At 59.9% G+C, this 57,671-nt stretch carries 42 protein-coding genes (2 of these 42 running past the window's edge); 21 read left to right on the forward strand and 21 right to left on the reverse strand.

The genetic code is table 11. From position 1 onward, the window contains the following. The 3 genes from KB554_RS05625 to KB554_RS05635 form a co-directional block, all read right to left on the reverse strand. Positions 1-186: the 5' portion of an MBL fold metallo-hydrolase gene (locus tag KB554_RS05625; RefSeq protein ID WP_141427664.1), read on the reverse strand. The gene continues 603 nt to the left of window position 1, outside the view; only the first 186 of its 789 coding nucleotides appear in the window; the start codon lies at positions 184-186; its stop codon lies off the left edge, out of view. A 170-nt stretch (positions 187-356) separates the two neighbouring features. Beyond that, positions 357-1,322 (reverse strand): site-specific integrase, encoded by a 966-nt coding sequence (locus KB554_RS05630; RefSeq protein WP_232522914.1) that lies wholly within the window; start codon positions 1,320-1,322, stop codon positions 357-359. Between the two features lie 119 nt (positions 1,323-1,441). Next, entirely contained in the window at positions 1,442-2,050 is a 609-nt protein-coding gene (locus KB554_RS05635; RefSeq protein ID WP_211035159.1) for a TetR/AcrR family transcriptional regulator, read from the reverse strand. A gap of 41 nt (positions 2,051-2,091) precedes the next feature. On the opposite strand from KB554_RS05635, the gene KB554_RS05640 reads away from it, so the two are divergent. The 3 genes from KB554_RS05640 (at position 2,092) to KB554_RS05650 (ending at position 5,102) form a co-directional block, all read left to right on the forward strand. Continuing rightward, the gene (locus KB554_RS05640) at positions 2,092-2,274 is read left to right on the forward strand and encodes a hypothetical protein (protein ID WP_141427667.1); all 183 of its coding nucleotides are present in this window, start codon (positions 2,092-2,094) and stop codon (positions 2,272-2,274) included. 59 nt (positions 2,275-2,333) lie between these two features. After that, the gene (locus KB554_RS05645) at positions 2,334-2,702 is read left to right on the forward strand and encodes a hypothetical protein (protein ID WP_242116302.1); all 369 of its coding nucleotides are present in this window, start codon (positions 2,334-2,336) and stop codon (positions 2,700-2,702) included. Positions 2,703-2,798: 96 nt separating this feature from the next. Beyond that, entirely contained in the window at positions 2,799-5,102 is a 2,304-nt protein-coding gene (locus tag KB554_RS05650) for a TonB-dependent receptor (RefSeq protein ID WP_211035160.1), read from the forward strand. 158 nt (positions 5,103-5,260) lie between these two features. Here the strand turns inward: KB554_RS05650 and KB554_RS05655 are convergent, their stop codons facing one another. Then, complete coding sequence (locus KB554_RS05655; RefSeq protein WP_141427669.1) at positions 5,261-6,940, reverse strand: peptide MFS transporter; 1,680 nt, start codon at positions 6,938-6,940, stop codon at positions 5,261-5,263. Positions 6,941-7,019: 79 nt separating this feature from the next. On the opposite strand from KB554_RS05655, the gene KB554_RS05660 reads away from it, so the two are divergent. The 3 genes from KB554_RS05660 to dinB all read left to right on the forward strand — a co-directional run bounded on the left by KB554_RS05660 (position 7,020) and on the right by dinB (position 10,805). After that, entirely contained in the window at positions 7,020-9,056 is a 2,037-nt protein-coding gene (locus tag KB554_RS05660) for an alpha-amylase family glycosyl hydrolase (protein ID WP_211035161.1), read from the forward strand. A 173-nt stretch (positions 9,057-9,229) separates the two neighbouring features. Next, on the forward strand, positions 9,230-9,727 hold the full coding sequence (locus KB554_RS05665; protein ID WP_242116303.1) for a DUF4186 domain-containing protein: 498 nt from the start codon (positions 9,230-9,232) through the stop codon (positions 9,725-9,727). 16 nt (positions 9,728-9,743) lie between these two features. Then, the gene (gene dinB / locus KB554_RS05670) at positions 9,744-10,805 is read left to right on the forward strand and encodes a DNA polymerase IV (RefSeq protein ID WP_211035162.1); all 1,062 of its coding nucleotides are present in this window, start codon (positions 9,744-9,746) and stop codon (positions 10,803-10,805) included. Between the two features lie 174 nt (positions 10,806-10,979). Here dinB and KB554_RS05675 read toward each other — a convergent pair whose 3' ends face one another. From KB554_RS05675 to KB554_RS05705, 7 genes are all read right to left on the reverse strand, one after another. After that, a complete protein-coding gene (locus KB554_RS05675; RefSeq protein ID WP_211035163.1) occupies positions 10,980-12,989 on the reverse strand; it encodes a von Willebrand factor type A domain-containing protein in 2,010 nt (669 codons plus the stop codon). A 71-nt stretch (positions 12,990-13,060) separates the two neighbouring features. Next, positions 13,061-14,371 carry an amidohydrolase gene (locus tag KB554_RS05680; protein WP_211035164.1) on the reverse strand — a complete coding sequence of 437 codons (1,311 nt, stop codon included), beginning with the start codon at positions 14,369-14,371 and terminating at the stop codon, positions 13,061-13,063. A 1-nt stretch (position 14,372) separates the two neighbouring features. Next, positions 14,373-14,813, reverse strand: coding sequence for a DUF1573 domain-containing protein (locus KB554_RS05685; protein ID WP_141427675.1), 441 nt, complete (start codon positions 14,811-14,813; stop codon positions 14,373-14,375). A gap of 86 nt (positions 14,814-14,899) precedes the next feature. Beyond that, positions 14,900-15,589, reverse strand: a complete 690-nt coding sequence (locus KB554_RS05690; protein ID WP_141427676.1) for a TonB family protein — start codon at positions 15,587-15,589, stop codon at positions 14,900-14,902. Positions 15,590-15,737: 148 nt separating this feature from the next. After that, on the reverse strand, positions 15,738-16,145 hold the full coding sequence (locus KB554_RS05695; RefSeq protein WP_141427677.1) for a biopolymer transporter ExbD: 408 nt from the start codon (positions 16,143-16,145) through the stop codon (positions 15,738-15,740). 6 nt (positions 16,146-16,151) lie between these two features. Next, on the reverse strand, positions 16,152-16,826 hold the full coding sequence (locus KB554_RS05700; protein WP_141427678.1) for a MotA/TolQ/ExbB proton channel family protein: 675 nt from the start codon (positions 16,824-16,826) through the stop codon (positions 16,152-16,154). Positions 16,827-16,857: 31 nt separating this feature from the next. Then, positions 16,858-21,624, reverse strand: coding sequence for a translocation/assembly module TamB domain-containing protein (locus KB554_RS05705; RefSeq protein ID WP_339328765.1), 4,767 nt, complete (start codon positions 21,622-21,624; stop codon positions 16,858-16,860). Between the two features lie 111 nt (positions 21,625-21,735). On the opposite strand from KB554_RS05705, the gene tsaD reads away from it, so the two are divergent. Continuing rightward, positions 21,736-22,758: a tRNA (adenosine(37)-N6)-threonylcarbamoyltransferase complex transferase subunit TsaD gene (gene tsaD / locus KB554_RS05710; protein ID WP_141427679.1), complete on the forward strand. Its 1,023-nt coding sequence runs from the start codon at positions 21,736-21,738 to the stop codon at positions 22,756-22,758. A gap of 710 nt (positions 22,759-23,468) precedes the next feature. Here tsaD and KB554_RS05715 read toward each other — a convergent pair. The 7 genes from KB554_RS05715 to KB554_RS05745 all read right to left on the reverse strand — a co-directional run bounded on the left by KB554_RS05715 (position 23,469) and on the right by KB554_RS05745 (position 34,055). Further along, positions 23,469-26,420, reverse strand: coding sequence for a type I restriction endonuclease (locus tag KB554_RS05715; RefSeq protein ID WP_211035166.1), 2,952 nt, complete (start codon positions 26,418-26,420; stop codon positions 23,469-23,471). A 20-nt stretch (positions 26,421-26,440) separates the two neighbouring features. Further along, the gene (locus KB554_RS05720) at positions 26,441-27,721 is read right to left on the reverse strand and encodes a restriction endonuclease subunit S (RefSeq protein WP_211035167.1); all 1,281 of its coding nucleotides are present in this window, start codon (positions 27,719-27,721) and stop codon (positions 26,441-26,443) included. 137 nt (positions 27,722-27,858) lie between these two features. Further along, on the reverse strand, positions 27,859-28,404 hold the full coding sequence (locus KB554_RS05725) for a hypothetical protein (protein ID WP_211035168.1): 546 nt from the start codon (positions 28,402-28,404) through the stop codon (positions 27,859-27,861). Between the two features lies 1 nt (position 28,405). Next, the gene (locus KB554_RS05730; RefSeq protein ID WP_211035169.1) at positions 28,406-29,086 is read right to left on the reverse strand and encodes a DUF3800 domain-containing protein; all 681 of its coding nucleotides are present in this window, start codon (positions 29,084-29,086) and stop codon (positions 28,406-28,408) included. Positions 29,087-29,089: 3 nt separating this feature from the next. Next, complete coding sequence (locus KB554_RS05735; protein ID WP_211035170.1) at positions 29,090-30,919, reverse strand: class I SAM-dependent DNA methyltransferase; 1,830 nt, start codon at positions 30,917-30,919, stop codon at positions 29,090-29,092. Positions 30,920-30,927: 8 nt separating this feature from the next. Beyond that, positions 30,928-32,202: a DUF4143 domain-containing protein gene (locus KB554_RS05740; RefSeq protein WP_211035171.1), complete on the reverse strand. Its 1,275-nt coding sequence runs from the start codon at positions 32,200-32,202 to the stop codon at positions 30,928-30,930. A 719-nt stretch (positions 32,203-32,921) separates the two neighbouring features. Beyond that, positions 32,922-34,055 (reverse strand): site-specific integrase, encoded by a 1,134-nt coding sequence (locus tag KB554_RS05745; protein ID WP_211035172.1) that lies wholly within the window; start codon positions 34,053-34,055, stop codon positions 32,922-32,924. Positions 34,056-34,484: 429 nt separating this feature from the next. Here KB554_RS05745 and KB554_RS05750 point away from each other — a divergent pair, with 429 nt between their 5' ends. Next, a complete protein-coding gene (locus KB554_RS05750; RefSeq protein ID WP_141427684.1) occupies positions 34,485-34,727 on the forward strand; it encodes a helix-turn-helix transcriptional regulator in 243 nt (80 codons plus the stop codon). 157 nt (positions 34,728-34,884) lie between these two features. Here KB554_RS05750 and KB554_RS05755 read toward each other — a convergent pair whose 3' ends face one another. From KB554_RS05755 to KB554_RS05765, 3 genes are all read right to left on the reverse strand, one after another. Then, entirely contained in the window at positions 34,885-36,000 is a 1,116-nt protein-coding gene (locus tag KB554_RS05755; protein ID WP_141427685.1) for a nitronate monooxygenase, read from the reverse strand. A gap of 140 nt (positions 36,001-36,140) precedes the next feature. Further along, the gene (gene terL, locus KB554_RS05760; protein WP_242116304.1) at positions 36,141-37,892 is read right to left on the reverse strand and encodes a phage terminase large subunit; all 1,752 of its coding nucleotides are present in this window, start codon (positions 37,890-37,892) and stop codon (positions 36,141-36,143) included. A 120-nt stretch (positions 37,893-38,012) separates the two neighbouring features. Beyond that, positions 38,013-38,300, reverse strand: a complete 288-nt coding sequence (locus tag KB554_RS05765; protein ID WP_141427687.1) for a hypothetical protein — start codon at positions 38,298-38,300, stop codon at positions 38,013-38,015. 140 nt (positions 38,301-38,440) lie between these two features. Here KB554_RS05765 and KB554_RS05770 point away from each other — a divergent pair, with 140 nt between their 5' ends. From KB554_RS05770 to KB554_RS05830, 13 genes are all read left to right on the forward strand, one after another. Then, the gene (locus KB554_RS05770; RefSeq protein WP_141427688.1) at positions 38,441-39,112 is read left to right on the forward strand and encodes an XRE family transcriptional regulator; all 672 of its coding nucleotides are present in this window, start codon (positions 38,441-38,443) and stop codon (positions 39,110-39,112) included. 137 nt (positions 39,113-39,249) lie between these two features. Next, positions 39,250-39,843, forward strand: a complete 594-nt coding sequence (locus KB554_RS05775; protein WP_211035174.1) for an RNA polymerase sigma-70 factor — start codon at positions 39,250-39,252, stop codon at positions 39,841-39,843. A 95-nt stretch (positions 39,844-39,938) separates the two neighbouring features. Continuing rightward, entirely contained in the window at positions 39,939-40,880 is a 942-nt protein-coding gene (locus tag KB554_RS05780; protein ID WP_211035175.1) for a FecR family protein, read from the forward strand. 187 nt (positions 40,881-41,067) lie between these two features. Then, complete coding sequence (locus KB554_RS05785; RefSeq protein ID WP_211035176.1) at positions 41,068-44,391, forward strand: SusC/RagA family TonB-linked outer membrane protein; 3,324 nt, start codon at positions 41,068-41,070, stop codon at positions 44,389-44,391. Positions 44,392-44,404: 13 nt separating this feature from the next. Beyond that, on the forward strand, positions 44,405-45,994 hold the full coding sequence (locus tag KB554_RS05790) for a SusD/RagB family nutrient-binding outer membrane lipoprotein (protein WP_211035177.1): 1,590 nt from the start codon (positions 44,405-44,407) through the stop codon (positions 45,992-45,994). Positions 45,995-46,020: 26 nt separating this feature from the next. Beyond that, a complete protein-coding gene (locus KB554_RS05795; RefSeq protein ID WP_211035178.1) occupies positions 46,021-47,139 on the forward strand; it encodes a glycoside hydrolase family 18 in 1,119 nt (372 codons plus the stop codon). A 16-nt stretch (positions 47,140-47,155) separates the two neighbouring features. Next, positions 47,156-48,397: a DUF1735 domain-containing protein gene (locus KB554_RS05800; protein ID WP_211035179.1), complete on the forward strand. Its 1,242-nt coding sequence runs from the start codon at positions 47,156-47,158 to the stop codon at positions 48,395-48,397. Positions 48,398-48,494: 97 nt separating this feature from the next. Next, entirely contained in the window at positions 48,495-50,072 is a 1,578-nt protein-coding gene (locus tag KB554_RS05805; protein WP_211035180.1) for a sulfatase, read from the forward strand. A gap of 6 nt (positions 50,073-50,078) precedes the next feature. After that, positions 50,079-52,379, forward strand: a complete 2,301-nt coding sequence (locus KB554_RS05810) for a family 20 glycosylhydrolase (RefSeq protein ID WP_211035181.1) — start codon at positions 50,079-50,081, stop codon at positions 52,377-52,379. Positions 52,380-52,717: 338 nt separating this feature from the next. Continuing rightward, complete coding sequence (locus tag KB554_RS05815; protein WP_211035182.1) at positions 52,718-54,562, forward strand: 2-oxoacid:acceptor oxidoreductase subunit alpha; 1,845 nt, start codon at positions 52,718-52,720, stop codon at positions 54,560-54,562. Between the two features lie 4 nt (positions 54,563-54,566). Beyond that, positions 54,567-55,598: a 2-oxoacid:ferredoxin oxidoreductase subunit beta gene (locus KB554_RS05820; protein ID WP_211035183.1), complete on the forward strand. Its 1,032-nt coding sequence runs from the start codon at positions 54,567-54,569 to the stop codon at positions 55,596-55,598. A gap of 494 nt (positions 55,599-56,092) precedes the next feature. Beyond that, on the forward strand, positions 56,093-56,527 hold the full coding sequence (locus tag KB554_RS05825; protein WP_141427699.1) for a PepSY-like domain-containing protein: 435 nt from the start codon (positions 56,093-56,095) through the stop codon (positions 56,525-56,527). Positions 56,528-56,768: 241 nt separating this feature from the next. Then, positions 56,769-57,671, forward strand: partial view of a hypothetical protein gene (locus KB554_RS05830; protein WP_211035184.1) — the start only. Its footprint extends 1,641 nt past the window's final position; the window shows 903 of its 2,544 coding nt (coding positions 1-903); the start codon lies at positions 56,769-56,771; its stop codon lies off the right edge, out of view.

Raw genomic sequence — 57,671 nt, forward strand, 5'->3', positions numbered from 1 at the left:
CGTGCGGAGCATCTGGTAGCGGAAATCCGGCCCGGCGTCGATCACCAGCCGGACCCCGCGCGTCTCGACCATCGCCGAGGTGCGCAGCCGCCGGTCGCGGCGGTCGGGCGACGTGCAGACGCCGCAGCGGCAGCCGATGACGGGCACGCCCTGCGACGTGCCGGTTCCCAGAAAGGTGAGTTTCATCCGATCGCGGTTTTCATCGTCGCAAATATACGAAATAAAACGCAAGCGCGGCGCACCGTCCGGAGGCTTTCCGGGAAAATCCGCCGCACCGCATCCCGTGCCGCCGGACGGAACGCCCCCGCCGCACGACACACCCGTCGCCGCACGACCCCGCATTCCGCCCGCGCGTCTCACTCCCCGCCCGCGAGGCAGGCGACGATCGCCCGGTTGGCCCGGTCGATCACCGAACTCTCCAGACAGTCGAGGTAGATGCGCGTCGTGTGTTCGGAGGTGTGGCCCAGTCCCGCGCTGATGACGGGCAGCGGGACCTCGTGATTCCGCGCGGCGGTGGCCCAACTGTGGCGCGAGGTGTAGGAGGAGAGCCCCGTCTCCAGTCCCACCAGCGCGGCGAGCCGCTTGAGCTGGCGGTTGTAGTAGTTCAGGGCCACCTGATACTGGCGGTAGGCGCTGCCGAACTCCCCGGACTTCAGCACCGGAAAGACGTAGGGCGAGCCGGGCGCACGGCCGGCATAGCGCGCCACGATGGCCTGCATACACGGCTCGAGACGCACGCTCAGCGGCTGGCCGGTCTTGTGACGGACGTAGTGCACCACCCCGTCGCGGATGTCCTGCCGCCGCAGAAACGCCATGTCCACGAACGCCATGCCACGGGCGCAGTAGCTGAAGACGAAAAGATCGCGGGCCAGCGCGAGCGGCGCCGACCCGCGCAGATCGAGCCGGCTCAAACGTCCGATGATCCGCTCATCGACGGCCCGCTTGCGCGTGCGGTCTATCCCCGTATAGACGTTTCCGAAAGGATGGGTCTGCGCGACGAGCCGTTCGCCGACCGCCCGGTTATAGACCGAACGCAGCACGCGCATATAGAACGAGACGGTGTTGCGCACCACGCCCCGCCGCCGGAGCCACTCTCCGTACTCCTCCACGAAACGGCTGTCGAACCGGTGCATCGGAAAGGGTTTCCCGGCCAGAAAGGCGTTCAGGCTGTTCCACGTCCGCAGGTAGTTGCGCGCCGTGCCGAGCCGGCCGCTCTCGGTGAGCCGCTCGATCTGCCGCCGCAGGTAGTCCGGAAAGGAGATGCGCCTTCCGGACGGGCCGCCGACCTCCGGCCGGCGGCTTTCGATTCGCTTTGTTTTCATACGCTTTCGATTATTGCATCGAAAGGTCGCAATTATATCCCGTTCGGACCGCATCCGTCCCGGCGGGACGGAAAGGAGGACGGAACGGCCGTAGAAAAGCGAAAGCAGGAAGGTAAGGACTATTCGTAGCGTGCGCGGTAGGCGTCCACGAGCCGCAGTCCCTCGGCCGTCGAGATACCGCGGAAAAAGGTGCTGACGATCTGCACGAAGGCCTTCCGTTCGGAGATGCCCTCGGGCAGCAGCAGATCGCGGCGCGAGACGAGCGCGGAAGCCGTGTAGTAGAGCACCGAGATCGCCAGGTCGATGTTTATGCTGCCGATGAAAAGCCCGTCGGCGATCCCCTGACGGAGCATCGCACGCAGCTCCTCACGGTTCCGGACGGAGCCTTCGCGCATGAGCTTGTCGTGTACGGCGGGATAAAGCCTCTTCAGACTGTCCATCAGCCGGCCGGTCTCCTCCGACCGGTCCATGACGTCGCCCAGCACCATGAACAACTGTTCGAGCACATTGCCCGCCCCGGCGCTCAGCTCGGCCCAGCGCCGGCGCGAATCGTCGAAATAACGGACCATCGCCTGATAGAGCAGCCCCTCCTTGTCGCCGAAGAGTTCGTACAGCGAACGTTTCGAAACACCCAACTGCTGCGCAACGTCGTCCATGCGCACCGCCCGGATACCATGCGAGACGAACATGCGCATGGTCCGTTCCACGATGCAATCTTTGGGAGTCATGACCGATGAGTCGCTTTGGTTCAAACAAATATACGCAAAATATGCGCAAAAACCGTGAAACGGAGCAAGTTTTTGCGTCCGGACCGCCACCTTATCCGCAAAAACGGGAAAAGAGAGCCGAAAAAGGGCCGAAAGCCCCCGCAGGAGATTCCGGGAAAGAAAATCCGGGAAGACGGCATCCGAAAGAAGAACGCGGAAAAGCGATTTCGGGAAAGAGCCTGTAGGAGGTATTTCCACAAAATGCCCGGTCCGGCGTTGGGAGGTTCGCCGGAATTCCGTATCTTTGCGCCGAACGACGAACCTGTTCATGCGCGGATACGGACGAAATATAGGTGCGGCGCTGCTTCTGACCCTCTTCGCGGGGTACTGGAGCTGCATCACGCTGTTCCCCCACGCGCACGACGTGAACGGTCACGTCATCGTCCACTCGCACCCCTTCTCGGGCGCATCGAACGGCGCGGCGCAGACGCATACGCCGCAACAGTTCCAGCTCATCGCGCACCTGTCGCTGCTGGTGATGACGGCGGCATGGAGCCTGACGTTCGCCCTGCGCCTGTCGGGCGTCCGCTTCGTCTATCCGGAACGGGAACCGGTCAGCCGGCCGCGGCTCCCGCTCCGCACGTTCGGGCTGCGCGCACCTCCCGCGCACTGACATACGCTCCTCCGGCCGATGCCGCCGGAGAAGGTTCCCCGGGCCATGCCCGCCGGGCGCCGTATCCTGTCAGTATCATCCGAAAAACAGAATCCAATGCGAAAATACATATTGGGGGCATTCGGTATGCTCCTCGCCGCCGTGGCGCATCCTGCCACGGAACAGACCGCCGTCGCCGGGAAGCGAAACGGCGCACACGTCTCGGGCACCGTCACGGACGCCCGGACCGGCACGGGCCTCGCCTACGCGACGCTGGCCGTCAAAGGAACCACCGTCGGCATCGCCGCCGACGCCTCGGGACGCTTCACCCTGAACAACCTGCCCACGGGACGACTCACGCTCATCGCGGCCGCGGTAGGCTACAAATCCGCGGAACAGGAGCTTCGCCTCGAAGCCGGAGAAACGGTCCGGGCCGACTTCGCCCTGGAGGAGGAGGCGCTTGCCGTCGAGGAGATCGTCGTCTCGGCCAGCCGCACGGAGACCAACAAAAAATACTCGCCGACGATCGTTTCGGTGGCCTCCGGAAAACTTTTCGAAGCCACCGCCTCGTGCAACCTGGCCGAAACGATGAATTTCCAGTCGGGACTGCGCGTCGAAAACAACTGCGGCAACTGCGGCACGACACAACTGCGCATCAACGGCCTCGAAGGCCAATACTCGCAGGTGCTGCTCGACAGCCGCCCGATCTTCAGCTCCCTGGCCGCCATGTACGGTTTGGAACAGCTTCCCGTCTCGATGATCGAACGCGTGGAAGTGATCCGCGGAGGAGGTTCCGCGCTCTTCGGGGCCAACGCCATCGGCGGCGTGGTGAACATCATCACCAAGGAGCCGCAGCGCAACTCCCTCGCACTGTCGAACACGACGAACCTGCTCGAGGGCGGCGCGGCCGACTTCAACACGGCGCTCAACGGGTCGTTCGTCTCGGACGACTACCGCGCGGGGGTTTACCTCTTCGGCATGGTCCGCGACAGGGACTCCTACGACCGCAACGGCGACGGATTCTCGGACATCCCGGCACTCAACACCGAAACGGCGGGATTCCGCGCCTACTACAAACTATCGCCCTACATGCGTCTGACGGCCGAATACCACCATATCCACGAGTTCCGCCGCGGAGGAAACGCACTGAACCGTCCGCCCCACATGGCCGACATAGCCGAGCAGCTCGACCACAAAATCGACGGCGGAGGCGTGAAGTTCGACTATTTCAGTCCGAACGGCCGTCACCGCGCGGGTGTCTATGCCTCGGCCCAGGGCATAGACCGCGACAGCTACTTCGGCACCGGACGGAATCCCGACGCCTACGGGGCCACGAGCGACGGAACACTCGTGGCGGGAGCTCAATACACCTACACGTTCGAAAAACTGCTGTTCCTTCCCTCGGAACTCACCGCAGGCGTCGAATACAACCGGAACTCCCTGCACGACGAATACCTCGGGCTGAACCGCGACCTGCGGCAGACGAGCCGCAGCACCGGGGTCTTTTTCCAGAACGAGTGGCGGAGCGAAAAACTCAATCTGCTCGTCGGAGGCCGTGTGGACAAGCACAACATGATGCAGAAGGCCGTCTTCTCGCCACGCATCAACCTGCGTTACAGCCCCACGGAGCGGATCGGACTCCGGCTCAGCTACGCGAGCGGCTACCGCGCGCCGCAGGCTTACAACGAGGACCTGCACATCGACGCGCTGGACAGCAAGGTGTCGGTCATCCGTCTCGCCCCCGACCTCAGACCCGAATATTCGCACAGCGTGAGCGCTTCGGCCGACCTGTACCGTACGTTCGGACGCATCCGGACCAACCTGCTCGTCGAAGGATTCTACACCATGCTCGACGACGTATTCACGCTCGAGAAAATCGGCGAAGACGACCAGGGCAACATCATAAAGGAGCGCCGCAACGCCTCGGGAGCCACCGTGGCCGGCATCGGCGCGGAGTTCAAGGCCGGCATCCCGGGCCTATTCGAAATACAGATGGGATACACCTTCCAGCGCAGCCGCTACGACGAACCCGAGAGGTGGTCGGACGACGTGACGCCCCAGCGGCGCATGTTCCGCTCGCCCGACCACTACGGTTTCCTGACGGCCGACTGCGCCATCACGCGTTCGCTTTCGGCTTCGCTCTTCGGGAACTTCACCGGACGGATGCTCGTACAGCACAACGCAGGCGTCGTCGAACACGACGAGGAGCGGCTCACCCCTGCCTTCTGGGACATGGGAATGAGGCTCTCTTACACCTTCCGTCTGACGAAGCAACTGCGGCTGGAGCTGAACGCAGGCGTGAAGAACCTCTTCGACAGCTACCAGAGAGACCTCGACTTCGGACCGAGCAAGGACTCCGCATATATCTACGGACCCTCGCTGCCGCGGACCTATTTCGTGGGTGCGAAATTCGCCCTGTGACACGCGCGGAGAGGAGGCCCAGGCACGACAGCTCCCCGCAACGGCGCGCACCGCAGCCCCTCCCCTAAGACGATTCACCCCTGCCGCGACCGCTGCGGCAGGGGTGAATTCCGTTCGGGGCGTCCGGAGACGCTCCCGTATCCGTCGGGGACGGACCGTCAGGCGGCCGTCGCGTTTTCGAGTTTCTTCATGATCGAGAAGATGAACAGCGCCGAGAGCAGGCAGAGCACGATCAGCACGCTCCACACCATCCAGAGCGCCATGCCGCTGCCCCAGAGGTAGCCAATGAGCGACGTGGCGTAGTTGCCGACGGCCGTGGCGGCGAACCAGCAGCCCATCATCATGCCCTTGTACTTGGGAGGCGCCACCTTCGAGACGAACGAAATGCCCATCGGCGAGAGGAGCAGCTCGGCGAACGTCAGCACGAGGTAGGTCGAAATCAGCCAGTTCTGCGACACGAAGGTATCGCTGGCACCGACGGCCTTGACCTCGGCGGGCGACATGAGGCCCATCGACCCGACGGTGAGGATCAGGAAGCCCGCGGCGGCGATGATCATGCCCATTCCGATCTTGCGCGGAGCCGACGGCTCCTTGCCCTTGCGGGCCAGCGAGGAGAAGAGCGCCACCGACAGCGGCGTGAGGGCCACGACATAGAAGGGATTGAACTGCTGGAACACCTGCGGAAGGATGTGCACCGGATCGGGCGTGACGGTCCAGCGGTAGTAGAGCGCCCCGAGAGCCGCGACGACGGCCGCAGCGCCGATGAGCTTGCCGCGGCCCTTCTCGGCCTGGAAGAAGCCCACCAGTCCGTAGATGCCCACGAGCACCAGCACAAGGTTCAGAATGTCGAACGACATGCGCGTGAGGCCCGTCGCCTCGGAGGTCGTATAGTCGCGGGCGAAGAAGGTCATCGTCGAGCCGTTCTGGTGGAAGGCCATCCAGAAGAAGATCACCACGGCGAAGACGAGCATGAGGGCCGTGATGCGCGACTTGGTCTGCGCGGGCGTCAGCTCGACCTGCGCGGCGGCGCCCGAAGCGGCCTGCTGCTTTGCCGTCACGTCGGCGTGCCGGAAGGTCTTGCGGAAGGCGACGTAGATCACATAGGAGACGATCAGCGAGACGCACGCCACGGCGAAACCCATGTTATAGGCCGACGAGAGTTTCTCGATGTAGTGCGACGCGAAGCTCCCCAGATCGGAGACGTCGCCGCCGACCGATACGGCCAGCCGCTGCAACTCGGCCAACGGCTCGGCGGGCATCGAAGCCCCTTCGGCAAGGTACTGGTGCGCGAGGGCCGGAATCTGGCCGTTGTACGTCAGTCCGTCCTGCGCGAGGAAGTGGTTCGTGATCCACGTGGCCATCGACGGGGCGAACATGGCACCGATGTTGATGGCCATATAGAATATGGAGAAGGCGCTGTCGCGCTTGGCCGAATAGGCCGGATCGTCGTACAGATTGCCCACCATCACCTGCAGGTTGCCCTTGAAAAGGCCCGTGCCGCAGGCGATCAGCGTCAGTGCCAGGAACATGAGCGCCTGCGCCGCGAAGCCCGTACCGGTGGGTATCGAAAGCAGCGCGTAGCCGCCGAACATGACGATGATGCCGAGCGTCACCATCCGGCCGAAGCCGAACCGGTCGGCCAGGATGCCGCCGAAGAAGGGCATGAAATAGACGGCGGCCAGGAAGATGCCGTAAATCTGGGTGGTCACGGCCTCCGTGTAGCCGAATTTCGCCTGCAGGAACAGGGTGAAGATCGCAAGCATGGTATAGTAGCCGAAACGCTCGCCCGTGTTGGCCAGCGAAAGGGCGTACAAACCTTTGGGTTGTCCTTTGAACATAATCGCTTCAGGGGTTTAATAAAGTTCGGAGACAAAGATAGAAAAATTTTTCATATATTTGTATGAAACCGCAAGTTCTATGGGAAAAAACTCCGACCTGCTGCCGATCGTCCTCCGCGACGAATGGCTCCGTCCCGCGGCCGCGGCGATCGCCCGCCGCCACGGACGTTACCTCGACAAACTCGCGGCCGTCGAACGCGCCGCGGGGTCGATCGTCGATTACGCCAACGGCTACCGTTATTTCGGCTGGCAATGGGATGCCGGACTGGAGGGGTGGTGGCTCCGCGAATGGCTGCCCGGTGCGGCGGACGTCTATGTGTTCGGGGACTTCAACGACTGGCAGCGCACCGAAATCAGGATGCACCGCGACCCGGCGGGGGTCTGGAGCGCCTTCTTCCCCGCGGCGATGTACCGCGACCGGCTGCTCCACGGCTCGCTCTACAAGCTCCACGTCCACGGCAACAACGGCTGGCGGGACCGCATCCCGGCCTACGCCCGGCGCGTGGTGCAGGACGAGCAGACGAAGGATTTCGCGGCGCAGTTCTGGGAGCCGGACGCCCCCTTCGACTGGCGCGGCGATGCGTTCGAGGCCCCGGCGGCAGGCAGCCTGCTGATCTACGAGGCCCACGTGGGCATGGCGCAGGAGCGCGAGGGAGTGGGGACCTACCGCGAATTCACCGAAAGAATCCTCCCGGTCATCAAACGCGGCGGCTACAACGCCGTGCAGCTCATGGCCATCGCCGAGCACCCCTACTACGGGTCGTTCGGCTACCACGTTTCGAGTTTCTTCGCCCCCTCGTCGCGCTTCGGCACGCCCGAGGAGCTGAAAGAGCTGGTGCGCCGGGCGCACGAGCTGGGACTGGCCGTCATCATGGACCTCGTGCACGCCCACTACGTGAAGAACCTCAACGAGGGGATCAACGAGCTGGACGGCACGGACCACCTCTACTCGCCCCCGGGCGAGGCGGGCGACCAGCCCTACTGGGATTCGAAACTCTTCGACTACGGCAAGGGCGAAGTGCAGCACTTCCTGCTCTCGAACGTCAAATACTGGCTCGACGAGTTCCACTTCGACGGCTTCCGCTTCGACGGGGTGACGTCGATGCTCTACCGCCACCACGGCTATATCGACTTCGACTGCCGCGACCGCTACTTCGACGAGGGGGTGAACGAGGACGCCGTGGACTACCTGACGCTGGCCAACCGCCTCGTCCACGACTTCCGCCCCGCGGCCGTGACGATCGCCGAGGACGTGAGCGGCATGCCGGGCATGTGCATCCCCATCGACGACGGCGGCATCGGGTTCGACTACCGGCTGGGCATGGCCATTCCCGACTACTGGATCAAACAGCTCAAGGAGGTTCCCGACGAGGAGTGGAACATATGGGAGATGTGGTCGGTGATGACCAACCGCCTGCCGGGAGTGAAGACCGTGGCCTACGCCGAGTCGCACGACCAGGCGCTGGTGGGCGACAAGACGCTGGCGTTCCGCCTGATGGACAAGGAGATGTACGACCGCATGGACCGCGCGTCGGAGAGTCTCGTGATCGACCGCGGCATGGCCCTGCACAAGATGATCCGCCTGATGACGATCGCCGCGGGAGGCGACGCCTACCTCAACTTCATGGGCAACGAGTTCGGCCACCCCGAATGGATCGACTTCCCGCGCGAAGGCAACGGCTGGAGCTACGCCCACGCCCGGCGGCAGTGGTCGCTCTCCCGCAACGGATTCCTGCGCTACTCGTGGCTCGGGGATTTCGACCGGGCGATGATCCGGCTCGTCAAAAAATACCGGGTGCTGGCCGACGGCTACCCCTACAACCTGCTCATGGACGAGCGGAACAAGACGATGGTCTTCTCGCACGGCCGGCTACTGTTCGTCTTCAACTGGCACCCCACGGCGTCGATCCCCGACTACGAACTGCCCGTCGGGGCCCCGGGCAAATACGTTCCGGTGCTCTCGACCGACGAACGGCGGTTCGGCGGTCAGGAGCGGCAGTCGATGCAGGTCGAGCACTTCTCCTTCCCGGTGCGGGGCGACGACGGACAAGACCACCCCCGCATCCGCATCTACAACACCTCGCGCACGGCGACGGTCTACCTGCGGCGGCGGTAGCCCGGGGCGGATTCACGGTTCGGAGCGGTTCGCGGGCCGGCGTGCACTCCGGGTTCCGACAGTCCCGGCCGCGCACGACCGCAAGGCGCAGGAACGGATCGGAAAAAAATCCGGGCAGAACGCATTCCGGTCCGGCGATTCGGCGTTATCTTTGCCGGACAACCGGAAAGACGATGGACAGAGAGAAAAATACGGACGGAACAAGCGCCGCTCCGGAGACAACGGACGGAGAAATGCCCGGAAGGATATTTTCCGGAGATGCCGCCAGGACCGGAGGGAATGCGGCCGGGGAGGAGTTCGAAGAGCTTTTCGCCCGGCTGGCCCGCTCGGAGTTCCGCAGCCGGTTCCGTCTCGGACCTGCGGAGGCGGCCTATGCCGAACGCAAAGGCGCGGAGACGCTGCGCCGCCATGCGGAGGACTTCGTGCGCACACGCCTCGCCCCGGCCGTCATCCCCAACGACGGCCGGCAGACGCCCATGCGGGGACACCCCGTGTTCATCGCCCAGCACGCCACGGCCTGCTGCTGCCGCAAATGTCTCGAGAAATGGCATCGCATCCCGGCGGGCCGGGAACTGAGCGCCGCGGAGCAGCGGTACGTCGTCGCGGTGCTGATGGTCTGGATCGGACGGCAGCCGCTCCGGCAGGCCGGGACGAACCGCCCCGTCCGATAGCGAGATGCCGCACGATATGCCTCAACGGAAGATCATACACGTGGACATGGACGCCTTCTACGCCTCCGTCGAGCAGCGCGACAACCCCGCCCTGCGGGGACGTCCGATCGCCGTGGGACACGACGGTCCGCGGGGCGTGGTCTCCACGGCCAGCTACGAGGCGCGCCCCTTCGGCGTGCATTCGGCCCTCCCCTCCGTCACGGCGCGGCGGCTCTGTCCGCAACTGATCTTCGTGCCGCCCCGCTTCGAAATCTACAAGGCCGTTTCGCAGCAGATCCGGGCCGTATTCCGCGAATACACCGAGCTGGTGGAGCCGCTGTCGCTCGACGAAGCGTTTCTGGACGTCTCGCACCTGCGCTCGGCGACGCTCGCCGCGCGCGAGATCAAGGCCCGCATCCGCCGCGAAACGGGTCTCACGGCCTCGGCGGGCGTCTCCGTGAACAAGATGCTGGCGAAAATCGCCTCGGACTACCGCAAACCCGACGGGCTGTTCACCATCGCCCCGGAGCAGGTCTCCGGATTCGTCGCCGGACTGCCCGTAGAACGCTTCTTCGGCATCGGCGAAGTCACGGCCCGGAAGATGCACGCCCTCGGCATCCGCACGGGAGCCGATCTCGGGCTGTGGGACGAAGCGGCCCTCGTGCACCACTTCGGCAAGGCCGGGCACGCCTACTACGGCTACGCCCGGGGCATCGACGACCGCGCGGTGACACCCAACCGCATCCGCAAGTCGCTCGGCGCGGAGACGACCCTCCCGGAAGACACCGACGACCGGAAACGGTTGATGCTGGAGCTGGAGGGCATCCGCGAAGAGGTCTGGAACCGGCTCCAGCGGCACGAGTTCCGGGGCAAGACCGTCGTGCTGAAACTCAAATACGCCGACTTCCGGCAGATCACCCGCTCGAAGACGCTCCCGGCGGCCGTCGAGTCCGCCGACACGCTACGCCGCGTCGCGGAGGAGCTGCTCGCAGCCGTGGATCTCCGCGGACGCAGAGTCCGCCTCATCGGCCTCACGGTGGGCAATTCACCGGAGGCATGCGCCGACTGCGTACAGTTGCGGTTCGACTTCGGAGAGTGACCGAAAGAGAAAGGTCTTCCGGCCGGGAAGCAACCGGGAACCCCCGGGAAACGGCCGGAATCCGAAACCGTCCCTGCCGGACATCCCGTCAGAAAACGGCATCGGGCCCTGCCGCGATAGTGCGGCAGGGCCCGATGCGCGAAATCCCTTCGCCCTGAGCAGCGGTCCGCCAGATCAGCGGTCCGCAGGCACGGCAGCGAAACCGGACACACCGGAAGGAACGGGTACGGATGCGGACGCCGGGACGGAACCGGACGAGCCGCCGGGCGCCGAAGCCGGCGCGGATACGGCGGACGATACGGAACGGGGCGCTGCGTCCGGAGCGGAATGCGGCGCAGGCTCCGGCGCGGGATACTCCGAACGGCGGTCGCCGCAGACGCTCTGCGCCACGCGCACCAGGTCGATGAACTCGCGGCGGTAGCCCTCCGGATCGTTCCCCAGTCCGAGCTGCGCCAGACGGATCACCTCGTCCCACGTCGCCCCGCCCCGGAAATCGGAGAGGCGGAGCAGTTGTCCGTACATGGCCACGGCCGCCGCGAAGGCGAAGTCGCCCGTCAGACGCTCCCGCCCGTCATCGACCAGTTCAGCCTGCATCAGGCGGCTGCGGCGCTCGCCGGGGAGCTTGTAGCGGACCTTCACGGCCAGCGTCTCGGACGAGGGAATCGTCACCACGGGCACGCCCCGCCGTCCCTGATAGCGCAGGGCGTCCACCGTGCCGGCCGGATGCTCCTCGACGCCGACGGGAATCAGCTCGTAGAGCGCCGTGACGCAATGCCCGGCACCGATCTCGCCCGCATCCCTGCGGTCGTCGTTGAAATCCTCGCTCTCCAACAGGCGGCTCTCGTACCCCACCAGCCGGTAGGAGGCGACCAGCGCCGGATTGAACTCCACCTGCATCTTGACGTCGTGCGCCACGGCCCACGCCGTCGCGCCGAACTCGCGGAAAAGCACCTTCGCCGCCTCGCGCATGTCATCGACATAGGCGTAGTTGCCGTCGCCCCGCTCGGCCATGAGCTGCATCTTCCGGTCCTTGTAGTTGCCCATGCCGTAGCCGAGCACCGAAAGCCGCACGCCCGACTGTTTGCGCTGCCGTTCGATGAGCGCCCCCATCTCGTCGTCGGACGAAGGCCCCACGTTGAAGTCGCCATCCGAACAGAGGACGATGCGGTTGTTGCCGCCGGGGATGAAGCACCGCCCGGCCACCTCGTAGGCGCACTCCAGCCCGGCGCCACCCGCCGTCGAGCCGGAGGCCGTCAGACCGTCGATCACATCCTTGATGCGCCGCCGCTCGCTGCCCGGCACGTTCTCCGACACCACCCGCACCCCGTCGGCATAGGTCACCACCGAAACGCGGTCCCCGGGCCGCAGGTTGTCCGTGAGCATCTTCATCGAAGCCTGCACCAGCGGCAACCGGCCGGTCATCGAGCCGGAAACGTCTATGAGGTAGATGAAATTCGAAGGCGGAATCTCCGCGGCCGGAATCTCGCGGGCACGCAGCCCGATGCGGACCAGCCGGTGCGACGGCTCCCACGGACACGGACCCGCATCGACGACGAGCGACAGCGGATCCTCCCCCTCGGGAGCGGGATAGTCGTAGGAAAAGTAGTTCAGCAGCTCCTCGATGCGCACGGCATCCGGCTCGGGATGGCGTCCCGAGGCGAGCTTGCGGCGGCAGACGGCATAGGAAGCGCCGTCGGCTTCGAGCGAGAAGGTCGAAAGCGGTTCCTGCAGGGCGGAGCGGAAGCGGTTCTCCTCGTAGTGCGCGTACTCCTCCCTGCCGGGCTGCACGAACGGCAGGGCCGCCGACCCCGCGCGACGACGGGAGAGCCCCGCGACCGGTCCGGCGGCGTCCTGCATGCCGGACACCTCCACGACGCACTCTTCAAACACCGCCTCGGCGGCCGCTTCCAGCACGACGTCGATCCGCGTGCGGCGGCCTACCGGCTCCTCGGCCGTTCGGAACCCGACGAAGGAGAAGCGGAGCGTGTCGCCCGGCGCGGCCCCGATCTCATAGCGGCCGTCCGGGCCGGTCACCGTGCCCCGGGAAGTATGCTTGACGACGACCGAACAGCCCGCGAGCGGGGCGTTGTCGCCGGCGGACACGACCCGACCGGCCACGGTGTGCGACTGCGCCGCCGCTCCCAGCGGCAGCAGGCAGGCGAGCAGGAAAGGCAGACTTTTCATAGGACAAGTAATTTAGGCCCTTCCAAGTTAGCGAAAAACGGGCGGAAAAACAAATTTTTTCCGCCCGCCGGTCACTTCGCCGTCCGAATCCGCGCTACGGCCTCCGCCGCCCGCGCATAGAGATCCGGCAGGTCCACCCCCGGGATGCGGCGGTTCTCGACCACGATCCGGCCGCCGACCATCACCGTCTCGACGTCCGACGCCTTGCCGCAATAGACCAGATTGGCCACCGCGTCGTTCACGGGCTGCAAGTGCGGCTTTTCCAGATCGACCACGATCAGGTCGGCCAGCGCCCCTTCGCGCAGCACGCCCAGCTCCCCGTCGGAGCAGCCCATCGCCCGGGCCCCGTTCGCCGTAGCCAGCCGCAGCGCCTCACGGGCCGGAAGCGCGCAGGGATCGCCTGTCGCGGATTTCTGGAGGAAGGCCGCCGTGCGCAGCTCCTCCCACATGTCCAGGTCGTTGTTCGAACAGGGACCGTCCGTGGCCACCGTCACCGTCACCCCTTCGCGCAGCATCCGCGCCACGGGGGCCACGCCGCTCGAAATCTTCATGTTGCTCTGCGGGTTGTGCGACACCGTGACGCCGCGCGCGGCGAGGACCGCGATGTCCTCGTCCGTCACGTGGACGCAGTGCGCTCCGATCGTACGGGGAGTCAGCACCCCCAGCCGGTCGAGGTGGCCGACCGGCGTGGCGCCGTAACGTTCGCGCACGATGCGCACCTCGTCCTGCGTCTCGGCGACGTGCGTCATCAGCAGCAGCCCGTGGCGTTCGGCCAGCTCGCGGCCTCGCACGAGGTTTTCGGGCGAAACCGTATAGGGGGAGTGCGGCGCGACGGCGATGCGCACGCGGTCGCTGCCGGCGGCCAGCCGCACGGCCTCCCCGATCCGGGGCAGCACCTCGTCGATGTTGCTGTCGAAGTAGTTGCACCCCAGCACGGCACGGATGCCCAGCCGCTCGGCCACGCCGACGCAGCGGTGCTGGAAATAGTACATATCGACGAACGACGTGACGCCGCCCAGCAGCATCTCGACGATGCCCAGCTCCATGCCGAGCGCCACGTCGTCGGGCGTCTGGCACGCCTCGAAAGGCCAGATGAATTCGTGGAGCCACCGCATCAGCGGAAGGTCATCGGCCCGGCTGCGCTGCAACGTCATGGCCGCGTGGCAATGGGTGTTCACCAGCCCCGGCATGACCAGCCGCCCCCGGCAGTCGATCTCCCGCAGGCCGGGATGCGCCGCGCGGAACTCCGCCGCGGCCGATTCGTCGGGCGACACCAGCGCGATGCGGTCGCCCGCGACGCCCACCGATCCGGTGAAGGTGTGCGGCCCCTCCGCGGAGGAGGTCATCGGCAGCACCGTCGCATTCGAAAAAAGCGTAGCCATATCAATGTTCCGTTTTCGTTCTGTTCCGTCTCTCTTTCGCCTTCCCGGAGCGCTCCCCGTCGATCGAGTTGCCCTGCACGGTGATGATGTCGCGGCCGTCCGCGGAGTTCGAGTAGATCTGGATCACCTTGTTGAAGACACCCGGCTCGCTCTTGTGCGGCTCATAGACGACGCGGATCACGCCCGAATCGCCCGGCGCCACGGGCCGCTTCGGATACGAAGTCTTCAGGCACGAACAACTGGTCATGGCGCGCAGGATGACCAGCGGCGCCGTGCCGTCGTTCGTGAAACGGAATTCGTGGACCAGGTCGCCGCCCTTGCGCGGCACGTCCCCGAAATCGTGGGTCGGATGCTCCAGCGCGAGGTGCGCGCCTTCGGGTTTGCGGGCCTCCGCCGCCGCGAAGAGCAGGCAGGCGGAGAGTATCAACAATACTCTTTTCATAACGCGATTATCTGTTCATCGCCCGACAGCCGCCGCATCCGGCGCCGTCGGGCGTCCGTCCCGGAACCGTGTCCGGAAACGGGGATTCACTCCATGCGGAAAATATAGGTGATCGTACCGCCCTGCACCGCCGCACGGCTCTCCGTGAAGCGGGCCTTGCGCGCCGCGGCGACGGCGGCCGCGACCAGCGCGGCGTCGCTTTCGGTCGAACCCTTCGGCTCGAAGGCCGCGCCCGTGACCTTGCCCGAGGCATCCACCGTCACGCGGATCACGATCTTGCCGCTCTTGTTGCCCGGATAGGCCGGTTTGGGCAGACTGCCCACCAGTCCGCGCCCCTGAAGCCCCTTGTCGAGCTGGTCCAGCCCGTCGGGATTCAGTCCGGGACCGCTGCCCGAAGCCTTGTCCTCGCCCTCCGGAGCGCGGGGGTTGCCGGCATTGTCCGGCTCGTCCGCACCGCCCTTGTTCATCCTGAAAAGCGCCTTGGGGTTGGGCGTCTGCGTCACCTCGTCCTTGCCGGCGACCTGCGCCGTGCGCTCCTCCGGCGCGGCGACGTCGTGCACGCGCGGCTCGTCGGCCGTCTTCACGGGCGGCCGCGGAGGCTCGGGGGCGGGAGGTTCGGTGAAGTCCACCAGAATCGTGTCGCCCGGCTTGTCCGGCGCCGGCGCGAAGTCGAACGACACGACGGCGAACGACACCGCGAAAAGCAGCGCGTAAGCCCCCGCGGCGATCATCGCCCACCGTCGAGGATTCTTATTGTCGGGATCGTAATAATACATAACCGTAATTTCACCAATATTTCGGAAACGTCTTTCGCCGCCTCGCGGCACATAAGCTCCCGCCGGGGAAGGGATTCGGGGCGGGGCCGGATTCGCAAACGCAGCCGCAGGCCGCGGATGCAACCGACCGGTCCGCAAACCCGCCCGGCTATCTCGGAGTCGTCGCCAGGATCAGCTTGTAGTTGTTGTCCTTGGCCACGTTCATCACCTTCACCACCTCGTCCACCGCGACGGTCTTGTCGCAATGGAGCGACACGGTGGGCTCCTTCTGCCCGTCGAGGCGCGTCCTGAGCGTCCGCTCCACGCCGTCGATCGAGCCGACCTCCTGCATCTCCACGTAGTAGCGGTACTTGCCGCGGCCCGAATCCTGAATCGAGACGGTGGTGATCGCCTTGTCCTTGAGCTGGTTGGAACTTTTCGGCAGCATCAGTTTCAGGGCGTTGGGGTTGATCAGCGTCGTGGCGATCAGCAGGAACAGCAGCAACAGGAACATCAGGTCGGTCATGGACGAAGCCGAAAACGACTTATCGACTTTCGAACCGTGTTTGATTGCCATAATACCTTATTTTTGAACGGGTTGATTCAGAATATCCATGAAGGCGATCGAGTTGGCCTCCATCTGGAACACCAGCTTCTCGATGCGCGCCACGAGGTAGTTGTAGCCGAAGTAGGCCGGGATGCCGACGATCAGACCGCCCACCGTGGTGACCATCGCCACGTACATGCCGCTGGCCAGCAGCCCGAGGTCCACCGTGCCGCCCGCCGCCGACATGTCCATGAAGGTCTGCACCATGCCGAGCACCGTACCCAGGAAACCGATCATCGGCGCGCCGCCGGCGATCGTGGCCAGGAACGGCAGGCCGTTCTCGAGCTTCGATACCTCGAGGTTGGCGACGTTCTCGATGGCGGCCTGCACGTCGCCCATCGGCCGTCCGATGCGCTCGATGCCCTTTTCGATCATGCGGGCGATCGGCGTGTCGGTCTTCCGGCAGAGATTGACGGCCGTCGAGATCTTGCCGTCGGAAATGTAGTCGCGGATGCGGTTCATGAAGTTCATGTCCAGCACCGACGCCTTGCGGATGGCCATGAAACGCTCCACGAAGATAAAGATCGTCACGCCGCCCAGCGCCAGCAGCGGCCACATCAGCCAGCCGCCCTTCACGAACAACGTCCACAAGCCCATGCGGGTCTCCTCACTTACGGCCACCGCTTCGGCAGCCTGCAAAAATGTCATCATAACAGATCTGAAAATTTATTTGAATTTGTATTTAGTTTGCAACCTTTCGTCCGTCGTCCGCGCTCCGCCGCCGCGGCTCCCGGCAGGCCGTATTCGCCTCCGGCCGCTGCCCCGCCTCCGATCCCGGAGAACCGCCGTCCGGCGAGGCCGCCGTCCCTGCGGGAAGGCGGAATGCGGCAGGCGCCTCCGCCGGGTCCGTTCCTCCCGGCGGACAGGGCGTCTCCGAAGCGCCGCCCCGCCCCGCCGGCAGCCACGAATAAAAATCCCCGTCCTCCGCGGGATTCGGTTCGTCGCACTCTTCGGGCCGCGGATCGTCGTCCGGAGACGTCGCAGCGGCCCGTTCGGCGGCGCGCGCCGCCCGCCGGGCCTGCCGCCGGGCCCGGCGCTCCCTGTTCGTGAAACGCGCCCGGATACGCTGCCGCAGGTCGCGCAGATTGTCGAAATCCTCCTTGAAATAGATACCGATGCCGGTCTCCTGAAGGCCCTGGTTCTCGTCGAAGCGGTCGATGGTCTGCGTGAAGGCCTTCAGCTTGAGCGTCCCCGCCGGGTCGATCAGGTAGGTGATATAGGCTTCGCCCATGAAGTTGGACATGGAGCCGTTCACGGCCTGCTTGTTGTCGAGCAGGTAGTTGCCCTCGACTTCGACGAACAACCGGTCGTTGATCAGGCTCTTCGAAATGCCGAAGTCCACCTCGTCGCTCGCCTGCTCCGACCTGGGCCGGTAGCCGATCCGGAAATCGTAGCCGAGCGACGAGAACCAACTGCTGACCATGTTCGAGAGAAACTCCATGCCCGTGGCGGCCGATACCGAACTGCCGATATTGGAGGAGGCCAGCGACGAGCTCTCGGCCATGAAGCTGTTGAACAGCAGCAGGTAGGCGAACTGCGTATCGACCGTCTCGGGCGTCGAGAGGGCGTTGGCCACGACCGTCTGCGTCTCCGGATCGGACCCGGGCACGCGGACGTCGAAGCCGATGCTCGGATTCGAAAGCCGCTCCCCGAGGTGGATGACGCACTCGACGGGAACCGAGCGACTGCCCCCGAGGTTGTCGGTCGTGCCTTGCAGAAGCGGCTGCAACGACGCCTTGAGCTTGTACACGGCGTCGATGTCCAGCAGGGCGTCCATCGGCGCTCCGGTCCACTGGATCGAGGAGCCGTTCTCGATGGTGAACCGCTTGCTGATGATATTTTGCAGCGAGAGCTGGAAGCTCCCTTCGGTCAGCGTGTAGTCGCCGTAGATTTCGAAGATGTTCGAACGGGGGTCGATCTGCAAGTTCAGCGTCCCCTCGCCGCGGGCCTTCAGCGTATTGCCCGCCAGCGTCAGCTCGACGTCCGCATTGGGCCGCACGTCGAGCGCCAGGGCGACGTTCATCCGGCCGGCGGCGGTCTGTTTCTGGCGGTGGCGGCGTTCGAAGGTCAGCTTGCGGCGCGCCACGGCGTCGAGCGTGTCCTTCCTCTCGGGCCGCTCGAAAACCACGAAATCGGCGTTGGCGATGTTCGACTTGCCCGACAGCGGCAGGAAGAAGTCCGAATCGTCGTCCGTCGAGGCCGTGATGTCCATGTTCACCACCCCCTTGCGGCCCGTGATGCGGGCGTCGCCGGTGGCGTGGACCCGGCCGTAGAAGGTGTCGTTGTCGGCCTCGGTCGTATTGAGCACGAGCATCCGCTGCGGCGCCACGCGCACGTCGAAGGTGATGTTCGACAAGTGCGTCAGATCGAGGTCCAGATCGAACCGCCCGCGGTTGCCCTGCGCGTCGAAAACCGGAACGCCGGAGGCCCGGAAGCGGTTGTTGCGGACCGTCACCGTCGCCTCCGGCATCGTATAGGGAACCTGCGTGTAATCGACCGTCGTGCGGAGGTCCCGGACACGCACCTCGCCCCCGAGGTCGGCCTTCCGTCCCTCGCCCTGCAACACCAGATCGGCCGAGGCGCGCCCCGCCGTTGAGGAGATCACCCCCGAGAGCAGCGGGTCGAGCAGCGCCATGTCGAGGCTGTCGGCCGTCAGACGGGCGTAATAGCGCGCCCGGTCGGGCGCATAGAACCCCCGCACGAGCGTATCGCGCCGAAGACGGTCGGAGACGGTCACCCCCGCCCGGTTGCGCGCGAAGTCCCAGCGCGAAGCGAGACGCAGCGGCGGCGCCGGAATGTCATTGACCCGCACGCTGTCGAAGAGGATGTCGGCCGTGATCTCGGCGCCGCGCAGCACCGATTTCATCGTCGCCGCGCCGTTCGTGCGCCCTTCGATCGCGTAGCCCATGCGTTCGGCGACCTGCGTGAAGGTCGAAAGGTCGAAGTTGCGCAGAGAGAGGGTCACCGAATCGGCGCGGCTGCGCGAAGCCACGCCGTCGATGAGCAGCTCCTGCTCGTCGTTCATCATGAAGAAGCGGTCGATCGACACGTGCGCCGTGTCGATGCGGATCCGGTGCGCGAAGATCTGCCACGTTTTCTCCCCCCGCGTAATGTGCGACGGAAGGATGCGCAGACCGATTACGCGGCCGAAGTCGCCCTCCTCGCTCAGAACGCCCGCGCGGACGCCGATCAGTCCCGAGACCTTGCGCACGGTGTCCATGAAGCCCGTCGAAAGCTGTACGCGCCCCTGCTTCGCACCGCCCGTCACCGAGAGGTGCGGCAGGTGCAGCATCCCGGCGTAGAGGTCCTCGGCCGAGGCATAGACCGTGAGCGAATCGCCGCGGTTCGAAGCATTGACACTGAGGCGTGTAGCCAGCATCCGGCGGCGTTCGACGTATTCGGACGACGCCTTGAACGAGAGCCGGTCGCTCGCCGGGTTGAAGAGCAGCCGCAGCGACGTGCCGTCGGCGATCTGCAATCCCGCGGCCACGGCGTCGGCCACGGGGTTGATATTGCGTATATCGACCGAGAGCAGCGAGAAGTCGTCGGGCGCGGCGGCCACGGCTCCCGGAGTTTCCTCATCGGACGCCCCGCCGCGCAGCACGGGCAGGTAGCGGCGCGCGCTGCGGCGCAGGTACTCGAAGACGGTGCGGTAGCTGGTCCGCGAACGGAACGTGACGTCGGCGAAATCCGAACGCAGCTCGACGAACTTGCCTGCGTCGGAGTTCTCGCCCGTCACCGTGACGTTCGAGGCCTGTATCTCCTTGTCGTTGTAGCGGTAGCGGGCGTCGGAGATCCGGATGCGCCCGTTCAGGTCGTCGAGCGACCGCCCGCCGGCCTTGGCCACGATACGGGCCGAGAGCTGCGAGACGGAGTCGCGGCGGTTGATCCGGAGCCGCGCCAGGTCGGCGTGGTGCAGATGCATCGTGAAGTCGTAACGCGGAACCGAATCGTTGAGGTCCACCAGTCCGAAAAAGTCGAAATCGAGGTTGGGATCGCGGGCCGTGATGCGGCCGTCGAACTCGCGGTTGCGCAGGCGCCCGTCGAGCCGCAGCGAGTCATAGACATAGCCGTTGAAGCCGAAGCGCCCGACGCACCCCTCCACGCGGGCGTCGGCATAGCCGCGCCCCACCACCCCGTCGATCCGGGCCGACAGGGTCGCGTCGCCCAGCAGCTCCCCGTGTCCCGTGAGCTCCCCGAGGCGCACGTCGCGCGCCGAGACCTCGCCCCGGATCGCGCTGCGGCCCTTTTCGAGCGGGCTCATCCGCAGGTCGCAGGTCACGTCGCCCCGCGCCGTCCCGGCCCCCAGCCGCATGTCGAACGACGAGAGCAGTCCCCGGAAACGGGCGTTCAGACGCATGTCGCCCGCCCGGTCCAGCACCGGGGCGAGCGACGCGGGAAGGGACTTTCCGGCGATGCGCCGCGCCAGGTCGTCGGCCGCCGCGGCCGAAGTCCGCAGGTCGGGAATCTCGAGGTCGAAGTGCGTCTTCCGGATGTCGGGAAGCCCCCGCAGCGAAGCCGTGGCCGCGAGCGTCGTGCTGTCGCCGATGCGCATCCGGCGGATCTCGCCCGAGAAGTCCGAGACGACGCCCGCCACCCGGGCATCTATCTCACTGAAAGTCAAATGCCAGTCGCGCAGACGGGGAGCGAAGTAGGCCACGTCGTCGGTCGAAACCTCCGTATCGCGCAGTGCGGCGTCGATGCGCACCTGGCCGAGAAAGTCCCGGTAGTCGGCCCACGAGTTGCCGGCCAGCGAAACGTAGGGAATCCGGATGTCCGACCCGGGCGTCACGATCCGGGCCTGCTCGAAGCCCAGGCAGCCCTGCGTGAGATAGAACCGCCCGGAGAGGTGATCCAGCACGAAGCCGCTCTTCTCGCGCGCCGACAGCGAGGCGACGGTCGTATAGACGGCCTGTCCGTCGATGGTGAAATCGTCCACCCGGGCGTCGAGCCGCGTCAGGTGCAGGTGCGAAAAGTCGATTCCGTAGGGAGGATTGCGCTCCTCGTTCCGGTCGAGGCAAAGTTCCATGTTCTCGATCGAAGCGCTCTTCAGCGAGAGGCGGAACTCGCCCTTCCGTTTCCGGCCGGGATTCGAAAGGCGCGCGACGATCTGTTTGATGTTCATTTCGCCGTCGGGCATCTGGTGCAGATGCAGTCTGGCGTCGGCGATCTCCCCGCGGCTCAGCTCGACGCCCCCGCCCCACAGGCCGAAGCCCGTGACGTAGGCATCCAGACGCCCCACGTAAAGGAGCGTGTCGCGGCCGTAGTCCTCGACGTAGAAATCCTCGACACGCACCTTCGAAAACAGCCCGATGTCCACCCGGCCCACGCGCACGACCGTTCCCAGCCGCTGCGAGACGAGAGCGGCCGCACGGCGCACGGCATAGTTCTGGACGGCGGGAATGTCGAGCAGCAGCGAAAGCGCCACGGGAAGGATTATCAGCAACAAAACCGCCGCGGATAACACCTTTCCCAATATTTTTATAACTTTGCGCAATCGGATTCCCGTATATAACTCGCAAAGTTAACCAAAAAGTTAAAATTACACGTAAAAAACCGGATGGATATTACAATTCTCGGCATCGAATCCTCGTGCGACGACACCTCGGCGGCCGTGTTGCGCAGCAACGTCCTGCTGTCGAACGTCATCGCCTCGCAGGCCGTGCACGTCAAGTATGGCGGCGTGATCCCCGAGCTGGCCTCGCGGGCCCACCAGCAGAATATCGTCCCCGTGGTGGATACGGCGCTCAGGGAGGCCGGCGTCACGGCCGACGAGCTGGACGCCATCGCCTTCACGCGCGGCCCCGGACTGGTCGGATCGCTGCTCGTGGGCGTGTCGTTCGCCAAGGGGCTGTCGATCGCCCGCAACATCCCGATGGTCGAGGTCAATCACCTGCAGGGACACATCCTCTCGCATTTCATCGACCTGCCGGACCGGCAATTGCCCCACCCGTCATTCCCGTTCCTCTGCCTGCTGGTGAGCGGCGGGCACACGCAGATCGTGCGCGTGGACTCCCCGACCCGAATGCGGATCATCGGCACGACGATCGACGACGCCGCGGGCGAAGCGTTCGACAAGTGCGCCAAGGTGATGGGGCTGCCCTACCCGGGCGGTCCGGTGATCGACCGCCTGGCCCGGGAGGGCGACCCGAAGGCGTTCCGCTTCGCACGGCCCCATGTCGAGGGATACGACTACTCGTTCTCGGGGCTGAAGACCTCGTTCCTCTACACGCTGCGCGACGCCGTGGCCTCCGACCCGGGGTTCGTCGAACGCCGCAAGGCCGACCTCTGCGCCTCGTTGCAGACGACCATCGTCGAAATCCTGCTCGACAAGCTCGTGCGCGCCTCGAAGGAGACGGGCATCCGCGACATCGCCATCGCCGGCGGCGTCTCGGCCAACTCGGGCCTGCGCGACGGCATCGCCGAGACGGGCCGCCGGCGCGGCTGGCGCACGTTCCTGCCCGAATTCAAGTTCACCACCGACAACGCCGCGATGATCGCCATGGCGGGCTACTACCGCTACAAGCTGGGCGAAGTGGCCTCGCTCGACGTTTCGCCCGCCGCCCGGCTGGAGAACATGTAGCCGGGCCCATTCACGCCGCACACGGTCCGGATGCTTCGGCATCCGGATTTTTTTCGTACCTTTGCTTCGAAGTCCGCAGTGGCGGACCGGCTTGGCTGCACGGAAAATCTGGTAAATCTGAAATTAATGGAGATTTCTCATATATAATTTACATATAATCAACATTTTACTATTTTCACTCCTTTAATTAAAAAAACAACACAGGAACAAAACAATCAATTAAAGCAAATTCAGACCTTTTCTATTTTCATTAGGTTTCATTCCTTTCACTTGTTTGCACAAGGAATCCGAGCTTTACTGTGAGCAGTTATTCTCTCTGCTCCAAGAGACATTTATTGATAAACATACTTGCAGCCAAAAAAGAAAAACTCCCGATCTCTCTTCAGCCTGTGCTTCCCTTTTATTGGCAACCAAAACCGCTTTTACCGTAATAGCCATAGGCATACTGACAAGCAAATATGCCTATCTAAATATAGTTTACTTTGGTTTAGCTTATATATAGAGCTAATAGACTAAAGTAAACTGAATTTTTTCAGTTTGTTCAACAATGCAGCCAAAAGAAAAATGGCTGTAACCAATAAGTTTTGGCGCAGCCATCTTTTTTCCCTTTGTTTGACTTTACTTTAATGAATATATATAAGATGGGAATAAAGTAAAGCTCGTCTTTTTCTCTTTTCGCTGTATTATACTTACATAGTCTCTACTCAATATTAATGATTCTGATTATATGTCCTTTCAAAAACAAACTCCTGTAGCCACCGTTGAAATGATGGATTATCTTGGTATTCCTTGTAGAGTTCCAACCCTGAAGTCATTGATTTAAGAATAATCGCCATCAATGCTTTGTCGCTTTCAATTCTCGCAACCGCTCTATCAGAATTACGAATTGCATTCTGATAAGCCTCATTTTTAGCAACCTCTTCGGGAATAGCAGCGATTTGTTGGCGGATACGATCTGAATCCGTCCAGGGAATATTTCCGAATCGAGTGTTGAACTCTTCCAAAATCGTTGTCAGCGACTGAAGATTCGGGGATGTAATGCCTCCGCTCCGTCCTACGGGAATGGCTTGGACTTCCGCTTTTTCATTGTCCAAAATAATACGTTGTTCTTCCTGAATCGTATTTTTGTAGCTATTGAAATCCACAGCATCAAGTAACCCTTCTGTATAATCATCTCCTTCCGGAGTCGGCAGCTTGTGAATAAGCAAATTGAGAAAAATACTCAACTTTTCCCATTCCGCACTTCCAAAAGGCAATATGGCAGCCAAGAAGGCATAGGTTCTGATAAAACTTTTGGCACTGCTCTTGAATTTTACCTGTGAATCGGTATTCAAAGTCTTGTAATTCTCGGCACATGTATCCAAAATCGAATCAATCATTTCACGATCCGACGCACCAAGGAACAATCCCACCAAACGTTCGACATCTTCAGCCGTATATACTTGATGTTTTTCCAGTTCGGCAATAAGGTCATTGAGTTTATTAGGGTCGGTTTCCGAAGCTAATTCAGTCGTTTTATAATAACGCTGGAACGATTTTTTAATGTCTTCCGGATTATTGGCAAAATCGAGAACAAATGTGTCTCTTTTTTGGGGATGGGCCCGATTGAGTCGAGACAAAGTTTGTACGGCTTTGATATCCGTCAGAATCTTGTCTACATACATCGTATGAAGCAGAGGTTCATCATAGCCCGTCTGGAACTTATTGGCAACAATAAGAAAACGATAGGGGTCTTTCTTGAAGCGATCTTCGATCTCTGCACTCGGGAATCCATTCAACGAGGCTTCGGTCATCTTTCCGTACTCCTTGTATTTATTTGGCAACTCCTTTTCTCCGGAGAATGCGATTATGGCTTTATACTGGCTTCCTCGTTCTTCCAGCAATCGGCAAAATTCAAAATAGTAATCTATAGCTCGTTCGATACTGCTGGTCACGACCATTGCACGAGCTTGTCCTCCTATTTTCCCTTTGCTGATGACATTCGTATGGAAGTGCTCGACCATAATTGCCGCTTTGTGGTGGATTGTAGTTCGATCACCTTCAACATAGGCACGGAGTTTGGCTTGTGCCTTTTCATTGTCGAACAACGGGTCATCTTCCGTTTTTTTCACAAGTTTATAGAAACTCGATACCGGGGTATAATGCTCCAGCACATCCAGAATAAATCGTTCCTGAATCGCTTGACGCATTGAATAGGTATGAAAAGCCACATGTCGTATTTGCCCGTCAGGCTGCGGTATCGCATCTCCAAACATCTCCAAAGTCTTGTTTTTGGGTGTTGCAGTGAATGCGTAATAATTGGCATTTCGGACCATCCGATGCCCTTCTATAAGTTTGTTGATTTTATCTTCGATATCTTCCTCGTCGTCGCATACATTTCCCGAAACGGCCATATTCATCTTGGCAAACAGGCTTCCCGTCTGGCTTGAATGTGCTTCATCGATAATGATAGCAAACTGTTTGTCCTTATTTTCCGTGCCTATACTCGACAAAATGAACGGGAATTTGTGAATGGTTGTAATAATTATCTTCTTTCCCGCATTAAGTAGCGAACCGAGTGTGGAAGAGTCGTCGGCCCAGCCAACAACGCTCCGCTCCTGCATGAATTGTCTGATTGTATCCCGAATCTGTCGATCAAGATTCACACGGTCCGTAACCACGATAATTGAATCGAAAAAGGTCTTTCCACTTTTCTCCAGTTTGACCAACTGATATGCCAGCCATGCAATCGAATTCGATTTGCCGCTCCCGGCGCTGTGTTGAATCAGATAGCGTTTCCCCACTTCATTCCGAAGGGTATCGGCCAACAGTTTGCGAACCACCGTCAATTGATGATAACGTGGGAAAATCATGGTTTCGCCGACAACCTTGTTCGTCTTCCGATTGATTTTCTCGACCACCTGCGAATAATTCTCCAAAATATTCGACAACGATTCCTTGGTCAGAATCTCTTTCCAAAGATAATCGGTCTTGATGCCATCCAGATTAGGCGGATTGCCAGCTCCACCATTGTTCCCCTTGTTGAATGGCAGGAACCAAGATACCTTACCGCACAACCGTGTACACATTTTCACCTCGTTGTCATCGACCGCAAAATGTATTGCACATCGCTTGAAGTTAAAAATCAACTCCTTCGGGTCGCGGTCATTCATGTATTGATTGACCGCATCATCGACATTTTGTTTGGTTAGTCTGTTTTTCAGTTCAAATGTGGCGATTGGCAAGCCGTTTATAAAGATAGCCAAATCCAAAGCTAATCGGGGAAATTCCTTGGAATAGGTCACCTGCCTCGTGACACTGAAAATGTTTCGGGTATACAACGCTTTCGCCATCGGATTCTGTTCCGAGGGTGTAGAATAGTAAAGGTCGAATTTATAAGCCAGATATCTGAAACCGTTGCGAAGAACGTCGACAATCCCAGCCTCGCCCAATTTCTTGCGCAGACTGACAAAAAATTTGTTCCGCTCATACTCACTATCCAGAATATGTGCGGCTTTCACCTTTTCGGGCTGTGTGGCTTGCAGGAACCGTAATACCCGCCCTTCATCGAGCGCATACTCCTTACTGAACTCGGCAGCCTTGCCGAGCTCGTAACCATTCACATCGACCAGATAGTCGGATATTATCTTCTCCAAACCGGCTTCGCTGATATCTGTTGCCATAATATTTCTCCTTTTTATTCTTATTCTTTGCTTGGTATTTCTACTCTTCTGACATCGACTTTTCCTGTTACAACATCAGAAATTAGACGTTGCTTATACTCTTGCAGGTAATTGATTTCCGCCTTAAGCTTTGCGATATATTCGTCTATAACATATAGTCGATTTTTAATATACAGTACGATCTTTTGCTGTTCTTCAATAGGAGGAATAGGAATAAAATGCTTTGCTAACATTGCATAATTGATATTTTGCCCTTCTCGAATACCTGTAACACACGTTTGTAACAACTGAATAAAATCATGCGATTTAAATAAATGTTTGAAATATTCACTGTTACGTTTATCCTTTGGTGTCAATATTGTATATGCGGCACTAATTATACCTTGATAGTAAGCATACTCTATACCTCCTTGAAACGAACGAAGGCTAATCACAAAATCACCACTCTTTACCAATTTAAGTTTATCAAAATCTTTGTTTACAACTACAACTCTGTTATCATACATATCTTGAGGTATTACCCCTCTTGACTGTGTAGCACATAAAATTGGTTCATTAGGATATCCCTTTTCACTCCTTTCTTGTAAACAATTCTTTATTTTACGAACTTCCCAATGAGCCGGAATTTTTCCCAACCATTCGATTCCGCTCTCTTTCATCGGGACATTGGGATCGAGACCACGGGTAACAACGGCGGCAATTTCCGCCTGCTTTAATTCAGATAGAGTTTGTAACTCTCTCTCTCTCTGACATATACGCTCGTTTATCTTGTTTGACTTATAATCCAGATAGGCAACAATTTGCCGTTGTTCCTCTTCGGGAGGAACGGGAATACGCAATCCTGCAAAACGTTCTGTTTTAACGACCTTACGTAATCCAGAATACAATGGTCTCAATGCTTTTGCTTCATCAACAGCAAGAAAATAATAATAGTAGAACTGGCTATTGATACCTTTGATTGAAAAAACATTGTATGCCCCTGTTATCATGCCATCTATTGATGACAATCCAACAGTACGAGGAGTTTCATCAACATCGAACAAGCAAAAAATAATATTCCCGGATTCAACAATTTTATAATTGTCAAATTCCTTGGGAAATTTACCTTTCCCGCTTTCTATATCACGCTGAATGACACCTTGTTTTGTTAACGATAGCAACGTGTATTTGTAAGCATCTTGCCCTACGACATTATCACGCTCCGTTATAAATATTTTATTCCGGAGCAGGTCCCAATGAGTTGGAATTTGACCAAGCCATTCGATACCGCTGTCCTTATATGTTGGATATGCTTTTGACATATATTGTGATTTTCTATAATAAAAACCCGGATTCTCTTGCTTTGGAACGTTCTTTGTTGTATCTTTGCAACGCTCATCTATAAATAGAAAGAGTTTCGAGGCTCGGTTTACCGCGATGTAAATCTGAGCCTTGCGTTTTATAATACCTCGTCCAGTCTCTTCTTCAACTTATTCTCTATTTGTTTGACTCCATATTCTTTGTTCAGATAATATGCCGTTAGCAGATAGTATGATGCACCGTTCCGTTTTTGAGGTTCAAAAACAATAACGTACTTCTGTTTTTTATTGTAAATATATGTGCGAACCACATCCATGCGTTTCCGGCGGTCTCGTTCTACAAGACTAAATATCTCGATGCCATTCTCATTTGTCGCTTCATCCGTATGGGTTTTTATCCAATGTAATCGTTCAGAACGATATTTGTCGAAAATACGACGCGGTACGACATGGCCATTCTCATCCTCTTCATTTATTTCTTCACATGTCAGATGGATAAATTGTCGGTCCATATCAATCTGCCCTTCACTTTTAATCGGATATATTCTCTTCCCAAGAAAATAAAATCTATCATTATTTTCAATGTCGCGCTGATATACCCCTCTGAGCGATTGTGTCCGTTCAATGGGAGACATATGACCTATTTCAAGAAGGTCGGGATAACGCTTGAGTAAATTAAAAGGCATATTATTTCAAACTAATAAAAAACAGATTAAATTTTTTGTTAGACAGCGGTGATGTTCTTGAAATATTGGTGTGCTCCTTCAACCTGTCTACAATTTTCTTTTTAGCCAGAACCTTACCTTCAATATCCCCTCGCTCCATGCGTAGATTGTAGTTGATTGCTCCCATTAGAATATCGGCAAGTTGCATGAAACAACTTTCATGAGACCGCATAAATTGGAAATGCCTTATCGCTGTGTTCCAATGCAGGATTTCCTGCAATTTATGCAATTTAAGATGACTGCATGTGTCTTTAATATCAAAATAGACATTGTAGTTATTCTCCAAGTCACTATTCTGATGTAAAAGTTGGTAATACATTCTGAAATAAAAATCATTGAATGTATAATCCGGACGGGTTTCGTCTATTTGTGACTTGTCTATGATTACAGCACGAAACTTCATGTCCGTCATAAAAAAATATTCAACAATTTCTTTATACATCGGATAGGTAGCTTCATGGACATTTGTCCATTTTAATTCGCCATCATAATGATATTTCGCCTTAATCGACTTTATTTGTTCTTTGGCCATTTTGATCTGTGGATATGCAATGCTTACATACGCAAGAATCATAAACGGATGCCCGTCATGTATCATGTGGGTACTCTCGTCGCAATATATATTGAAAGTCTTGTTTGCCATTGTTTATTCATTTAATATGTTATCCAATAATCCTTTTGTCGATTCCTCTATAGCTCGAATGTCTGCACGAATCTCATCGAGCGTTCGCAACTGCTTGGGCTTATAGAAATATTTGGTGAAACTCAATTCATAACCAATTACATAATTGTCCGTATTGACAATGGCATCGGGCGTATATGGAAGAATCTCGTTCCGAACAAAAGCTTCGATACCTCCTTCATAGGTCAGTGGAACTTGTTCTTTATCACGTAACGTCTTGTCGATTTCGATTTTACCTCGTTTGTTCTTGACGATAACGCCTTGTTCGTCACGTTTAGGACGGTCAACCGTGATTTCCCAGTACCCGAATTCGGAATTGTCGAAAATCTTACTGATAGGCGTCTCTTCAAAATCCATATAAGCCCGAAGTATCTGTTCATTGATTTCCGGCGTAAATTCGCAATTTTTCTCACCGAGGTTCTTACGAAGAGGTGATTTCAGACCGGTAGCATCAATCAATTGAATTTTCCCTTTCCTTCGGGATTCCTTACGGTTCGTGACAATCCAAATGAAAGTTCCAATGCCTGTATTGTAGAACATCTTCTCGGGAACAGCAATAATAGCCTCCAAAAGGTCATTTTCGATAATATATCTCCGTAAGTTACTCTCACCGCCTCCTGCATTACCGGTAAAAAGCGACGAACCATTATGGACTTCAACAATACGAGTTCCCAACTCGGTGGTATCCTTCATTCGACTAATATTGTTCGCCAAAAATAACATTTGGGGGTCACCAATATTAGGAACCAATGAATAGGCCGGATTTCCATCGTATGCTATCAGGAATCTACCATCGGTAATATCCTTTTTATCTTTCAATCCCCAATTCTCCAAATCTCGTTTCCAAGGAGTCCCGAATGGTGGATTGGAAATGCAGAAATCGAACTTCATACCCGCTTTACCGTCTTCGGAAATGGTCGAACCAAACGAGATATTATTTGCTTCTTCTCCGTCTCCTTTTATAAGGAGATCCGATTTGCATGTCGCATAGGTCTCCGGCTGTAATTCTTGACCAAAAATATGCGTATTAATACGTTTGCCGCGAGCTTCGGCAAGTTGCTGAAAGCGTTCTTCGCTTACGGATAGAATACCTCCGGTACCACAAGCCCCGTCATAAATCAAATAAGAGTTGTCGGTAATTTTATCCATGATGGGAACAAATGCAATTTCAGCCATCAATGTAACAATATCACGAGGTGTAAAGTGCTCTCCCGCTTCGGTTACATTGTTTTCTTCGTTGAATCGTCGTAACAACTCCTCAAAGACGGTACCGATAGAATGATTGTCAAGAGCTGGCAGACGCACAGAGCCATCATCAAATATGACAGGACGATTACTTAAATTGATTCTATTGTCAACAAATTTTTCGATGAGCAACCCCAATACGCCGCCTTCGACCAGTGTATCTATCTCATTGCGAAATTTGAATTTCGTAATAATGTCCTGAACATTGGCACTAAAACCATCCAAATAAGCAATGAAATCCAATTTTAATTGTTGGGAATTGGTCCTTGATTTCAAATCTTTGAGCGTAAATGGAGAACTGTTGCAGAATGCTTGTCCAGCAACAGCACACAATGCTTCGTCTTGTTGAATGATATTGGCTGCGGTTAAGCGTTCTTTCATCGCTAAAACCTCTTTTTTCGTATCCTCTAAAACGGCATCGAAGCGTCTCAATACAATCATCGGGAGAATCACTTTACGGTAATCCCCCTTGTTATATACGTTTACAAGAACATCGTTAGCAATATTCCATATAAATGAGACCAGTTGGTTATGTTGTATCTGTGTCATATCGTTTATTAGTCTTTTAAGCATCCAATAGGAACCACATAAACTCCGTCTGCACGTCGATAGGCAAATTTTCCTGTAGCCGTCAACACCATTAAGAAAGACGGGGCTTTCATTTTATCCGTATCTATCTTTGCAGCCAATGTTTTTAAGGTAGTTGCGCCTTGCTCTATAAGTTGGTCTCCGCCAAGTTTTATTTCGATAAGGCCAAATTTACCATTGCGCAGATGAACAACTGCGTCACATTCGAGGCCGTACTTGTCTCGAAAATGATAAACTTGTCCATCTAAAGCGCTCGCAAATACGCGTAAATCCCGGACACAAAGTGTCTCAAATAACAACCCCATTGTATTCAGATCATTAATCAGGTCCTTTGGGCCAAGACCCAAAGCAGCAACAGCAATTGACGGATCAACAAAGTACCTGGTATCAGATGTCCGAATAGCTGTCTTTGAGCGCAGATTAGGATTCCATGCAACAGAATCTTCTATGACAAAAATTTTTTTCAGAGCGTCAATATAAGAAGTAACCGTTTTTACATCCGTTGATTCTTCATCATTCACTCGCATATCTTCTACAATAGTACTGATGGGAGCCTGAGAACCTTGATGTCGAGCATATGAACGCATCAATCGTTTTGCCCGTTCTTGATTGCGTCGAACGCCATCTACTCGAGAAATGTCCGAACGCGTCACAGCGTCATAATAGTATTTCACTTGATCCAGCGCAATATCTCCTGTTTGCAATGATGCACGAGGCCACCCTCCTCGACAAATTAAAAAAGCAATATCATCAAGCGACAATTTATTGATTCCCATTATATTGTCTGGAGTTTCAAACATCCCCTCCAAACTCACTTCTCCAGAAGATTCCCCCGACTCGTATAAACTCATGGGACGCATAGTTAGCCATGCAAATCTACCTGCTCCTGAATGATGAATTTCTTCTGTTTTTGCAGGAACGGCCGAACCAGTTAAAATAAAAAGACCTTCGCCTTCTCTGTGATCGACTTCAAAGCGGATTGTATCCCATAATTTGGGAGCAAGTTGCCATTCATCTACCAATATGGGACATTCTCCGACCAACAACGCTTTAGGATTTATATCAGCCATACGGAGATTCTGTTCTTTGTACAAAGGATCGTCCATGTAGATGATTGTGGACGCCTGTTGCTCCGCAGTTGTAGTTTTACCGCACCATTTAGGTCCTTCAATCAAAACGGCACCGATACCTGCCAGCTTTCGTTGTAACTCCTTATCCGCAATTCTCGGTTTATATGTCTTCATATCTATATACTGATTATAAGGCAAAGATAATACTATATTTTAGAATTTCCATATGTGGCTAAATTAAATTACCTTTTTTGGCTAAAAAATATAACGCCATTCGGCTGCATTTTTTTGTGTTTTTTGGATAAAGCGTAGTTGAAATCCTGAATAATCAAGTGGAAGTTTAGCGATAATTCGCTTCAATAATTGTGTTATGTTCTTGCCACAACCATTCTCCAACGGGCTTGCCCGTCTGCCACGAAATTTCTTTCGGGGGAGCCTAATACCCCTCCCACCGTTCGGCGGCGGGCGGGATGCCACACAATCTGCAAGCAGGGGCGATCTCGTTGTCCAATGCAGGACTGATTATTAAGTGGCAAACAGGTTGGTATCGTTCGACACAGGATTGCCATCGGAAATTCTCCAGCGACACGCACAGTAGTCAAGCGACAAGAGGGAGAAAGAAGATGGAAAACGAAACAATTATATCCGAATCAAACAACCTATCCCCGCAGCCTATTCAGAGATATTTTTCGTTGGCGGGAGGTCAATCCTATCGACGGCTTGTCCCTTTTATACAGGGTGCCAAAAGCCCGTATTTGGCTCAAACTTTCACCACCGATTTTCTTTCAGTTGTTTATCTGAAAACGGTTTAGTTTAGTTTTCTCCCTTATATATAGATGCTAAAGTAAACTAAAATATATATGTTCGCTCCTACGCAAAGAACCGCTCGTGTTTCAGTCGAATAATCCGTTTACCAGATTGACCGCATCATCCTTTTTCTGATTGATGATTTTGGCGTACACCTGCGTCATCTTCACGTCGGCATGGCCGAGCAGTTTCGAGGTCGTGTAGAGGTCTGCACCGAGCGTCAGCATCATAGTGGCGAACGTATGGCGACTCGTGTGAAATGAAAACCGCTTATCTATTCCAGCCGCTTTTGCCCAAGGCTTGAGAAGCGTGTTTATCATCGTTGGGCTCGGTAAGTCGAACACATGGTCTTCTGAGGTCTTGCCTCCACGCTCCGGCATCCACTTCAACGCTTCTGGAGAAAGCGGCAGGTAAATCGGCTCTTTGGTCTTTTGCATGGAAACAGCCAAACGGTATTGTCCTCTATCCACAAAAATATCTTTCCATCTCAAACCGATAATGTCGCTTATCCGTAGTCCGCAGAAGCAGGAGAATAAATAGGCCTGTTTTACGGCCTCGTTTTTCATCGGAGTAGCAATCAGTGCCCGAACCTCTTCAATGGTCATATACGAGCGTTTGCTCTCCGGCAAGCGTATCTTATCCGAGTTGTTAATCTTCATAAATGGGTTGGACTTGATAATATCCGCACGAACGGCGGCATTCAAAGCTCCGTTCAGAATACGGTAATAAGTGTGAAGCGTAAAGTTAGACACCCGTTTCCCTTTGGGGCGATACTCCGTCAGCAGATAGTCGATATACTCTTGACAGAACGCCTTGTCGATCTGATCCATCGTTACCCGTTCTCCAACATAATCTTTCAAGATGCGGATAGTAACTTGGATTTGGTTTCCATCTTTCTTTCCTCGCTTCGCCTGATTCTCTTTGTAGGTTTCCATCCAGTCCAGAAGAAAAACCTTTTCACGGGTTTCGATACCCGCTTCACCGTTGGTAAGTTGAATGATCCGTTTCGATTTGATGGCATTAGCTGCCGCCATAGTCGTTTGGTTCCGCACACGGGCATTGTTATCCGTTTCGGGGATAAGATACATCTGCAGATACTCATATGTCCGTTTGCCATTCCGGTATATATCCAAATACAAGCTCTTGTTTCCATTGGCCAGTTCTTTCATCCGCAAGCGGATAGGTTCTTTGACTTTTGCAGGCTTTTTTACTCGTGGCATATTCCCTCCTCTTTTGCTCGTTATATCTGCTGCAAAACTACAAATAAAAGTCGATACTGAGGAACAAACAAGAAACAAAAATGCACCAAAAAAGAACCAATCAACTAAAAAGAATGAGAACAACAGAAAATATCAAATGTTATATAACACGCTGTAAATTAGTGAATTTATTTGCACTAATTTAGTTTTTGTTTTCATTTAACACCCATACTTTGGAAATCTGGTAAATTTTTTGACAAGCGGTCAGGCACATATTCCTGCTGTTGCGGCCCCGCGTCGTGACGGGCACGGGATTTGATCCTACGCCATAACGGCGCGGGCTATATGTGCTCATTCCTTGTCGGGTTTACCAGAACCTTCCGTGAAGCGAGCGGCAATAGTCCGCGTCCGTCGTTTCAGCGCGCCGGCGCGGTCCCGAACCCGACTGCCATGAAACACGAAACCTCCCCTGAAAAACGCCTCGCGGAGTGGGAACGCCTCGCGGAGATCATCCGCCGCTCGGGGCTTTCGATCAATGCCTTCGCCCTCCGCATCGGCCTGCCGCGCGGCGAGAATCTCTACCGCATCCGCCGCGGCGCGAACGGCATCAGCCGCGACCTGGCCGAACGCATCCACGCCCGCTATCCGCAATACAGCATCCGCTGGCTTCTCTCGGGCGACGAGCAGGAATGACGCCCCGGAAAAGCCGCCGCCGGGCCTCCCGGAACAACGGATCACCCCCGCCGGAAAGGGTTCCGACGGGGGTGGAATCGCAGTGTCCGGCCGCAGCGACGCGGTCCGGACCGAAGCCGGACGCCCCGCAAACGGGCGGGACGCCGCTGCCGGGCGGTCACTTCGCGCCGAACAGCCGGTCGCGCAGCGAAAAGTTCGCCCGCCGGGCCGCGAAGGCGTCGTATTCGGCACGCAGCGAAGCCATCAGATCGCGCACGGACTGAATCTTCTCGGCCCGCCAAGCATTCGCCCCGCAGAAGGCGTATCCGTTCTGCAAGCGACCCTTGAAGGCGTTGTAGAGGGCCAGCATGATGCAATAGGGACTATGCGTCACGTCGCACGTCCTGATGCAGTCGAACGGACAGGACTTCGGACGCTTGAGCCCCTCCTTCACCCGGTCGAGGAAGCGGTTGTGAATGGCCCGGCCCGGCATCCCGACGGGGCTCTGGATGATCTCGATGTCCTCCCGGCGCGCCTCGATATAGCTCTGCTTGAAGGCCGGGTCGGCGTCGCACTCCTCCGTGGTGACGAAGCGCGTGCCCATCTGCACGCCCTCGGCCCCCAGCTCCATGATCCGGTAGATGTCCTCGCCCGTATAGATGCCGCCGCCGGCGATCACCGGAATATGGCAGTCGTGGGCGGCCTCGAAGGAGCGCACCTCGGCGACGATCTCCGGCACGAGCGTCTCGAGGGCGTAGTGCTCGTCGTTCAGTTGCTCGGGCTTGTAACCCAGGTGGCCGCCCGCCTTGGGGCCCTCGACCACGATGGCGTCGGGAACGTACTTGTACTCCGAGAACCATTTCCGGCACAGGAGCTTCGCCGCACGGGCCGACGAGACGATCGGCGCGAGCTTGGTCTTCGCCCCTTCGGTGAGGAACGACGGCAGGTTGAGCGGCAGTCCGGCGCCCGAGAAGATGATGTCGGCCCGCTCGGCGACGGCCGTGCGGACCATGTCCGCGAAGTTCGACATGGCGACCATGACGTTCACGCCGACGATGCCGCGCGTAGCCTCGCGGGCCTTGCGCAGCTCCTGCTTCAGTCCCCAGACCGAAGCCTCGCGGTAATCCTTCGAATAGTCGTTGTAAATCACCCCCAGCCCGGCCGACGAGATGACGCCGATGCCGCCCTGGTCGGCCACGGCGGACGCCAGTCCCGAGAGGGATATGCCTACGCCCATACCGCCTTGCACGATGGGCACGGAAGCGCATAAGTTTCCGATTTTAAGTGCTTTCATTTACAGTTCGGATTAAAAAACCATTACTAACCGCTCAAAGGTAGGGAAAATCGGATGAAAACCGCCGACATTCCGAACAATTTAACGTAAAGGTCACATACGCACCGTGTCCCTTCCGTGACTCCCGGTAGTTTCCGCGTTCAGACGAACCGGATGTCCCGCAGCCGTCCGCCGCGCCGGCCCGCCGTTTCGCGCTCGACGATGCCCGTCACGACGTCGGCCGCATCGTGCCAGCGGTTGGTGCGGAACAGACGGCGGTAGGTCGTCAGATGCGCATACAGCTCGGGCCACTCCCGCGCCCACCCCCGCGGAAAGCGCACGAGGTGCAGCACGGTGGCCGAGTTGGAGAGGATGCGCGCCTCCTTGTTGCCGCTCTGGTGGAACCACTCGACCCGCACGCCGGGAGCGCGCGCCTGCACGGCCCGGGCGAACCCGCGGCCGCCGTTGTTGCTCTCGACGGCGGCCTGCCGCGTCGCGGAGCGCACGAGCATCCCGGCCACCAGCGGCTCGGTCACCTCCATCGGCTCGCGCGAATAGACCGCATCGGTGATGTAGATGACCCCGTCGGTATCGACCGCATACGAAAGCGAGCAGAGATAGTCGTCGCCCGTATCGGCCGTGTCGGTGTAGTTGGCCCGGCGGACGATCTCGCGCGGCAGGGCGTCGTACTCGGCGAAGTGCGGTCCGTAGAGCAGTCCTTCGCGCGAAGAGGGTCGCCCCTGGTAGAGAGCCTCGAACTGCAACGGATCGAGCCGCCGCTTGGAGTGCAGCAGCACGGCGCCGTGCTGCTCCTCCCACAACGCCTCGCCCGGTGCGCGGGGGTCGATTTCGGTGGGCGGCGAGGTCTTCAGCGCCTCGAAGTTCAGGTGCAGCCAGCCGCCGGGCGGAAGCGTGTCGAGCTGCCGCCACTCGCGCAGCTCCTCGACCGGTTCGCGGGCCAGCAGTTCGCCGATGAGGTCCTCCTCGTGCCAGCGCGTGAAAACGACCAGTTCGCGCGAGGCGTTGTGCATCCGTGTGCGGACCACCGACGTATACCACTCCCAGCAGTTCGAGCGCACGAGCGGCGAATTGGCCTCCAGCGCATCCTTATACAAATCGTCCAGGATGAAGCAGTCCACGCGGTTGCCCGTGAGCGAACCCTCGCGGCCGACTGACAGCAGTCCGCCCCGCCGCCCCACGACCTCCACCTCGTCGGCCGTGCGGATATAGCCCGGCGGCCGGGCGCCGCGCTTGATCGTCGTAGCGGGGAAAAAGGCGGCGTATTCGCGCGACTCGAGAATCCGCTGCACGCGGCGGTTGAACTTCGAGGCCAGCGCCCCGGAGTAGGAGGCGATCGCCACGCGGCAGTCGGGATCCAGCCCCAGCACATAGGCCGGAAGGAGCGTCGTGGCACCGACGCTCTTGCCGTGCTGGGGCGGCATGGTGACGATCAGCCGCCGGACGCGCCCCGCGGCGAAGGCCTCCAGCACCCGGTAGTAGGCACGGTGGAAAGGCCTCAGGTCGAGGAAGGGATAGACCCCGAGGGCGAAATCGGCGAACGCCGGAGGCGTCGCGGCATCCGCATCGGACAGCACCGGTCCTCCGGGAAACGACTCTTCCGGCGAAAGTGACGAAGAGGCGGAAAGGCCGGGGCCGGCGGAGCGGGCGGCCGCGGAAGGAGGCACGCCTCCGGCAGACCGGACGGTCCCGGCGCGGCATCCGCCGCCGGACGGACCCGCGGGCGCGGCGGGACGGGAAGCCCCGGAAGCAGAACCGGGAAGGAGCGTTCCCGCGGAGCGGGCGGCCGCGGAAGAGCCCGCCGCACCGGAGGAAGGACAGCCGGAGACCGCTCCGGATACGAAAGCCTCTGCGGAATCTCCTTCCGCAGAGGCCGGAACAGACATTGTGACCATTCGATGAAAACTGTTTTCAAAAACCCCTTGCGCGGCGCCGCGACGGGCAGGTTTTTCGGATAAGTGCGCTGCGGCGGGCGGCGCCGCGCCCGGGAAGCGAGGAGCCGCAGCACGAAGGCGTCAGAGGTACGCCTTCATTTCGGAAAACGAGAAGTCGTTGGCGACCTCCCCCTCGCCGTCCGCGGTGTGGAACTCCCACCAGACGGGCACAAGGTCCGCAACGGCATCGACGTCGCCTTCGGGCAGCGACTCGCGCCGCCGGCAGACGATGACCGAGGCCGTCAGGCGGCACTCCATGCCGCCGAACGCGAAACGGACCGATCCCGAAAAGTAGCCGCCGCCGTCGAGGGCGTCCGCCAGACGGACCGCCGTTTCCCGGTAAAGTTCAGGTGAAACCGAATAGCTCATTGATACAGAATCGTTTTTTTGCAAAAAAGTTTGCAGACAGAAACAAATTGTTTAACTTTGCAGGACAAAGATATATTCAAAATTTGAACCTTCGAACCGAAAATTCAAATTTTTGATATAAAATTTTCCGATAGAATACCATGAACGAACGGGTAAAACTGATACGCAAGCAGCTCGGAATGACGCAAGAGCAACTCGCACAGCGACTTGGAATAGGCAAAGCCGCCCTCTCGATGATCGAGACCGGCAAGGCGGGGCTCTCGGCGAGGAACCGGAACATCCTGGTTCAGGAATTGAACGTAAACCCCGAATGGATCGAAACCGGCAGGGGCAGCATGTTCAACGCCGAGCCGGACCTGACGGCCTACATGCACCGCACGGACAACTCGCTGCCGCTCCAGAGCGTGCCTCTCTACTCGATCGAGGGGACGGCGGGGCTGGTTCCCCTGTTCGCCGATCAGACGCAGGCCAAACCCGTCAATTTCATCCACATCCCCAACCTCCCGAAATGCGACGGAGCGCTCTACGTGCGCGGGGATTCCATGTATCCGCTGCTCAAGAGCGGCGACATCGTGCTCTACAAGCAGCTCAACGACATCGACGACATCTTCTGGGGCGACATGTACCTGCTCTCGATCGACATCGACGGCGAAGAGTACGTCACCGTGAAGTATATCCAGAAATCCGAGCGCGAGGGGTGGGTGAAGCTCGTGAGCCAGAATCCGCACCACGCCGACAAGGAGATCGCCATGAGCCGCATCCGGGCCATCGCGCTGGTCAAGGCCAGCATCCGGATGAACTCGATCCGATGACAGGGGGCGTTCCGATAGAACGGAGCCGGAGCGCCCGCAATTTTTATTTTATCGGATGAAAACCCGTCCCGCACGAGGCGGAACGGAAATAATCGCTATATTTGTTCCGATCTTGGCGTCATGGGGAGGGGAAAGCAATGCAACTATCCGACAAATACGGTCCGACGGACGACTTCGGGCGTTTTTTCGACGAATACCGTCCGCGGCTGATCGCATTCGCCCGCGGATATGTCCGGGACCGGCTCGTTGCCGAAGACCTCGCCACCGACTCCTTCCTCTATTTCTGGGAGAACCGCTCCCGCATCGACACGGGCGGAAATCCGGCCGCCTACGTCCTCAAGACGCTCCGCCACAAATGCCTCAACCACCTGCGGGCGCAAGCCGTGCGGCTGCGGGCCCACGGCGAGATGGAGGAGTTGCAACAACGCGTGCTGCGCGAAAGCATCCGCTCGCTGGAGATGTGCGATCCCGAACGGCTGTTCGAGGGCGAGGTCGAACGGATCGTCCGCGACTGCCTGGACGAAATGCCCGAACTGACCCGCAGCGTCTTCACCGAACAGCGGCTCCGGGGACGCTCCTACCGCGAAGTCGCCGCACAGTACGGCATCAGCGAACGGCGCGTCGAGACCGAGCTGGGCAAAGCCCTCGGAAAACTGCGCCTCGCCCTGCGCGACTACCTGCCCGCCGTGCTCGCGGCGGCCGTGCTGGAACGCCTCACGCGGCAATTCTGAAAATATTTTCCCGAAAAACGTGTCCTTTCGCGGGAAACCGCCCTGTTGAAGTGCTTTTATAATGAACGCCCCGAAAAGCGGGCGGAGGGAAAAGCATGGAAAAAGAGATTCTGTACCGTTTTTTCAGAGGAGAGACCGGCCCCGACGAGGAGCGCCGGCTCATGGAATGGCTCGATGCGGACGAGGAGAACCGCCGCACGTTCGACCGCGAACGCGCCGTGTTCGACGCCCTGCTGCTCTTCGCCCCCGTTCCCGGAGCCGCGCAACGCAGCCCCGGAATGCGTCTGCGCCGCATGGCGGGCGCCGCGGCACGCATCGCGGCCGTCGTCGCCCTGGCGGTCGGCGTCGGCTGGGGGTTCGTCGCCCACCGCGAACGCGGCTGGGAGCAGCTGACCAACCGTGTGGTAGTCCCCGCCGGACAGCGCATCAACCTGACCCTGCAGGACGGAACCTCCGTATGGCTCAACTCCGGCGCCGAAATCGAATACCCGGCCCTCTTCGCCGGCGACACGCGGCAGGTAAGACTCAAAGGCACGGCGCTGTTCGACGTCAGCCACGACGCCGGACATCCCTTCGTCGTGGAGACCTACGCCTGCCGGGTGGAGGTGCTCGGCACGCGCTTCAACGTCAATGCAGACGAACAGCACGGCATCTTCTCGACGGCCCTGCTGCGGGGCAGCGTGCGTGTCACGCCGCACGACGCCCCGCAGCGGCAGGTCACGCTCAGACCCAACGAAAAGGTATCGCTGCACGACGGACGGCTGACGCTCGGACGGGCCGACGATCCGAACGAATACCTCTGGACCGAGGGGCTGATCTCGGTCAGCGGCTGCTCGTTCGAGGAGCTCCTGCACCGTCTCGAACACTGCTACGGGGTGCGGTTCGACGTGCGGCTGAAAGAGATGCCGCAATTCGAGGCCGTCGGCAAAATCCGCATCTCGGACGGCATCGAGCACGCCCTCGACATCCTCCAGCGCAACTGCGACTTCGAATACGCCTACGACTCGCAAACCAACGAAATAACCATCTACCGATAAAATAGCACGAACCTTAAAACCTGCCTGCCTATGAGATAACACGAGCCTTTCTGAGGCCGTCGCCGCCGATCGCGGAAGCCATCGGAAAAAATGCCCGAAGTCGTTGGCGCGACCCCGGGCGGCAAGGATAACGGCCATTCGCATCTGACGGAACAACCCAAATTATTATCCTTTAACTGACAAAGATATGAAGAAAAAAGTATCAGGCAATACAAAAAGCCTGATAATCTCGCTATTCGCGGTTTTGTCATGCCTGACGGCCTCGCACGCCTCGGCCCAGACCGCACGCGTGACGATCGGCATGCGGCAAGTGAAAATGGAACAGGTGATGAACGAAATCGAAAAACAGACCCGTTACCTGTTCATCCACGACAAGAATCTCGACACCGACCGGACGGTAAGCGTCGAGGTTCGGGACCGGCCGGTGGCCGAAGCCCTCGAACAGATGGTCGGAGGCACGGGGCTGACCTACGAAATCAACGGCTCGAACATCATTCTCTCGGAACGAAGGGGGGGGGTCGGCGCCATCCCGGACGAAACGCCGCAAACGGTAGCCGGCACGGTGACCGATTCCCGCGGGCTGCCCGTGATCGGCGCCTCGGTCATCATCAAGGGCACGACGATCGGCGTGAGCACGGACGTGAACGGCGGCTTCGAACTCCGTATCCCGTCCGGCACGCAGGCCCCCGTGCTGCTGGTCAATTACCTGGGATACGAACCGCAGGAGGTCGCCGTGAACGGACGCAGCGAAATCGCCGTCACGATGCAGGAGTCGGCCGTAGCCGTGGAGAACGTCGTGGTGACGGCGCTCGGCATCAAGCGGCAGGAGAAGGCCCTCTCCTACAACGTGCAGCAGGTGAAGGCCGAGGACATCACGACGGTCAAGGACGCCAACTTCATGAACTCGCTCAACGGCAAGGTCGCCGGCGTGCAGATCAACGCCTCGGCGGCCGGCGTCGGCGGCGCGGCCCGCGTGGTGATGCGCGGCGCGAAGTCCATCTACAAGGACAACAACGCCCTCTACGTGATCGACGGCGTGCCGATGACCAACATCTCCTTCGGCTCGAACGACGACGGTCTGCAAGGCAACTACGTGGGTTCGGACGGCGTGGCGGACATCAACCCCGACGACATCGAGTCGATCTCGGTGCTGACGGGTCCCTCGGCCGCGGCCCTCTACGGCTCGGACGCCGCCAACGGCGTGGTGCTCATCAACACGAAGAAAGGCGAGGCCGGCCGGACGAGCGTGAGCTTCTCGAACAGCACGACCTTCTCCTCGCCGCTGGTGATGCCCCGCTTCCAGAACCGCTACGGCAACGTGGCCGGATCGTACCAGAGCTGGGGCGACAGGACCTCGCGGCGGTTCGATCCGGAGGGATTCTTCAACACGGGATCGAACGTCAATAACTCGTTCACCTTCTCCACGGGCACGAAGCGCTACCAGTCCTACTTCTCGGCGGCGACGACCAACGCCCGCAACATCCTGCCCAACAGCGGATACAACCGCTACAACTTCACCTTCCGCAACACGTTCAGCTTCCTCGACGAAAAACTGACGGCGGACGTCGGCGCCAGCTACATCCTGCAGGACAACAAGAACATGATCTCCTCGGGACAGTACTTCAACCCGCTGCCGGCACTCTACCTCTTCCCGCGCGGCGACGACTTCGACAACGTGCGCATGTACCAGATCTGGGACGAGTCGCGCAACCTCTACACGCAGAACTGGACCTACGGCTCGGGCGACATGTCGTTCCAGAACCCCTACTGGATCATGAACAAGATGATAAACGAGACGAAGAAGCGCCGCTACATGCTCTCCGCGAGCCTGAAATACGACGTGACCAAGTGGCTCAACGTCACCGGCCGCGTGAAGGTGGACAACGCCGACATGGACATCACGAACAAGCGCTATGCCGGAACCGACACCAACTTCGCGGGCGAAAAGGGCCTCTACAACATCGAGAAGCGCAACGACCGCCAGATCTACGCCGACGCCATCGCCAACGTGGACCTCTACTTCGCCGACGACTACCACCTGACGGCCAACGTCGGCGGGTCGATCAAGGACGTGCAGATGGACCTCATGGGCTGGGGCGGCGACCTGCGCAAGATTCCCAACTTCTTCTCGATCACCAACATCTCCACCACGTCGTACAAGGAGCGCGAGGACGGCTCGCACGTGCAGTCGCAGAGCGTCTTCGCCAATGTCGAACTGTCGTGGAAGAGCATGCTCTACCTCACGGTGACGGGCCGCAACGACTGGGAATCGGCGCTGGCCTTCTCGAAATACAAGTCCTTCTTCTACCCCTCGGTGGGTCTCTCGGCCGTGATCTCCGAAATGGTCGAGCTGCCCGAATGGTTCTCGTTCCTCAAGCTGCGCGCCTCCTATTCGGCCGTGGGATCCTCCTATGCGGCCTACCTGACCAAACCCTACTACAACTACAAGGGCCAGACGCACGAATGGGATTCGCTCCACCGCTTCCCGAACGACGACCTCAAGCCCGAGAAGACCAAGTCGTGGGAGGTGGGCCTCAACGCCCGCTTCTTCGGCGGCAAGCTCAACCTCGACGCCACGTGGTACCGTTCGGACACCTTCAACCAGACCTTCGAATCGACCCCCTCCTCGACGTCGGGCTACTCGTCGGTGCTCGTACAGGCCGGACAGGTCCGCAACTCGGGTCTCGAAATGCTGCTCAGCTACCATAACACATGGCGCGACTTCTCGTGGAACACGAGCGTGACCTACACGATGAACCGCAACAAGATCATCAAGCTCGCCAACGGCGTCATCAGCCCCGTGGACGGCAAGCCTATCGACATGCCCTACCTGGAGAAGGCCACGCTGGGCAACACCGGTTCGCCGCAGGTGATCCTCTACGAGGGCGGCACGATGGGCGACCTGTATATCAACCGCGAGCTGCGCACCGACGGCAACGGCAACATCTACGTCGATCCGGCCACCAACAAGGTCGAACTGACGACCACCGAACGCCGCAAGGTGGCCAGTCTGATGCCCAAGGGCAACATCGGCTGGAACAACAGCTTCGCATGGAAGGGCATCAACCTCAACGTCATGCTCGCGGCCCGTCTGGGCGGTTCGGTCGTCTCGAACACCGAGGCGTTCCTCGACTACTACGGCGTCTCGGAGCGTTCGGCCGCCGCGCGCGACGCCGGAGGCGTCCGGGTGAACAACGGCATGGTGGACGCCAAGAACTACTACCAAACCATCGGCGCGGGCACGGGCGCCGGAGCCTACTACATCTACGACGCCACGAATGTCCGGCTGCAGGAGCTCTCGCTGGCCTACACGCTGCCCAAGCGCTGGTTCGCCGACAAACTGTCGATGACCGTCTCGCTCGTGGGCCGCAACCTATGGATGATCTACAACAAGGCGCCCTTCGATCCCGAACTGACCACCTCGACCACCAACAACTTCCTGCAGGGCGTGGACTACTTCATGCTGCCCAGCCTGCGGAACATCGGATTCACCGTGAAGTTACAATTCTAAAACCCCGACCAAAATGAAAACAAACCGGATATTCCGCCGGATCGGCCGGCTGACCGCAATGGGCGCGACGCTCGCGGCCGTGGCCTGCACCGGCAGCTTCGAAGAGTACAACACCAAACCCTACCGTCCGTCGGACGAGGACCTCGAGGGCGACAATGTCGGCGTGGGCATCCTCTTCCCGTCGATGATGGAATGGATGATGCACGTGCAGGTGAACGCCTCGCAGTACCACGACGTGCTGCTGGGCGACGAGCTGGGCGGCTATGCATCGGCCGTGAAATCCTACCAGGGCCAGAACATAGCGACCTACAACCCGTCGGACGACTTCAACGACCCGCTGTTCGAGAACACCTTCTCGAACTTCTACGGCAACTACTTCCAGATCATGACGGAAACGGGCGGCGAAGGCCCCGTGTACGAGCTGTCGCGGATCATCCGCGTGGCCTCGATGCTGCGCGTGACCGACGCCTACGGTCCGATCCCCTACTCGAAGATGCAGAACGGAACCTTCTCCGTGCCCTACGACAGCCAGCGCGACGTCTATATGGCGATGATCGACGACCTGGACGAAGCCATGGAGTCGCTCCACACCTTCGCCGCGGCCGGCGGCGGTTCGCTGCTGAGCGACTTCGACATCAGCACCTACAAGGGCGACGTCAGCCTGTGGATCCAGTTCGCCAACACGCTCAAGCTGCGCATGGCGATCCGCATGAGCGGCGTGGAGTCCGAGGCGCAGCGCATCGCCGAGGAGGCCGTGGCCGCCATCGACACCTACGGACTGATCGACGCCAACGCCGAGAACCTGCAATTCACGCTCACCTCGCGCCGCAACCCCTACTACACGCAGGCGACGAGCGAATCGTGGCAGGACCTGCGCTCGAACGCCAACATCACGATGTATATGAACGCCTACGAGGACCCGCGGCGCAGCTCCTACTTCTCGAAGTCGGGCTACGACGAGACCTATGCGGGCGTGCGCTCGGGAATCGAGAACGTGCTGCCGACGACCTACGCCTCCTTCTCCTATCCGCTCTTCGCGGAGACGGACCCCGTGCCGGTCATGTACGCCGCCGAGAGCTGGTTCCTGCGGGCCGAAGGAGCGCTGCTGGGCTGGGCGATGGGCGACACGCCCGAGAACCTCTACAACACGGGCGTGAAGACCTCCTTCGAGCAGTGGGGCTGCTCGTCCTCCTACGAAGGCTACATCGCCTCGACGCTGACGCCCCGACTCGCCTACACCGACCCCGCGGGGAAGCACGACCAGCCGAACTTCGGCCAGGCCGTCTCGGTGAAATGGGCCGACGACGGACACGAGCTGGAGCGCATCATCACCCAGAAGTGGATCGCCAACCACATGATCGGCCACGAGGCCTGGGCCGACTTCCGCCGGACGGGCTATCCCAGAATGATGATGGCCGTGAACAACCTCGGCGCCGCAGGCGGCATGTGGGGCAGCGTGGACGGCGACCGCGGAATGCGCCGCCTGCACTATCCGCAGTCGGAATACGACAACAACCGGGAGAACGTGCTCGGCGGCATCCAACTGCTCGGCGGTCCCGACGAATACTCCACCGACGTATGGTGGGCCAAGAAACAGAACTGACACACGAACCGAAAAACGCCATTCCAATGAAAAAGAACATCATAAGACTGTCCGCCCTCCTGTTGGCCGCGGCTCCGCTCGCAGCCTGCGACGACTGGACCGAACCCGAAGCGCAGGACTTCACGCAGCGCTTCCCGGAATCCTATTACGAAAACCTGCGGGCCTACAAGGCTTCCGACCACTCGATCACCTTCGGATGGTTCGGCGGATGGGACCCCAAGGCCGCCACGACCGGATCGAGCCTGATGGGCATTCCCGACAGCGTGGACCTGGTGGCCAACTGGGCCTCGTTCTACCTGACCGAGGAACAGAAGGCCGAAGCGAAGGCCGTGAAGGCGAAAAAGGGGACCGACGTGGTCGTGACACTCCTGCTGATGGACATCGGCCGCACGATCACGCCCGACGAGGTGACCGCAGGCATCACGGGCAAGGACGAAATCGCCCGGGCGATGCGCCACTACTGGGGCTGGTCCGACGACGCCGACGCGGCGGAAATCGAAGCCGCGATCCGCAAATACGCCAGCGCAGTGGTGGACGTCGTGCTGGAAAACGAATACACGGGCCTCGACCTGGACTACGAGCCGAGCTATTCGGACCACAAGGGGAACATCGTGAACGACCTGCCGTCCCAGGGCGACATCTACGCCGGAACGACTCCCGCCGAGCGGACCTTCTGGTTCGTGGACGAATGCGGCAGACGCCTCGGCCCGAAATCCGGCAGCGGCAAGCTGCTGATCGTGGACGGCGAGGTGGCCAAAATGCCGGTCGGCACGATCGAATACTTCGACTACTACATCCTGCAAACCTATTCCCTCAGCTACCAAAGCAATCTGGACACCAGACTCGGAGCGTTAATCGGCGCTTTCAGCGATGTGCTCGACGAGAAGACGATCACCAACCGCACGATCGTCTGCGAGAACTTCGAGCCGGAGGCCCTGTGGAAGAACGGCGGCACGACCTACGTGCTGCCCGACGGTTCGACGACCAACTCGCTGCACGGCATGGCGACGTGGCAGCCCTACACGGGCTACCGCAAGGGAGGCTTCGGCGCCTACCAGATGCAGAACGATTTCAAGAACGACTGCTACAAGTACTACCGGGAGGCCATCCACGCGATGAACGAACTGGAAAATGCCAACGAATAAAACCATGAAAAGACCTATGAGAACGATACTGAACGGCCGCTGCCGGGCGCTGCTCGCCGGCGCGGCGCTGCTGACGACCGCCTTCGGCTGCGACAACGCCGACCTCGGAGCGATCGACAACGCAGCCTACATAGCCGAAGCGCAGAAGGAGACCAGCTCGACGGTGGAGGTCGGCAACGACGGAGCCACCGCGTCGCTGACGGCCCGGCTGGGCGGCAAGGCCGACGGCGAATACTCCTTCCGGATCGAAGCCGACCCGGAAGTGCTGGAGCGGTTCAACGCCCTGAACGGAACCTCCTACACGCTGCTGCCCGAAACGGGCTACGAAATTCCCGGAGCCCCGCTCGTGATCGGGACCGGCGAAGTGGCGGCGACGCCCGTCGCGATAAAGATCCTGCCCTACACGCAGGAGATGGACGACTCGGGACAGACCTACGCCCTGCCCGTCACGCTGCGCAGCCTCGACGGCAGGATGACCGTGCTGGACGACGCCTCGCAGTTCCTCATCGTCTGCAACCGCAAGAAGATCGTTCCGGCCCCCGTCTTCAACTCGGAGTATGCGACCGGCGGCGTCACGAAACGCAACCGCGTGATCCTGAACATGAAGGATGCGCCGATCGCCTTCACGGCCTACACCTTCGAATTCATGATGTATAAGGAGGCGTTCGACTACCGCAACTACATGATCGTCGGCTTCGACAACGAGGACGGACTGGGCAACCGCATGTGGGTGCGCTTCGAAGCCTCCTCGACGACCGCCGACCAGGAGAACCGCTGGATGCAGATCAACTCCGTGGTGAAACCCGCCGTGACGGCCACCGCGCCCTGCGAGGCGAAGAAATGGCAGCACGTGGCGATCGTCTTCGACGGCTCATCGACGAAGCTCTACCTCGACGGTTCGCTGGTGGCCGACAAGGCCACGGCCTCGCCCTCGATCACCTTCCGCCACTTCTCGTTCCTGCCGCAGCCGTCGTACTGCACCTCGACGATCTCGTTCCGCGAAGCCCGTCTGTGGAACACGGTGCGCACCGAGGCCCAGCTCAAGAACAACATGAACAGCGTGGACCCCAACAGCGAAGGACTGCTGGGATACTGGAAGATGGACGAAGGCCAGGGCTACGTCTTCAAGGACGCCACGGGCCACGGCAACGACGGCGAGTGCACCTACTCGAACGCCGGAGACATCTGGGATCCGCAGGTCTATGGACCGGCCACCGGACTGAAGTGGGTCGAGGACATGAACGAAATGGACGAGTAACGGCCTTTCGGCACGAACCGAACCGCTTTACGCAACCGACCGATGCAGGAGCGGGAAGCCTTTCCGGCTCCTGCATCTTTTCCCCAAAAGAACCGATATGAAAAACAACAACCGCTTCATTCTGGGCGGTCTCGCGACAGCCGCCCTGACGGGCTGCGGCGGACAGCCCGAACCGCCCCGCAGGCCGATGAACATCCTCTACATCATGACCGACGACCACACGTCGCAGATGATGAGCTGCTACGACGGCCGCTACGCCTCGACCCCGAATCTCGACCGAATCGCCGAAGAGGGCGTGCGCTTCACGAACAGCTTCGTGGCGAACTCGCTCAGCGGACCCAGCCGCGCCTGCATGCTCACCGGGAAGCATTCGCACAAGAACGGATTCTACGACAACACCACCTGCGTGTTCGACGGCTCGCAGCAGACCTTCCCCAAACTCCTCCGCAAGGCCGGATACGAAACGGCCATCGTCGGGAAATGGCATCTCGAAAGCCTCCCGACGGGCTTCGACCATTGGGAAATACTGCCCGGGCAGGGAGACTACTACAACCCCGACTTCATCCGGCAGACGGGAGACACGGTGCGCTGCGAAGGTTATATCACGAACATCATCACCGACAAGAGCATCGAGTGGCTCGAGCACGGACGCGACCCGGAGAAGCCCTTCTGTCTCGTGGTGCACCACAAGGCGCAGCACCGCAACTGGATGGCCGACACGTGCGACCTCGCGCTTTTCGAGGACCGCACGTTCCCCGTGCCGGAGACCTTCTACGACGACTACGAAGGACGTCCGGCAGCCGCCGCACAGGAGATGTCCATCGCCTCGAACCACGACATGGACCCGATATACGACCTCAAAATGCGGCAGCCGGGCCGGAAAAGCCGCCTCAGCGACGCATACGAGGCGATGATCGGGCGCATGACCCCGGAACAGCGCGCGGCGTGGGACCGCTTCTACGAGCCGATCGCAGCGGACTTCTACGCCCGCAACCCGCAGGGGCGCGAACTGGCCGAATGGAAGTTCACCCGCTACATGCGCGACTACCTCAAAACGCTCAAATCCCTCGACGACAACGTGGGACGGCTGCTCGACTACCTCGAGGAGTCGGGACTCGCCGGGAACACCCTCGTAGTGTACACCTCCGACCAGGGATTCTACATGGGAGAGCACGGCTGGTTCGACAAACGGTTCATGTACGAGGAGTCGCTGCGGACCCCGCTCGTGATGCGGATGCCGGGCGGTGCGAAGGGACAGATCGCGGAGATGGTCCAGAACATCGACTACGCCCCCACGTTCCTCGAGCTGGCCGGAGCGCCCGTACCCGAGGACATTCAGGGCCGGTCGCTGCTGCCCCTGCTGCGGGGCGGGCATCCGGAAGACTGGAGAGAGTCGATCTACTACCATTTCTACGAATACCCGGCCGAGCACATGGTGAAACGCCATTACGGAGTGCGCGACGAACGGTGGAAGCTGATACACTTCTACGACGACATCGACGTGTGGGAGCTCTACGACCTCGAAGCCGATCCCCGCGAGCTGCACAATCTCTTCGGAAATCCGGCCTACGCCGCCGAGCAGGAGCGGATGATGAAGGAGCTGGTGAAACTCCAGACGCAGTACGACGACACGGCGGCGATGGAAAAGAACGCATCCTACGACCGTAAAAGATAGGAAGACATGGAACACGCAATCCTGCGGGCCGCCGTATCGTTCGCGGCGGGTCTCGCACTCACCGCCTGCGCGGCTCCGGCGGCCGAGGAACTTCCGACGCTGCTTCCCCAACCACGCGAAACGGTCTGGAAAAGCGGTTCGTACCGGCTGCCGGAACGGGTGCGGATCGGATACGACTCGCCCGGACTCGCCGCGACGGCCGGGTACCTCGCCGAAGCGCTCGCACCCTACGCCACCGCGACGACGGCCGAAGGCGAGGGCGACATCACGCTCTCGACGGATACGGCGTCGCTGGCCGAAGAGGCCTACCGCCTCTCGGTCTCCCGCCCGGGCATCCGCATCACCGCCGGATCGCCGCGCGGCGCGGCGAACGGCATCGCCACGCTGCGGCAGCTGCTCCCGCCCGGCGCAGTCCGGGAAGCGGAGATTCCCTGTACGGAGATCGCCGACGAACCGGCCTTCGGCTGGCGCGGGGCGATGCTCGACGTGAGCCGCCACTTCTTCGACAAGGAGGAGATTCTCGGGCTGCTCGACCAGATGGCCCGGCTCAAGCTCAACAAATTCCACTGGCATCTGACGGACGACCAGGGCTGGCGCATCGAAATCCGGCGTTACCCCGACCTGACCGGGAAGGGCGCCTGGCGGCACTTCAACAAGCAGGACACGATCTGCACGGGCCGCGCGCGCCGGGAGCTGAACGACGACTTCCTGCTGCCGGAAAAGCGGCTGCGGACCGAGGGGGCCGACACGCTCTACGGCGGCTGCTACACGCAGCGGGACATCCGCGAGATCGTCTCCTACGCCGCCGCACGGGGAATCGACGTGATTCCCGAGATCGACATGCCGGGGCACTTCCTGCAGGCCATCGAACACTACCCGTGGCTCACCTGCTTCCGACCCGAGACCTGGAGCGAGCAGGCTTTCTCCTCGCCGCTCTGTCTGGGCAGGGACGACGTGCTGCGGTTCTGCGAGGAGATCTGGGAGGAGGTCTTCGAACTCTTTCCCTACGAGTACGTCCATATCGGCGGCGACGAGGTGAACATGAAGAACTGGAACCGCTGTCCGCGCTGCCGGGCCCGGATGCGTGCCGAGGGGCTGGCCGACGGCCACGCTCTGCAAGCGTGGTTCACCCGCCGGATGCAGCGCTTCTTCACCGAACACGGCCGCCGCATGATCGGCTGGGACGAACTGCTCGCCGACGAGGTAGATCCGGCCACGACGATCATGTGGTGGCGACCCTGGGAGCCGCAGTCGGTGAGCGACGCGACCCGCCGGGGCTGCGACGTGATCGTGAGCGCGCAGTCGTGGTTCTACTTCTCGCTGGAGGAGGACGCCGGATCGCTCGCGCGCACTGCCGGATTCGAAATCCGCCCCGACTCGCTCTCCGACGAGCAGAAGGCCCGCATCAAAGGCATCCAGGGCCACCTCTGGACCGAAAAGGTTCCCTCGTGGTCGCGCGCCGAGTACATGCTCTACCCGCGGCTGCTGATCGTGGCCGAGAAGGGTTGGTGCGCGCCGGAGCGCGTCAGCGAAGAGTCGCTGATGCCGCGGCTGCTCCGCTACTGCGAACGGCTGGACGCCGAAGGGATCAACTACCGGATCCCCTCGCTGAGAAACTACCACGAATTCTGCGTCTTCACCGACTCGGTCCGGACCACGGCCGAATGCCCGCTGCCGACGGCGATCCTGCGCTACACGCTCGACGGATCGGTCCCGACCGCCGCATCGCAGCGCTACACGGGTCCGATGACCTTCCGCGACGACGCCACGCTGCGCCTCCGGGCCTTCCATGCCGACGGCCGCACGGGCGACTGGGTGACGATCCGCTACGAGAAATGCGGCTTCGCACGGCCCGCCGAACCGCGCGAAACGCAGCCGGGACTGCTGGCCGAGTGGTATTTCAAGCGTTTTCCGGACTGCGCCGCTATCGGCGGAGCGCAGGCCGACGGACGGTGTGTGGCCGATTCGGTCCACTTCCCGCAGGAGGCCACGGGCCGGCGGGCCGTGGGTATCGTCTTCCGCGGATACATCGACGTGCCGGAGAAGGGCATCCATACCTTCGCACTCGCCTCGAACGACGGCAGCGTCCTGCGGATCGGCGACCGCGTGGTGATCGACAACGACGGCGAGCACCCGCTGCTCGAGAAGACCGGACAGGCGGCCCTTTCGGCCGGACTGCACCCGCTCGAACTGCGTTTCTTCGACTACAACGGCGGCAAGGTGCAACTGTCGCTCGTCAGCGAGGACGGCAGCCGCCGGACGCTCGACGGGAAGTGGCTGCGGCACGTTCCTGCGGAAAGCCGGTAATCCCGGCGACCCGCACGCGGTGCGCCGCCGCCCCGGAAAGAGCATCTTCCCGGAAAGGCCCCGCCGGCCGGGACCGTCCGGAATCCGAAAAGCGCTTCACCCCCGTCGCACGACGAATGCGGCGGGGGTGAATCCGTCAGGGGCCCGCAGGCCGGGCACGAATTCCGCGCAACACGAATTCCGCGCAAGTCGCTGAAAATCAAAATCAGGAGCATCCCGTCCCGACGGATTGTAAGGAAAATCGCCCTTTACGACGAAAAAATGAAGCCGCAGGGTACAATCTGACAATAAATTCATATATTTGTGATACGTTAGAAACCCAACTAATCTAAAACACAATGGAACAGACCAAAGTGCGGGAGTTGCAGGACGTCGTGATCCGCTTTTCGGGCGACTCGGGCGACGGCATGCAGCTTACAGGCACGCTCTTCTCCGACACTTCGGCGCTCATGGGAAACGGCATCTCGACCTTCCCCGACTACCCCGCCGAAATCCGCGCCCCGCAGGGAACCGTCGCGGGCGTCTCGGGATTCCAGGTACACTTCGGCGACCACCGCGAGCTGAACCCCGGCGACTACTGCGACGTGCTGGTGGCGATGAATCCCGCGGCCCTGAAGGCCAACCGCAAATGGCTCAAGCGCGGCGCCACGGTCATCATCGACGGCGACTCGATCACCGAGGAGCACCTCAGAAAGGCCGGATTCGCCACGTCCGACCCGATCGCCGAGCTGGGACTCGACGAGTACAACGTCGTCGTGCCCGACATCACCACGATGACGCGCGAGGCGCTCAAGGAGACGGGACTCGACAACAAGTCGGTCGTCAAGTGCAAGAACATGTTCGCGCTGGGCATCTGCTTCTGGCTCTTCGACCGCCCGGAGGATTACGCCCGCCGCTACCTCGATACGAAATTCGCCAGGAAGAACCCCGCCGTGGCCGAAGCCAACAAGCTGGCCATCGACGCCGGGTACAACTATGCGGCCAACACGCACCAGTTCGCCAACCATTACAGCGTGGCCTCCGCCCCCCTCGAGAAGGGAACCTACCGCTCGATCTCGGGCAACGTGGCCACGGCGTGGGGGCTCTGCGCCGCGGCCGAGAAGGCCGGGCTGCCGCTCTTCTGCGGTTCGTATCCCATCACTCCCGCCACGGTGATCCTCGAGGAGCTGGCCAAGCGCAAGGACCTCGGGGTGAAGACCGTGCAGGCCGAAGACGAGATCGCCGGCATCTGCACGGCCATCGGCGCGGCCTATGCCGGGAACTTCGCCGTGACGACCACCTCCGGCCCGGGCCTGTCGCTCAAGAGCGAGGCGCTGGGACTGGCCGTGATGACCGAACTGCCGCTGGTGGTCGTGGACGTGCAGCGCGGAGGTCCCTCGACGGGCCTGCCGACGAAAACCGAGCAGAGCGACCTCCAGCAGGCCCTCTACGGCCGCAACGGCGAGTGCCCGGCGGTCGTGATGGCCGCCTCGTCGCCGAGCGACTGTTTCCACTACGCCTTCGAGGCGGGACGCATCGCCATGGAGCACATGACGCCTGTCATCCTGCTCTCCGACGGATTCATCGCCAACGGCTCCGAACCGTGGCGCATCCCGCAGATGAAGGACTACCCGGCCATCTGTCCGCCGATCGTGGACGAGGCCCCCGAGGGAGGATTCATGCCCTACGTGCGCAACGAGAAACTGGCCCGCGGGTGGGCGTTCCCCGGCAAGGTCGGGCTGGAACACCGCGTGGGCGGTCTGGAGAAGGACTGCGTGAAGGGCTGCATCTCGATCGACCCGGACAACCACCAGAAAATGGTGAAGACCCGCGCGGCCAAGGTGGCCCTCGTCGCCGAGGACATCCCCGCGCAGGAGGTCTGGGGCGATGCGGAAGGCGACCTGCTGGTCGTGGGCTGGGGCGGCACGCGCGGCCACCTGCAGAACGCCGTGGACGAAATGCGCCGCGAAGGCCGCAAGGTGTCGCTGTGCCACTTCAACTACATCAACCCCCTGCCGCGCGGCGTGCGCGAGATTTTCGCCCGCTTCCGCAAGATCGTCGTCTGCGAGCTCAACGAAGGACAGTTCGCCGCCTACCTGCGGCAGGAGTTGCAGGAGTTCCGCTACGAACAGTACAACAAGTGCGAAGGGCTGCCCTTCACGGTGGTCGAGCTTCGCCGGAAATTCGAATCCTTACTGAAATAACGCCATGGCACAATACAACTACACCCCCGCGGATTTCAAGAGCGACCAGGAGGTGCGCTGGTGTCCCGGATGCGGCGACCACGCCATCCTGAACGCCGTGCAGCGCGCCCTGCCCGAAATCGCCGACGCGACCGACACGCCGCACAACCTCTTCACGTTCATCTCGGGCATCGGCTGCTCGTCGCGCTTCATCTACTACATGAAGACCTTCGGGTTCCACTCCGTACACGGCCGCGCCAACGCCGTGGCGACGGGCGTCAAGGTGGCCAACCCGCGCCTGAACGTCTGGGTCACCACCGGCGACGGCGACTCGCTGGCCATCGGCGGCAACCATTTCATCCACGCCATCCGCCGCAACGTGGACCTCAACGTGATCCTATTCAACAACGAGATCTACGGCCTGACCAAAGGACAGTACTCCCCCACCTCGAAACTGGGCAAGATAACCAAGACCTCGCCCTACGGCACGGTCGAGAAGCCGTTCAACCCCGGCGAGCTGGTGATCGGCGCCAAGGGCACGTTCTTCGCGCGTTCGATCGACATGGAGGTGCAGCTCTCGAAGGAGTGCATCGTCGCGGCAGCCGAACACAAAGGCATGTCGGTCGTCGAGATGCTCCAGAACTGCGTGATCTTCAACGACAAGACCCATGCGGCGTTCGCCGCCGACAAGGCCACGCGCGCCGAGCGGACCATCACGCTGCGCCACGGCGAAAAGATGCTCTTCGGCGCCAACCGGGAGAAGGGCCTCGTCTTCGAGAACATGCGGCTGAAGGTGGTGACCGTCGGAGAGGACGGCTACACGCTGGACGACATCCTGACGCACGACGCCCACGAGCGCGACACGACGCTGCACGTGATGCTCGCCGCGATGAAGTATCCCGACTACCCGGTGGCGCTGGGCGTGATCCGCGCCGTGGAGGACGACGCCGTGTACGATGCGGCCGTCGAACGGCAGGTCGAGGAGGTGAAGGCCGCGAGCAAAATCCGTTGCGTGGACGATCTCCTGCGCTCGGGAGCCACATGGGAGGTGAAATGACGCGCCTCTCGGCAAAACGCACGGCCGGGTCTCCATCGCGGAGATCCGGCTGTTTTTCGAATGCCCCGCAATCGTTCGGAATCATGCAACACGCATACACCGCCGGGCCGGGCGAAGTCGTCCGGGACATACCGCCCGGAGGACGCAACACCGGCGGCGCCCCGGCCAACTCCGCCTGGCACACGGTCCAGTCCGGCTACGAAGCCGCCGCCGCAAGACCGCGGAACGCGATGCGGAGGGCGCCATGTCCCGCCTGCCGGAGTTCCGACGATCCGGAGCCGGTCAATCGGAGCCGGGCGGGCTGTTCCGCGGTCCGCTCCCGACCGTACACCGGCACCCCCTCCGGCCGCGCGGCACGGACGGCCAAACCCTACACGCATCGCGCCCCGCTTCGGAAGCGGCCCGGAGCGGGCGTTTTTTCATTTTCCCGGGCGATTCTGGTACTCTCTTTGCAAAAGCCGAAACCGGAGTGTTTCACTTAATGCTTTTCTATCATGAAAAAATTATTGCTTACGTTCGTTTGCGCAGCGGCCGCGCTCGGCGTCTGCGCCGCACCCGAGAAGATCGGGTTCGACAAACTGCCGAAATCGTCGCAGGAGTTCATCCAGAAAAACTTCCCGCGCGAGGTGGTGAAAGACACCGAAATGGACCGCGAGGCGTCGTGGGACAAGTACACCGTCTATTTCAACAGCGGCTCCCGCGTATCGTTCGAAGGCGGCAAGGGAGACTGGTCGGAGATCGTGATGAAGAACGGCGCGGTTCCCGCGACCGTCATTCCCGTCAGAATCAAGACCTACGTCGCCGACAACTATTCCCAGAGCATGGTCAATCGGCTCTCGACCATGAAGGAGGGTTACAAGGTCGGGCTCACGAACGGCCTGACGCTCTACTTCGACAAGGAGGGCAAATTCAAGAAACTGGACAGGTAACAGTCATCCGCTTCCGCATCAGAGGTCGTTTGACCTGCCTTTCCCGATTCACCCCGCAGCGAGCCCGGCCCGCGCGGGGCGAATCTTTTTCCGCGGCTCCGGCGACGGCCGCGGCCGCACCTCCCGGAAGCGTACATACGCCGGAATCCGGCCCGACAGACAATCGTCCTTCGACACAAACGGCGGGAATTTCCGGAAAAATCCGTATATTTAAGGGCCGCATCCAAAAATCGCCCGCCCCATGAACCCGCTCGTGCACACGCTTCTTCCGGCCGCCGTTCTGCTGTCCGTCCTTCCGGCCGCCTCCCAGTCGTCCAATCCCTTCGCGGAACAGGTTCTGCGTTACCCGCAGGAGAAGCTCCACGTCCACACCGACAAGGACACCTATGTGGCAGGAGACACGATCTGGCTGCGTGCGCGGTGCGTCGATGCCGCCTCGCACCGTCCGGTGGCGGCGAGCCGCTACGTCTATGCCGAACTCCGCGACGAATCGGGCGCGCTCGTGCGGCGGATCAAAATACTCCGCCGCGATTCGCTCTACGCGGGCTATCTTCCCGTTCCGACGGACGCTCCGGACGGCGACTACACCTTCTCGGCATACACGCGCTTCATGCGGAACCAGGGTGCGGACTACTTCTTCCGCAAGCCCCTTCGGATCGCCGCCTACCGCGGCGCTGCGGGCGAGGTTCCGAAGCCGCGGCCCCGCCCCGCGACGGGCGATTTCGCCGTGACGTTCCACCCCGAAGGCGGTTACCTCGTGCCGGGCCGTTCGTGCCGCGTGGCCTTCAAGGCCCTGACGGATGCAGGCCGTTCGACGGCTGTCGAAGCCGTGCTCCGCGACGACCGGGGCACGACGCTCGACACCGTGCGGACGCGCCGTGCGGGAATGGGCAGTTTCCGGATGGTTCCCGAGGCGGACCGCACCTACCATGCGGTGTGCCGCACCCCTTCGGGCGCCGAGAAGCGCTTCGACCTCCCCGTGCCGAATGCCGCGGCGTGCGTGCTGCAACTCGCGGAACGGGACGGATTCATCGCGGTGAACGTGCTGACGGCAGGATCCTTGCCCGCACGGCTGCGGCTGGTGGTGCACTGCCGGGGCAACCGCTGCTACGACGGAGGCTGGGAACCGGGATTGCTTTTCCGC

Source organism: Alistipes sp. Marseille-P2263 (assembly GCF_018101075.1).
GTDB classification, from domain to species: domain Bacteria; phylum Bacteroidota; class Bacteroidia; order Bacteroidales; family Rikenellaceae; genus Alistipes; species Alistipes dispar.

Coding starts and splice junctions, on each gene's coding strand:
- KB554_RS05630 (WP_232522914.1), bottom strand. CDS start 1,322: ATGAAAACAAAGCGAATCGAAAGCCGCCGGCCGGAGGTCGGCGGCCCG.
- KB554_RS05635 (WP_211035159.1), bottom strand. CDS start 2,050: ATGACTCCCAAAGATTGCATCGTGGAACGGACCATGCGCATGTTCGTC.
- KB554_RS05640 (WP_141427667.1), top strand. CDS start 2,092: ATGCGCAAAAACCGTGAAACGGAGCAAGTTTTTGCGTCCGGACCGCCA.
- KB554_RS05650 (WP_211035160.1), top strand. CDS start 2,799: ATGCGAAAATACATATTGGGGGCATTCGGTATGCTCCTCGCCGCCGTG.
- KB554_RS05655 (WP_141427669.1), bottom strand. CDS start 6,940: ATGTTCAAAGGACAACCCAAAGGTTTGTACGCCCTTTCGCTGGCCAAC.
- KB554_RS05660 (WP_211035161.1), top strand. CDS start 7,020: ATGGGAAAAAACTCCGACCTGCTGCCGATCGTCCTCCGCGACGAATGG.
- KB554_RS05665 (WP_242116303.1), top strand. CDS start 9,230: ATGGACAGAGAGAAAAATACGGACGGAACAAGCGCCGCTCCGGAGACA.
- dinB (WP_211035162.1), top strand. CDS start 9,744: ATGCCTCAACGGAAGATCATACACGTGGACATGGACGCCTTCTACGCC.
- KB554_RS05675 (WP_211035163.1), bottom strand. CDS start 12,989: ATGAAAAGTCTGCCTTTCCTGCTCGCCTGCCTGCTGCCGCTGGGAGCG.
- KB554_RS05680 (WP_211035164.1), bottom strand. CDS start 14,371: ATGGCTACGCTTTTTTCGAATGCGACGGTGCTGCCGATGACCTCCTCC.
- KB554_RS05685 (WP_141427675.1), bottom strand. CDS start 14,813: ATGAAAAGAGTATTGTTGATACTCTCCGCCTGCCTGCTCTTCGCGGCG.
- KB554_RS05690 (WP_141427676.1), bottom strand. CDS start 15,589: ATGTATTATTACGATCCCGACAATAAGAATCCTCGACGGTGGGCGATG.
- KB554_RS05695 (WP_141427677.1), bottom strand. CDS start 16,145: ATGGCAATCAAACACGGTTCGAAAGTCGATAAGTCGTTTTCGGCTTCG.
- KB554_RS05700 (WP_141427678.1), bottom strand. CDS start 16,826: ATGATGACATTTTTGCAGGCTGCCGAAGCGGTGGCCGTAAGTGAGGAG.
- tsaD (WP_141427679.1), top strand. CDS start 21,736: ATGGATATTACAATTCTCGGCATCGAATCCTCGTGCGACGACACCTCG.
- KB554_RS05715 (WP_211035166.1), bottom strand. CDS start 26,420: ATGGCAACAGATATCAGCGAAGCCGGTTTGGAGAAGATAATATCCGAC.
- KB554_RS05720 (WP_211035167.1), bottom strand. CDS start 27,721: ATGTCAAAAGCATATCCAACATATAAGGACAGCGGTATCGAATGGCTT.
- KB554_RS05725 (WP_211035168.1), bottom strand. CDS start 28,404: ATGCCTTTTAATTTACTCAAGCGTTATCCCGACCTTCTTGAAATAGGT.
- KB554_RS05730 (WP_211035169.1), bottom strand. CDS start 29,086: ATGGCAAACAAGACTTTCAATATATATTGCGACGAGAGTACCCACATG.
- KB554_RS05735 (WP_211035170.1), bottom strand. CDS start 30,919: ATGACACAGATACAACATAACCAACTGGTCTCATTTATATGGAATATT.
- KB554_RS05740 (WP_211035171.1), bottom strand. CDS start 32,202: ATGAAGACATATAAACCGAGAATTGCGGATAAGGAGTTACAACGAAAG.
- KB554_RS05745 (WP_211035172.1), bottom strand. CDS start 34,055: ATGCCACGAGTAAAAAAGCCTGCAAAAGTCAAAGAACCTATCCGCTTG.
- KB554_RS05750 (WP_141427684.1), top strand. CDS start 34,485: ATGAAACACGAAACCTCCCCTGAAAAACGCCTCGCGGAGTGGGAACGC.
- KB554_RS05755 (WP_141427685.1), bottom strand. CDS start 36,000: ATGAAAGCACTTAAAATCGGAAACTTATGCGCTTCCGTGCCCATCGTG.
- terL (WP_242116304.1), bottom strand. CDS start 37,892: ATGGTCACAATGTCTGTTCCGGCCTCTGCGGAAGGAGATTCCGCAGAG.
- KB554_RS05765 (WP_141427687.1), bottom strand. CDS start 38,300: ATGAGCTATTCGGTTTCACCTGAACTTTACCGGGAAACGGCGGTCCGT.
- KB554_RS05770 (WP_141427688.1), top strand. CDS start 38,441: ATGAACGAACGGGTAAAACTGATACGCAAGCAGCTCGGAATGACGCAA.
- KB554_RS05775 (WP_211035174.1), top strand. CDS start 39,250: ATGCAACTATCCGACAAATACGGTCCGACGGACGACTTCGGGCGTTTT.
- KB554_RS05780 (WP_211035175.1), top strand. CDS start 39,939: ATGGAAAAAGAGATTCTGTACCGTTTTTTCAGAGGAGAGACCGGCCCC.
- KB554_RS05785 (WP_211035176.1), top strand. CDS start 41,068: ATGAAGAAAAAAGTATCAGGCAATACAAAAAGCCTGATAATCTCGCTA.
- KB554_RS05790 (WP_211035177.1), top strand. CDS start 44,405: ATGAAAACAAACCGGATATTCCGCCGGATCGGCCGGCTGACCGCAATG.
- KB554_RS05795 (WP_211035178.1), top strand. CDS start 46,021: ATGAAAAAGAACATCATAAGACTGTCCGCCCTCCTGTTGGCCGCGGCT.
- KB554_RS05800 (WP_211035179.1), top strand. CDS start 47,156: ATGAGAACGATACTGAACGGCCGCTGCCGGGCGCTGCTCGCCGGCGCG.
- KB554_RS05805 (WP_211035180.1), top strand. CDS start 48,495: ATGAAAAACAACAACCGCTTCATTCTGGGCGGTCTCGCGACAGCCGCC.
- KB554_RS05810 (WP_211035181.1), top strand. CDS start 50,079: ATGGAACACGCAATCCTGCGGGCCGCCGTATCGTTCGCGGCGGGTCTC.
- KB554_RS05815 (WP_211035182.1), top strand. CDS start 52,718: ATGGAACAGACCAAAGTGCGGGAGTTGCAGGACGTCGTGATCCGCTTT.
- KB554_RS05820 (WP_211035183.1), top strand. CDS start 54,567: ATGGCACAATACAACTACACCCCCGCGGATTTCAAGAGCGACCAGGAG.
- KB554_RS05825 (WP_141427699.1), top strand. CDS start 56,093: ATGAAAAAATTATTGCTTACGTTCGTTTGCGCAGCGGCCGCGCTCGGC.